The organism is Collimonas humicola, from assembly GCF_018304945.1.
Taxonomy (GTDB): domain Bacteria; phylum Pseudomonadota; class Gammaproteobacteria; order Burkholderiales; family Burkholderiaceae_D; genus Collimonas; species Collimonas humicola.
The window spans coordinates 57,034-112,951 of record NZ_JAGQEE010000002.1 but is presented as its reverse complement, the minus strand read 5'-3'; the positions used below and the strand labels follow the sequence as shown (position 1 = coordinate 112,951).

Here is a 55,918-nt window from a genome sequence, read left to right as displayed (position 1 = left end):
ACGGCAAGGTCAGCTTCGAGTTTGAAGAGCGCAAAGCCAAGGCTCCAGCCAAAGGCAAGGCTAAAGCGGCAGCGGTGGAAAGCGAAGACGGCGCGGCTGAAGTCAAGGCGGTAGCGAAGAAGCCGGCAGCCAGGAAACCGGCGGCTAAAAAGGCGGCTCCTAAAAAAGTCGTCGCCAAACGCAAGGCAGCCTAAGCGCTGACCAGCACCAGAAGCCGCTCACCGAGCGGCTTTTTTATTTCCCCGATCTGCGTGATCCGCCGGCTGGCTTGGCGGTTGCGCCATGCCACTGCATGCCCAGCTTTCGGCTACACTTGTCGCTCGCCTTCGTTAACCGGAAATCGTCATGTCTCTGGAGCATCCTGCTGTCGCCCGCGCCCTGGTGCGTGAAATGGGCGCTTCGCGCATCCGCGAAGTGGCCAATGCCGGCATCGGCCGCGACGACGTGCTGCCGTTCTGGTTCGGCGAGCCGGACCAGGTGACGCCTGCTTTCATCCGCGATGCCGCCAAGGCGGCGCTGGACGACGGCGATACCTTCTATACCCATAACTACGGCATACCGACCTTGCGCGAGGCGATCGCCAAGTACCTCTCCAGCCTGCACCAGCCGATAGACGCCAGCCGGATCGCGGTTACGTCTTCCGGCGTTTCTGCCTTGATGGTGCTGGCGCAGCTGATCATCAGTCCCGGCGACCGTGTGGTGGCGGTAACGCCACTGTGGCCCAACGTCAGCGAAATCCCGAAAATCCTCGGCGCCGAAGTAGCGCGGGTGGCCTTGCAGTTCGGCCAGACCTGGGAGCTCGACCTGCAGCAGCTGCTGGACGCGCTGACGCCCGGCACGCGCGCGGTACTGCTGAATTCGCCCAACAATCCGACCGGCTGGGTGATGCCGCGCGCGCAGCAGGAAATCGTGTTGGCGCATTGCCGCCGGCATGGCATCTGGATCGTGGCCGACGATGTGTACGAGCGGCTGGTATACACCGAACAGCCCGAAGCGCATCCCTGCGCGCCTTCTTTCCTGGATATCGCCGACGCCGATGATCGCGTGATTTCCTCCAACAGTTTTTCCAAGTCCTGGCTGATGACCGGCTGGCGGCTCGGCTGGCTGGCGGCGCCGCCGGCGCTGATGCCTGATCTCGGCAAGCTGATCGAATACAACACTTCCTGCGCCCCCGGTTTTGTGCAGCGTGCCGGTATCGTCGCCATCGAACGCGGCGACGAAATCATCGGCAATACGGTGGCCCGCTACCGGCAGGCGCGCGACTTCCTCTATGAGCGCCTGAATGCCTTGCCGGGCGTTACCACGCCGCGGCCAAAGGGCGCCATGTATCTGTTCTTCCGCGTCGACGGCGTCAGCGACAGCCTGGCGCTGTGCAAGCAGCTGGTGCGCGATGCCGGCCTCGGGCTGGCGCCGGGCAATGCCTTTGGCGCCGAAGGCGAGGGTTACGTGCGCTGGTGTTTCGCCAGTTCGCTGGAACGCCTCGACGACGGCGCGCAACGCTTGCAGCGCTTCCTGTCTGCCTGACCAGCTGCGCCCATGAAGGTGCTGCACCGGGGCCTTCCGGCGGCGCACCTTGTTGCGCGCAGGCGTTAATTTTCTTGCAAGCCAGTCTCGGCATTTTCCATTGTTACTCAAGCAAGAAGTACCCGGCGACCATTTCTCGACCTTTTTTTTTGCCGATTCTGGTGCTATCATCAAAAAACGCGCAAACGTTTGCGCGTTTCAAATGATGGCATGCCGGCCCGAACGGATGTGCCTTTTGACATGACTTATTGGTAAAAAATTTAATAACGACTTCAGGAGACTTTTGATGAATACCCGTATCCGCCTCAAGCTGATTGCCGCCACCATTCTCGTTTGTGCCCTGCCTTCCTTGCCCGCGATGGCGCAGACTGCCGCCAAGCCGAAGGTTGCGCTGGTGATGAAGTCGCTGGCCAATGAATTTTTCCTCACCATGGAAAACGGCGCCAAGGAACACCAGAAGGCGCATGCCGCGCAATACGACCTGATCGCCAACGGCATCAAGGACGAAACCGATACCTCCAACCAGATCAAGATCGTCGAACAGATGATCGTCTCCAAGGTCAACGGCCTGGTGATCGCGCCGGCCGATTCCAAGGCGCTGGTGCCCGTCATCAAGAAGGCGATCGACGCCGGCATCATCGTGGTGAACATCGACAACAAGCTCGATGACGCCGCGCTCAAGGAAAAAGGCATCACTGTGCCGTTCGTCGGTCCGGATAACCGCCTGGGCGCCAAGCTGGTCGGCGACTTCCTGGCCAAGCAGATCAAGTCCGGCGACAAGGTCGCCATCATCGAAGGCGTTTCGACTACTTTCAACGCACAGCAGCGCACATTGGGCTTCCAGGACGCCATGAAGACTGCCGGCGCCAACGTGGTTGCAGTGCAATCCGGTCAATGGGAAATGGATCCGGGCAACAAGGTTGCCGCAGCGATCCTGAACGCGCATCCTGACGTCAAGGCGCTGCTGGCCGGCAATGACAACATGGCGCTCGGCGCAGTTGCGGCAGTCAAGGCCGCCGGCAAAACCGGCAAAGTGCTGGTGGTCGGCTACGACAACATCAACGCCATCAAGCCGATGCTGAAAGACGGCCGCGTGCTGGCCACAGCCGACCAGTTCGCTTCGCAGCAGGCAGTGTTCGGGATCGAAACCGTCTTGAAGGCGATCGCCGACAAGAAAGCCCAGAACACCTTGGGCGGCACGGTTGAAACCAAAGTCTCGCTGGTGACCAAAGACAGCAAGTAAGCGCTCAATAACTCAGTAACTTATTGCGGCACACGGTTGCGTTGCCGCCGCGCTCCCAGCGCGGCGGCAGGTCCTGTCCGCACTACCAACGCCTTTGGCGGAGGACAGCATGTCCAACGAATTCATCGCGGCGCACCAGTCTGACGTGCCCACCGCAATTCCTGCAGCTCCTGTTTTATTGCATCTGGCCGGCATCGGCAAGACCTATGTCGAACCGGTATTGAGCGACGTCTCGATCAGCATCAGCCCCGGCCAGATCCTGGCACTGACCGGTGAGAACGGCGCCGGCAAGAGCACGCTTTCGAAGATCGTCTGCGGCCTGGTGCAAGCCACCACCGGCAGCATGCTGCTGGACGGCCAGAGCTATCAGCCGGCTTCGCGCAAGGAAGCCGAGCAGCTCGGCATCCGCATGGTGATGCAGGAATTGAACCTGATTCCCACCCTCAGCATCGCTGAAAACCTGTTCCTGAACCAATTGCCGCACCGCTTCGGCTGGATCGACAAGGCCAGGCTGGCGGAGGCTACCCGCCAGCAGATGGCGGCGGTCGGCCTGACCGATATCGATCCCTGGACCCTGGTCGGGGAACTCGGCGTCGGCCATCAGCAGATGGTCGAGATCGCGCGTAACCTGATCGGCAGCTGCCGCTTGCTGGTGCTGGACGAACCGACCGCCATGCTGACCAGCCGCGAAGTCGAACTGCTGTTCAAGCAGATCGCGCGACTGCAGTCGGAAGGCGTGGCGATCATCTATATTTCGCACCGGCTGGAAGAATTGAAACGGGTCGCCGACCGCATCGCCGTGCTGCGCGACGGCCAGCTGGTATGCGACGATCCGATCGCCGGCTATAGCACCGACGCGCTGGTGCAGCTGATGGTCGGCCGCACAGCCGAAGCCGAACTCGATCTTGGCCATCGCAGCATAGGCGCGCCCTTGCTGCGCGTGCGCGATCTTGGCCGCGGCAGCGTGGTGGCGCCGACATCCTTCGACTTGCGCGCCGGTGAAATCCTGGGCGTGGCGGGCTTGATCGGTTCCGGCCGCACTGAATTGCTGCGCCTGATTTTCGGCGCCGACCGCGCCGATCACGGCCAGGTATTCATCGGCGACCAGGCCGAGGCTGCCAGGATTTCGTCGCCGAAAGACGCGGTGGCGGCCGGCATTGCCATGATCACCGAAGACCGCAAGAGCCAGGGCCTGCTGCTGCCGCAATCGATAGGCTTGAACACCACGCTGTCGAAACTGGCATCGGTGAGCCGCTTCGGGGTGCTTGACAAGCCGGCCGAAAGCGCGGTTGCCGACGACTATATCAAGCGCCTGCGGATCCGTTCGCGTGACGGCAGCCAGGCGGCCGGCGAGCTGTCCGGCGGCAATCAGCAGAAGGTAGTGATTGCGCGCTGGCTGTACCGCGATTGTCCGATCATGCTGTTCGACGAGCCTACCCGCGGCATCGATATCGGCGCCAAGTTCGACATCTACAAATTGCTGGCGGAACTGTCGCGGCAGGGCAAAGGCTTGCTGATCGTTTCCAGCGACCTGCGCGAGCTGATGCTGATCTGCGACCGCATCGCCGTGATGAGCGCCGGCAAGCTGGTCGATACCTTCGAGCGCGGCGCCTGGAGCCAGGAAACGATCCTGGCGTCGGCCTTCAGCGGCTATATGAACAACGGCGATGACAACGGCGCTGCCGCGGCAGACCCAACCACCGCGCAAGCTGAGCACGCCGCTGCGCTGTAATCAACATACTGAAAATCATGACAACATCTTCCCGTCCGTCTTCTCGTCTTTCTTCCCGCCTGTCTTCTTTCAACGGCAGCATTTCCGGCCTGAAGAATTATCTTGGGCTGATCGGCGCCCTGCTGGCCATGTGCGCACTGTTCTCGGTGTTAAGCGAGAATTTCCTGACCGCCGCCACTTTCACCACGCTGTCCAACGACATCCCGACGCTGGTCGTGATGGCGGTCGGCATGACCTTCGTGCTGATCATCGGCGGCATCGATCTCTCGGTCGGTTCGGTGATGGCGCTGGCGGCCTCGGTACTGTCGATGGCGATGGTGCGCTGGGGCTGGCCTTTGTTTACGGCCGGGATACTGGCGATGCTGGTGGCCAGCCTGTGCGGCATGGTGACCGGGCTGATTTCGGTCGGCTGGCGGATTCCTTCGTTCATCGTCTCGCTAGGCGTGCTGGAAATGGCGCGCGGCCTGGCTTACCAGGTCACCAACTCGCGCACTGAATACATCGGCAGCGCAGTCGATGGCATCAGTTCGCCTATCCTGTTCGGCATGTCGCCGGCCTTCATCTCGGCCATCGTGATCGTCATCGTCGGCCATCTGGTGCTGACCAAGACCGTGCTGGGACGCCACTGGATCGGCATCGGCACCAATGAAGAAGCGGTGCGCCTGGCGGGCATCAATCCGCGTCCTCCCAAGGTGCTGGTGTTTGCCTTGATGGGCTTGCTGGCCGGCGTCGGCGCGCTGTTCCAGGTGTCGCGCCTGGAAGCCGCGGATCCGAATGGCGGCGTTGGCATGGAACTGCAGGTGATCGCGGCCGTGGTGATCGGCGGCACCAGCCTGATGGGCGGGCGCGGTTCGGTGATCAGCACTTTCATCGGCGTCCTGATCATCTCGGTGCTGGAAGCCGGCCTGGCGCAAGTCGGCGTCAGCGAACCGATGAAGCGCATCATCACCGGCCTGGTCATCGTCGCTGCCGTGGTGCTGGATACTTATCGCCGCCGCGGCGAACGTTCTACACACTAATTTGCAACCAAGCTCCCCCCGTTTCCGGCATTGAGAATTATTTATGGCAACCATCAAGGATGTAGCGCGCAAGGCGGGAGTGTCGTACACCACGGTGTCGCACGTCCTCAACCAGACGCGGCCGGTCAGCCACGACGCCAGTGCGCGCGTGCTGGCGGCCGCTGAGGCGCTTGCTTACGTGCCGAGCGCGCTGGCGCGCTCGCTGCGCAGCAAGACCACCGGCAGTATCGGCCTGATCATTCCGAACAACACCAATCCGTATTTTTCAGAAGTGGCGCGCGGGATCGAAGACAGCTGCTACGCCGCCGGCTATAGCGTCATCCTCTGCAATTCGGACGACGACCCGGCCAAGCAGCGCGATTACTTGAACGTGCTGCTGACCAAGCGCTGCGACGGCCTGATCGTGGCGACCCTGGCGCAGACTGATGGCGAGCTGCTGCGCAAGATGAAGGTGCCGACCGTGCTGCTGGACCGGGCGCCCAAGAACATGGGCATCGACCTGGTGGCGGTCGACAATGCCGCCGGCGGCGCCTTGGCGGCGCAACATCTGTTGAGCCTGGGACGGCGCCGCATCGCCTGCATCGGCGGCCCGGCGGACATCGATATTTCGCGCGAGCGGATTGCGGGATTGCGGCAGACCCTGCTTGGCGCCGGCGTCACGCTGCCGGACGATATGCTGGTGTATGCCGACTTCACCAGCGCCGGCGGCTATCTGGCGGCACGCAGCTTGCTGGCCTCGCAGGTTCCGGACGCGATTTTCTGCTGTAATGACTTGATGGCGATCGGCGCCCTGCGTGCCGCGGCGGAGCGCGGCATTGCGGTGCCGCAGGCGCTGGCGGTGGTGGGCTTCGACGATATCGACCTGGCGCAGTTTGTCCATCCGACCCTGACCAGCGTCGCCCAGAATACGCGCCGGCTCGGCCAGCTTACAGCGCAATGCCTGCTGGACCGGATCGCCGCGCCGGACCGGCCTTTGCAGCGGCAGACCATCGCGCCGGAATTGCACGTGCGCGGTTCGACCGTGCCGGCTTGAATTGCTCAAGATCGTTGAGCAAGATTCTGCGGTAATTTTTTGCAAACCTTATTTCGAAGACACACATGATCGTCATCATCGGCAGTATCAATATGGACCTGGTGTTGCGCGTGCCGCGCATGCCGCATCCTGGCGAAACCTTGTCAGGCGGCCAGTTCCGCACCATCCCGGGCGGCAAGGGCGCGAACCAGGCGGTGGCTGCCGCGCGTCTGAGCGCCGACAGCGTCAAGGTGGCGATGATCGCCTGCCTGGGCGACGATGCCTTTGGCGCAGAGCTGCGCGCAGCCTTGCGCAGCGACGGCATTGACGACAGCCATGTCAGCACGGTCAGCGGCATGGCGTCCGGCGTGGCCTCGATCCTGGTCGACGCCGCCGGCCAGAACAGCATCGTGCTGGCCGCCGGCGCCAATGAAGCCCTCGGCCCCGCGCATATCGACGCCGCCCGCAACTTGATCGAACAGGCGCGCATCATCGTGCTGCAACTGGAAACGCCGCTGGCGACCATTCGCCATGCCATCAGGCTGGCGCATGAGCTGGGCAAGACCGTGGTGCTTAATCCAGCACCTGCGCCGGCCCAGGTCTTGCCGGCCGATCTGCTGGCGCAGGTGGAGTATCTGATTCCTAATGAAATTGAAGCCGCGATGCTGGCCGGCTTGCCGGAAGCGAGCCTCGACAACGACGCCGCCATCGACGCCGCGATCGCCAAACTGCGCGCCAACGGCAGCGCCAACGTGCTGGTGACGCTGGGTTCGAAGGGCGTCTATGCGGCGCTGTCGTCCGGCTCCGAGCATTTCGCCGCGCAGCCGGTCAAGGCGATTGATACTACCGCCGCCGGCGACACCTTCATCGGCGGTTTTGTCGCCGCGCTGGCGGAAGGCCGCAGCGAAGCCGACGCGATCGCCTTCGGCCAGCGCGCGGCCGCCTTGAGCGTGGCGCGCATCGGCGCCCAGACTTCGATTCCTTACCGTCGCGAACTGGAGGCTTGAGATGAAAAAGAGTCCGTTGCTCAATATCGCGCTGTCGCAACTGATCGCCTCGCTCGGCCATGGCGACAGCATCGTTATCGGCGATGCCGGCCTGCCGGTGCCGCCCGGCGTGGCGCTGATCGACCTGGCGCTGACCCGCGGCGTGCCCGGCTTCATGACGACCTTGCAAACGGTGCTGACGGAAATGCAGGTCGAGCACCATGTACTGGCCGACGAACTGCCCCTGCACAGCCCGCAGCTGGCGCAGCAGATCGACGCCCTCGGCCTGGCCGACAAACGGACTTTGTCGCATGCCGATTTCAAGCGCATGACGCACAGCGCCAAGGCGGTTATCCGCACTGGAGAGTTCACGCCGTACGCCAACATCATCCTGGTGGCCGGCGTAGTTTTTTGATAATTTTTTGTGGTGTTGCTGACAAGGCGCCGGCGGCAGGTACAATAAAGGAATGAACATCTCATTGCCCGAACTGGAACAAGCCATCAATTACTGGCGCCTGCAACGGCCTGCGATAGGCGAGGAATGCGCTTTGTCGCCCGAGGTCAACGCGCTCGCCGATGTCTATGCCTTGATGATCATCAATCACAGCAGCAGCGTTGCGCTGGCTTCGATGGGCAGCGTTGCGCAGCAGCTGATCGGCGCCTGGCGCCAGCACATGCTGGAGCTCAGCGCCGCTGCCAGGTCAGTGAACTAAGTGGCGCGCCTGCCGCTTGGGCGCAGCCAGGCTTTCGGTTTCTTTCTTTGCTGCTGACTGCTGTACATCCGCCTGTTTGACCGGTTTGCCGGCATAGTCCGTGCTGAGTACGGCATTCACTTCTTTTTCCGCCATCCCCTGCAAGCGCAGCCATTGCCCGACCAGTCCTGCCAGGCGGTCCAGCGCGATGCGGTGGGTGGCGTCGGTCTTGCCGTATAGCCAGTCGGAAAACGCCATGAAGCTGGCAAAAGGCGTTGCCCCCAGCAGCAGCGGCAGGGTATGGGCGAAACGGCCCGAGTTGGCGACCAGGTCCCAGTAGCGCGAAAAACGCTGCAGGCGCTGCATGGTCGGAAAGTCGATCTTGTTGGTGGCAAGGATGGTGTAGGGCGGGTGCGGATCGAAGATCAGGCCGAACGGTTCGGTATGGCGGATGATGGGCGTGCCGCGCAGGCGCTTGAGGATCCCGAACTGGATTTCATGCGGCTGCAACGCCACCAAGCGGTCGAAGCCTTGGGCGAAGCTTTCCACGTCTTCGCCCGGCAAGCCGGCGATCAGGTCGACGTGCAGATGGGCTTGCGATTCCTGTATCAGCCAGCGGATGTTTTCCGCGGCCTTCTCATTGTTTTGCTTGCGGCTGACCAGCGCCTGCACTTCCGGATTGAAACTCTGGATGCCGATTTCGAATTGCAGCGCGCCTGGGGGGAATTTCGCGATCGATTCCTTCAAGGCGTCCGGAAGATGATCCGGCACCAGCTCGAAATGGGCAAACACCGGATCGTCCGGATTGGCGGCCAGCTTGTCCAGGAAGAACTGCAGGATCTTGAGACTGGTCTTGACGTTCAGGTTGAAGGTGCGGTCGACGAACTTGAACAGCCGCGCGCCGCGCGCGTGCAGCGCTTCCATCTCTGCCAGGAAATCCTCCAGCGCAAACGGCCATGCCGTCTTGTCCAGCGCCGACAGGCAGAATTCGCACTTGAACGGACAGCCGCGCGAGGCTTCCACGTACAGCGTGCGGTGGGCGATGTCATGGTCGCTGTACAGGCTATAGGGCAGGGTGATGTCGGCCATCGGCGGCTGCACGCCGACATGGACTTTCATCAGCGGCTTGGGGCCGCGCAGGATCTGCCGGCACAGTTGCGGCAAGGTGACGTCGCCCCAGCCGGTCACCAGGTAATCGGCCAGCTGCACGATCTGCTGTTCGGCTGATTCGTAGGAGACTTCCGGACCGCCCAGCACGATCACCATGTCCGGCGCCACCCGCTTCAGCATCGCCACCACCTTGGTGGTCTCCTCGATATTCCAGATGTACACGCCGAAGCCGACGATGGTCGTACCTTCGCTGGCTTTGTGCGCCAGCAGTTTTTCGACGATGTCGGTGGTCTTGGCGCCGATCACGAATTCATGCAGCTGGGTAGCGTCGCGCAGGTCGCCCATGTTCGCCTGCAGGTAGCGCAGGCCGAGGGAGGCGTGGGAGTAGCGGGCGTTGAGCGTGGACAGCAGGATGGTCATGTGTGGCTAGCGGAAAGATGGACGGCGGAAAGCAGCGGAATGCGCCATTTTACGCCTGTGCGCCTGCCTGCCCCGGAGGCTTTTAGGTAATTTGCCAAATTCGCCCGAAATTGCGAGTAATGCAACAAAATCAGCGCTTGCCCAAGGCGCGGCTCACCAGCAGCACTGGAATCAATCCCACCACAACAATTGTCAGGGCCGGTAGCGCTGCCTCTCCCAGTCGCTCGTCGCGCGCCAGATTGTGGGCGATCACCGCCAGCGTATCGGTATTGAACGGCCGCAGCAACAGCGTCGCCGGCAGTTCCTTCACCACATCGACAAACACCATCAGGAAGGCGGTGGCCATCGAACGCCACAGCAAAGGCGCGTGCAAGATGCGGGCAATGCGCCAGCCGCTGCTGCCGAGCGTGCGCGCGGCTTCGTCCAGCGTTGCCGGGATGCGGGCATAGCCGGCCTCTATCGATTGCACGGCGACGGCGCTGAAGCGCACCAGGTATGCATACAGGATGCCGAATGAAGTCGCGGTCAGCAGGATCCCGAGCTTGCTTTGCGGAGCGAGAATCTGCAACCACGCCAGCGGCAGCAGGATGCCGATTGCGATCACGGAACCGGGTATGGCATAGCCCATGCCCGCCATGCGCGCCACCAGGCGCAACAGCCACAACCGGAACGGCGGCAGGTTGCGGGTCCGCTGCACGTAGCTCAGTGCGAGCGCCAGCGCTACCGCCAGCAATGCAGCGATGCAGCCGAAGCGGAAACTGTTCCAGGCCCAGCCGGCGTAGCGCAACAGGTCGAAGCCGGTGCTCAGATAGGGATCGCTTTCCTGATGCAGGAATTCGCGCCACATCAGGCGCAGCAGGATCAATACTGGCAAGACGAAACCAAGCAGTATCGGCAGGCTGCAAACCAGCCATGCCAGCAGACGCCGGCTTCCGCGCAAAGGCACAAGCCGGGTTTCCGATGCGTCGCTGCGCTGCCCGCGTACGCTGGCGAAGCGCAGCCGCTGCTGGCCCTTGCGTTCCACCCACAGCAGCAGCGCTACGATCGCCAGCAGCACCGAAGCCAGCTGCGCCGCAGCGATGCGGTCATCCATCACCAGCCAGGCTTTGTAGATGCCGGTGGTGAAAGTGGTCAGGCCGAAGTAGGCGCCGACGCCATAGTCGGCCAGGGTCTCCATCAAGGCCAGCGCAGCGCCTGCCATCAGCGCCGGCCGCGCCAGCGGCAGCGCCACGCGGCGGATGCGCGCGGCCAGCGGCGCGCCCAGCAGACGCGCGGCTTCCATCAGATGGACGCCGCGCTGGTTCAAGGCATTGCGCGCCAGCAGGTAGGTGTACGGATAGAGCGTAAAAATAAACAGGAAAATCGCACCCGGCAGGCTGCGGATCTCCGGCAGCCGCACGCCGGGGAAAAATTCCCGCAAGCCGCTTTGCAGCAGACCGCTGTATTGCAGGAAATCGGTGTAGGCATAGGCGGACACATAAGCCGGCATCGCCATCGGCAGCAATAGCGCCCACTGGAAAAAGCGGCGGCCGCGAAATTCGAACAGGCTGACCGTGACCGCGGTGGCGGCGCCGACGATGACGACGCCGATGGTGACCGCGATCGCCAGCCAGGCGGAGGTGGCCAGGTAGCCAGGCAACACCGTCTGCATTTGCTGCGACAGGGTATCGATCGCACGGGCATCCAGTTGCAGCCAGGCGCCGGCAATGCCGAGGATGGGAAGGGCGATCAGCAGCGCGATGAAAGCGATGAGCGGCATGTCTGTTTCATGAGAATGAGGGGGAGCAAAATGGAGTGGGTTAAACTAGCGGCTTCATGACCACCCTTCGACTGGAGCCGCTGCCGCGGGTTCATCTCGAGCAAGCGAATTGTAACCAGCTTCCGATGTTTCTTACCCTTGATCAAATCTGTGTCAGCTATCCGGGCGCGCCGGCGCCTGCGGTGAACGGCGTCTCGCTGCAGCTCGCGGCCGGCCAGCTCGGTGTGCTGATAGGTCCGTCGGGCAGCGGTAAAACTTCCTTGCTGCGGGCCGTCGCCGGTCTTGAACAGGCCGATGGCGGGCGGATTACGCTGGATCACGCATTGCTGGACGGCCCCGGCGTCAGGGTAGCCGCCGAGCAGCGCCGCATCGGCATGGTGTTCCAGGACTTTGCCCTGTTCCCGCACCTGGATATCGCCGCCAACATCGGTTTCGGCCTGCACCAGGCATCGCGCCAGCAGCGCCAGCGGCGGGTTGCTGAAATGCTGGCGCTGGTCGGGCTGGAAGGCTCTCAGGAAAAATATCCGCATCAATTGTCCGGCGGCCAGCAGCAGCGCGTGGCGCTGGCGCGGGCCCTGGCGCCGCAACCGCGCCTGCTGCTGCTCGATGAGCCGTTCTCCAGCCTGGACGTCGAATTGCGCGAACGCCTGGCGCATGACGTGCGCGCGATCCTGAAGCAGGCGCACATCACGGCGCTGATGGTGACCCACGATCAGCTGGAAGCATTTGCCATCGGCGACATGGTCGGCGTGATGCAGGCTGGGCATCTGCAGCAATGGGCTGCGCCTTACGATCTGTATCATCGCCCGGCAACCCGCTTTGTCGCCGACTTTATCGGCCATGGCGTCATGCTGCCGGGCCGGCTGCTTGAGCGCGACGGGCAGCCGGTAGTGTCGACTGTGCTTGGCGAACTGCGCGAGGTCGGCGCCGCGGCCCTGCAGCAAATTCGGCTGCACGGGCGCGGGCAGCAAGGTTTCGATGTATTGTTGCGCTCTGACGATATCGTGCATGACGACGCTTCTCCGTTCAAGGCGCGGATTGTGCGCAAGTCGTTCCGCGGCGCCGAGTTCCTGTACACGCTGCAGCTGGCGGGCGGCCAGGAGGTGCTGGCGCTGGTGCCGTCCCATCACGATCATGCCGTTGACGAGTGGATCGGCATCCGCCTGGATGTCAGCCACGTGGTGACGTTTTCTTTATAAACCGATTATTTTTTAGGTAAGGCATCATGGCGAAGTACATCGTGGTTGGCTTGGAGTTCGGGGTGGTGCTGCTGGTCGGACTGGCGATCTACATGATCAGGAAGAAGTAGCTTGCTGATCGCCCCGGATGGAAAAAAGGCTGGCGCATCATCCGCCAGCCTTTTTTACGCACGGCTTGATTGGCTTATTTGTAGCCGGCGCGGTCCAGCAGCAGCTGCACTTTTTGCTGGTTGCGGCCGACCGCCGAGACGTCTATCACCTCAGCCTTGAACGGGCCCAGGGCGTCCAGCGCCGGATTGCCGGTCTTGACGCCCTTGACTGCCGGCGTTTCGTTATTGCCTTCGGCGAAATAGCGTTGCGCATCGTCGCTCGACAAGTATTCCAGGAACTGGACCGCGGCGGCGCGATGCGGCGCATGTCTGGCGACGCCGGCGCCGGCGATGTTGACATGGGTGCCGGTGGTTTTCTGGTTAGGCCAGATTACTGCGACTTTTTTCATCACTTCGATATCTTCCGGCTTGGTCGATTTCATCAGGCGGGCAACGTAGTAGGAATTCGAAATCGCCACGCCGCATTCGCCCGAGGCCACAGCCTTGATCTGGTCGGTATCGCCGCCCACCGGCGAGCGCGCCTGATTGGCGACATAACCCTTGAGCAGCGCTTCGGTCTTGGCTTCGCCATGGTGTTCCAGCAGCGAGCCGAACAGCGACACGTTGTAAGGGTGCGAACCGGAGCGGGTGCACAGCTTGCCCTTGTTTTTCGGATCCGCCAGCGCTTCGTAGGTCTCGACGTCTTGCGGCTGGATATTCTGCTTGTTGTAGACGATCACGCGGGCGCGTGTCGAAAAGCCGAACCAGTCCGAACCCTTGCCGTCATCCTTGCCGCGCAGGTTGGCGGGAATGCGCTGTTCCAGGATCGCCGATTTCACTGGCTGGAACAGGCCGTCGCTTTCCGCCCGCCACAGACGCGCCGCGTCGACCAGCAAGATCACGTCGGCGGGACTGGCCGCGCCTTCGCTCTTCAGGCGGGCGATGGTGCCGGCGTCGTCGCCGTCGACGCGGTTGATCTTGATGCCGGTGGCTTTGGTGAAGTTGCCGTACAGCGCTTCGTCAGTCTGATAGTGGCGCGCAGAGTACAGGTTCAGCACCTGCTCCTGTGCGAGGGCGGCAACGCTGCTGCTGGCCAGGACGGCGCTGGCGACGATAGAACGCAAAAGCATGAAAACTCCTCTTTTGGTGATTGAAGTAATAATTCTGTTGCCTGTAACAAATGGTTACATTTGAACGGAAAACACTATATCACAAATGAGAATCGTTACTATTTATGATCGTTTCATGACATATGGGCGCCCGCCGTTGCCGCTCGCCGCGATGGGTTAATATGTTTACTCTTTCATACGCAATGATCGGCTTCCGATGAGCAATAAAACCACTTCCAAGTCACAGATACGCACGGCCAGCAAAGCCGATTCGACCACGCCGAGAGTGGCGCTGGTGTTGCAGGGAGGCGGTGCGCTGGGGGCTTATCAGGCCGGTGTCTATCATGCGATGCACGAGAATGGCCTGACGCCGGACTGGGTGGTGGGCACCTCGATCGGCGCCATCAATGCCGCCATCATTGCCGGCAACGAGCGCGATCTGCGGCTGTCGCGCCTGAAGGAATTCTGGGAGCAGGTCGGCCACGGCGACCTGACCGATCTGAGCAAGGTGCCGGACGCCATGCGCCAGTTCAACACGTGGTGGACCACCACCGACGTCACCACCCGCGGCGTGCCGGGCTTTTTCTCGCCGCGCTCGCTCAATCCATTCCTGGTCGGCATGCCGGTGCAGCCGGAACAAGCCAGTTTCTACGACACCGCGCCGCTGGCCGAGACGTTGGCGCGGCTGGTGGATTTCGACTACCTGAACAGCCCTGGCGGCATGCGCCTGACCGTCAGCGCGATGCGGGTGGCTTGCGGTAGCCTGGTCAATTTCGATTCGCAGGAACGGACCATCGGCGTCGAGCACATCATGGCCAGCGGCGCCTTGCCGCCCGGCTTCGCACCGGTGCGCATCGACGGCGACCTGTACTGGGACGGCGGCCTGTATTCGAATACGCCGCTGGAAGTGGTGCTGGACGATGAGTCCAAGACCGACGTCGACGGCAACACCCTGTGCGTGATGGTGGATTTGTGGAGCGCCGACGGTCCCGAGCCGACCACCCTGGACCAGATCACCAATCGCCAGAAAGACGTGACCTTCGCCTCGCGCTCGGAACGCCATATTGAAAATTACCTGCGCATGTATCAATTGCGGCGCGCCGCCCAGGCGCTGTACGACAAGCTGCCGCCGGCCATGCGCAAGAAATCCGACCTCAAGGAATTCGAGGGCTTATCGGACAACAGCACCATCCATATCGTGCGCCTGCGCTACAGCGGCCACGACTGGAACATGCCGTCCAAGGACATCAATTTTTCACGCGGCTCGATCGAGTGGCGCTGGGAACAAGGCTACGCCGACGCCATGCAGGCCGCTGAACGGGTCAGGGCCAATGGCGACACCTTCGGCAGTTCCGACGCCGGCCTGGTGGTGCATGAGCTGGTCATGCCGCCCCTGAGCTGACTCTATGAACTTGCGGATATTGCGCAGGCTGCCGCCCTTGTTAATGCCACTGCTGGCATGTCTGGTGCAACCGGCCTACGCGCAGCTTGCCGGCCCGGGACTGGATAGCCAGCAATGCCAGCTGCTCAAGCAACATGTGCTGCAGCCCGGCGCGCCGGTTGATTGCACGCAACTGCAGGTAGTGCGTTTTGCCTACTTCGACTTTGACAAGGTGCGTCATGACGATGGCGAAATCATGGTCATGGCGGCCGTGGCGCCGCAGGTAAAGGCGGTGTTCGACGAACTGCTCAAGCGCGGTTTCCCGCTTGCGCAGGCGCGCCTGATGGAGCATTATCAAGGCAACGACGATGCATCGATGGCGGACAACAATACCTCCGCCTTCAACGACAGGCCGATCACCGGCGGCAAGGCCATTTCCTTGCATGCCTACGGTCTGGCGATCGATATCAATCCTTTGCAAAATCCGTACGTGCGGCGCGACGCGCAAGGCCGGCAGATTTTCAGCCCGCCGGCCGGACAGGGTTTCGGCCAGCGCGTGGCCAGCCGTGCCGGCAGCAGCGAGCAAGTGGTGGAACTATTCGCCCAGCATGGCTTTCTGATCTGGGGTGGAGACTGGAAAAAGCCGATCGACTACCAGCATTTCCAGGTCAGCCGCAGCATGGCTGAGCGATTGGCCAAGCTGCCGCTGCCGCAGGCGCGCCAGCTGTTTGAAAGCTCTGTCGTGGCATACCGCGCTTGCCGCAGCGGCCACGGCAACAAGCCGGGCGACAGGAAAACCTGCGCCGCCGCCGCTGGATGAACGCCGTGCTGTCAGGTTTGGCAGGAGGCAGCTGCATATTTTGCTTGCAACATATGCAGTGTTGCCATATTCATAGCAATCGATGATTTGTTCACCAAGGAGAAGGCCATGTTTTCGTTTCACGAACAGTTTGCCGCAGCAACCAAAGCCCATTTCGAAGCCCAGTTGGCATTACTCAATACCCTGACTACAAAAACCTTCGAAGGCGTGGAAAAAGTGATCGAACTCAATCTGAGCGCCGCTAAGGCGTCGCTGGAAGAATCGAGCGGCGCTGCCAAGCAGCTGATAAGCGCCAAGGATCCACAGGAATTCCTGACCATCTCGGCTGCCCAGGCCAAGCCTGGCGCTGAAAAGGCAGCGGCTTACGGCCGCCACCTGGCCGGCATCGCTTCCGGCACCCAGGCTGAATTGACCCGTGCGGCCGAGGCGCAAGTGGCGGAAACCAGCCGCAAGATCAATGCCTTGATCGAAGAAGTCAGCAAGAATGCGCCGGCCGGTTCGGAAAACGCCATCGCCATTCTGAAATCGGTGATCAGCAACGCCAACGCCGGTTACGAACAGCTGACCAAGAACGCCAAGCAGGCGGTTGAAACGCTGGAAGCCAATCTGAATACGGCCACCACGCAATTGACCAAGGCAGCGGCGCCGCGCGCGAAAAAATAAACTGCAACGCTGGTTCAGCAAACAGGAAGGCCGCGGATGCGGCCTTTTTTCATATCGGGAGGCCGCGGTCCCATTCGGGCACCTCGCCGAACTGCTGCGCCAGGAAATCGACGAAGGTGCGCACCTTGGCGGACAGGTGCTGGCGGCTCGGGTAGACCGCGTGGATCGCCAGCTCATCGCCTTGATAATCTGTCAGCAGCGGCAGCAGGCGGCCGTCGCGGATAGCATCGCCGATGATGAAGGTCGGCTGGCGGATGATGCCCATGCCGGACAGGGCTGCGGCCAGCAGCAGATCGCCGTTGTTGCAATGCAGGCCGCCATGGATGCGTACCGTATGGCTTTTGCCGTCGCGCCGGAAACGCCATTCGTTATCCGGCTGGGTATAGGCGTAAGTCAGGCATTTGTGCCGCGCCAGGTCGTCCGGGTGCTGCGGCACGCCATGCCGAGCCAGATAGGCCGGCGCAGCGCAGGTCAGCACGCGCGCCGCCACCAGCCGGCGCATGACCAGGCTGGAATTCTGCAGCTTGCCGATGCGGATCGCCAGGTCGAAGCCTTCCTCCACCAGGTCCACCACCCGGTCCGACAAGGTCACATCCAGTTCGACATTGGGATAGCGTTCCGCGTACAGCGGCAGCACCCGGCCCAGGTGATGCACGGAAAAAGACAAGGGCGCGTTGATCCGCAATATGCCGCTGGGATTGGCCGCGTGCATGCCGGCCGCCAGCGTCGCCTGCTCCAGGTCAGCGAGTACTTGCTTGCAGCGTTCGAGGTAGGCGCTGCCGGTGTCGGTCAGGCTGATGCGGCGGGTGCTGCGGTTCAGCAGGCGCGCGCCGAGGTATTCTTCAAGATCGGCGACATGCCTCGTCACCGAAGGATTCGACAGGCTCAAAACCCTCGCGGCGCCGGACAGGCTGCCGATTTCCGTGACTTTGACAAACACCTTCATGGCTTCGAACAGGTTCATCGCTGGATCCTATTATTCCGGAATTCGGAAATGATATTTTAATGAAAGCGCATTTTTCTTTTCATTGCAAGAATATATAGTGAAACACGATCCGGCAGCTACCGTCCGCCGCTTTGCTTGTTTAACAATTTTTCGAAAGCCAGCCATGAACACCAGCAATCCCGGCATCTATGCCGCCACCCTGCTCAGACTGACCCTCGGCATCGCCTTGCTGGCGCATGCCTACCTCAAGGTCTTCGTCTTCACGCTGCCCGGCGCCGCGGGCTTTTTCGCCAGCCAGGGCTTCCCGGCCTGGTCGGTGTACCCTGTCGTTGCAGTGGAAGTGCTGACCGGCCTGGCGATGGTGCTCGGCTTGCAGGCGCGCATCGCCGCCATCATTTCCCTGCCGGTGCTGCTGGGCGCCTTGTCGGTGCACGCGCCTAACGGCTGGGTGTTTACCAGCCCGAACGGCGGCTGGGAATATCCGGCATTCATGGTGGTCACTGCGCTGTCCGTCGCATTGCTGGGCAACGGCGCATTTGCCCTCGGCAACGCCAAAGCCGGCAAATAACTTGATTGGATGAGGTCACCATGAGCAGCAACGCCACCCGCATGCCGGCGATTTTCTTCGGCCACGGCAGTCCGATGAATGCACTGGAAGATAACCGTTACACCGCCGCCTGGGCCAGCCTGGGCGCGAGCGTGGCGCAACTGCAGCCGAAGGCGATCCTGTCGGTGTCCGCGCACTGGTACACGCGCGGCATCGGCGTGACCGCTATGGCCGCGCCAAAAACCATTCACGATTTCGGCGGCTTCCCGCAGGCCTTGTTTGATGTGCGCTATCCGGCGCCGGGCGACCCGCAACTGGCGGCGCAGGTGCGCGATCTGCTGGCGCCGCTGACGGTCGCCATGGACCAGTCCTGGGGACTGGATCACGGCACCTGGTCGGTGCTGGTCAAGGCTTTTCCCAAGGCCGACGTGCCGGTGATACAGCTGAGCATCGACGCCACCCGGCCGGCGCAGTTCCATTTCGACCTGGGCCGCAAGCTGGCGGTGCTGCGCGAGCAAGGCGTGCTGATCATCGGCAGCGGCGACGTGGTGCACAACCTGCGCCTGATGAACCGGCACCAGGATGCGCCGGCGCATGCCTGGGCCGAGCGCTTCAACGATCATATCCGCGCCAGCCTGCTCAGCGGCGACATGCAAGCCTTGATCGATTACGCCGACCAGGGCCAGGACGCGCAATTGTCAGTGCCTACGCCTGAGCACTATCTGCCGCTGCTGTATATCGCCGGCGCCCGGCAGGATGACGAGACCATCTCGATTGCGGTCGACGGCATCGCCATCGGCGCCATCAGCATGCTGACCGCGGTGGTCGGCGCCGTCTGACACGCTACCTCTGCCGGCAGGATTATTCCTTGCCCTTCACCGGCTTGGGGTAATCCTTCAGTACGTCGATAGGCTGGGCGTAGGCCGAGTCCCAGGTTTGCCGATGCAGTTCGGCGATCCGCTGCGCCATTTTTTCATTGCGCAGCACGACTTCCAGGTTGCGCGATAAATCCAGGTAGCCGCCGCTCCAGTTGCTGGTGCCAATCCATGCCACCTGGCCGTCGATCTCCATGGTCTTGCTATGGATCACGCGGGCGAACGGGATGAAGCCGCCGCCGGCGTGCGGCAGCGTGACGATGCGGATCTCCATGCCGGGCAGCAGCGCCAGGCTTTGCAGGTAGGCGATCGCCGGCTTTTCGGTATTCCAGTTCGACACCATCAGCTTGACCTTGACGCCGCGCGCCAGCGCTGCGCGGATCGCATTGTCGATCACTGCGTAATAAGGGCGAGTGCGATCGGGGCCGTAGCTCAGCGGCGCGTAGTCCAGCAACTGGATCCGCACTTCCGACCTGGCCGCCGCCAGCAGTTTCGGCAATTCAGTTTCAGAGTCGCCCACGCCGGGAGGATTGAAGGCGTTCGGACTGGCGACCAGGAATGTCGCCTGCCGGTCATTGGCGGCAACCACGGCCTGATTCAGCTTCGGCACTTCCTTTCCCTGCGCGATCAATTCCTGGGCGCGCCAGTCATGCTCGAAAATCTTTTGCAGCTGCGCCACCACCACAGGGTCGGTAATCCGCAATCCCGTTTCATGGATGTGGGCAAACGAACGCCAGTCGAAATTCTGGCTGCCGACATAGGCGGCGCTGCCGTCGATCACCATGTACTTGGCGTGGATAATGCCGTTGCCGGTCAGCATGGAATAATCGAGATAGCGGAATTCCAGGTTCGGGATTTTCTTCAGCCTTTCGATGGTCGGCATGTCAGAGGCGAACTTGCCTTTTTCTTCCATCAGGAAACGGATCCTGACGCCGCGCTCGCCGGCGGCGGCGAGCCGCGCAATGACCTGTTCGAAGGCAGCGCCGGCCTCGCTGGCGACATAAAACTGGCCGAGCACGATCTCGCGCCTGGCGCCGTCGAACATCTCGCTCCAGACCTGCAGCGGTTCGCGCAAGTCGGGCGTCGCCAGCGTGGTTTCCACCGGCGCGGTATGCACCAGCTCGTAGCCGGGAATGCTGAACTCAGCCTGGGCCATGCCGATGTGGCCGAGCAGGATGGCGAGCGGGACGATCAATTTACGCATGTGCTGCTTCCGAAGAGATGGTGACGAGGATTAATGCAAACGCAGGATGCGGCCGTCCGCCTGTGCGCTGCCGGCGGGATGCCCATCGCGTTCGCTGGCGATCAGGTACTGGCTGAGCGCATCGAGATCGTTGATGCCGGTATCGATGCGGTCGGTTCCCGCGGCCAGCAGGCTGAAGCCGTCGCCGCCCTGGGCGATAAAGCTGTTGACGCTGATCCGGTATTGCTTTTGCGGATCCAGCGCCACGCCGTCCAGTTTCACGCTGTCAGGCACAACGCGCTGTCCCAGCGGCTGCCGGGCGTCCCAGCGATAGCCGAAGCCGCGCGACACCTGCAGCATGATGCGGCCGCCGGGGCGGTCTTCTTCCAGCCAGCTCTGCTGCTCCAGCAGCGCAAGGATCTGGCTGCCGCTCAGGTTCAGCAGCACTAGCGTATTGCCATATGGGGTAGTGGCGGCGACTTGGGCGTAGTTGCTGCCGCCGGCGCCGCTTTCCAGGTTTTCGCGGACGCTCTTATGGTTGATCAAGGCAATCCGGGCGCCCAGCTTGCGCGTCGCCGCCAGCTGCGAATCGGCGATGACGTCGCCCAGCGGCGATTCGCCGGCCTCGTTGATCTGCTTGTCGATATGCGGCACGGCAATGCGGGCGATCGGCTGCGCCAGCACCGCGTTGCTGCGTTCTTTTAACTTCTGCAAGAAGCCGGCCAGCGCCGGATCGGCAGTGAAGCGCTGCGGATCCATCAAGACGTTGCGGGCGCTGATGGCGGTGATCTTCTGCGCCAGGCCGGCGGCGCCGGGATCTATGGTCAGCGCGATCCGCGTCAGCATATGGCCGAAGGAGTCGCCCTGGGTCACGGTGCGGCCGTCTACCTGGCAGGTGTAGCCATTGTGCGTGTGGGCGCTGATGACCAGCCTGATCGCAGGATCGAGCCGTTTGACGATGTCGACGATCGGCCCGCTCAGTTGCCGGCAATCCGTCTTGTCGAACGGTTCCGGCGTTTCGCCGCCTTGATGGATCAACACCACGATGGCGCTGACGCCTTGCGCCCTGATCTCTGGCACCCAGCGGTTGATGGCTTCCGCTTCGTCGGTGAAGTGGACGCTGGCGATACCGTCGGCCGGTACCATTCTTTCGGTTTCCCGCACTACGCTGCCGATGAAGGCGATCTTGACGCCATGCGCCTGCTCGATGCGGTAGGGCGGCAGCAGCGGCTGGCCGCTGGCATTGCCGATGACGTTGGCGGCCAGGTAGGAAAATCCGGCGCCGCTGAAATCGGGCGCAAAATGGCAAGCCTTTTCGGGCCGGCTGGAATTGCAGCCGCCACGCTGATCGCGCAGCAGTTCCGCCGTGCCCTGGTCGAATTCATGATTGCCGACCGCGCTGACGCGCAGCTGCAGCTGATTGAGCGCGGCGATGGCCGGTTCGTCCGCCCAGATCGAAGAGAGCGCCGGGCTGGCGCCGATCAGGTCGCCGGCGCCGACCAGCAGCAGCTGCGGATCTTCCGCGCGCCAGGCATTGAGCGCGCCGCCGATGGTGTCTATGCCGCCGACCTTGAGTTTGCGCGGGCTGGCATCGGCGATGCCGGCGAAGCTTTTGGTTTCCGCCTCCAGATGACCGTGCAAGTCATTGATGGCGACCAGGTTGACCGTGACCGGCGCAAGCGGCTGCTGCATGCCGCTGCACGCCGTCAGGAAAAAAACCGCGGCGCACAGCGCCCCTTTGGTCCGGCTGAAAGATATTGCACGCATGTGTTTCAACCAGTCCTTCACGATCAATATTTATCAGGCAATATGCAGTTTCCCCGCATCTGCCGCCGCTGCCGTCGATCTGGCGCCTTTGCCCGCATCGCGGCCAACGCAGGCACGCAGCATCAAGACCTTCAGGTGATCGTTGATGCGTTCGATACGTTCCTGGAACATGTTGAAGAAAAACATGCCGACCACCGCGATGCCGATACCCAGCGCCGTTGCGTACAAGGCGGTGCCGATGCCCTGCGATACCTGGCCCGGATCGGATACGCCGGAGACCGCCAGCGCCTTGAAAGTATCGATAATACCCAAAATCGTGCCAAGCAGTCCAAGCAGCGGCGCCGCTGTCACGATCGTATCGAGGATCCACAGGCGATGCTGCACCGCGCCGCGGTTGGCGATGTACACGGACTCGCTGAAATCTTCCAGATCCTTCTCGGTGGTCAGCTGATGCTTCTCGGCCAGGATGTCCGACACCAGGGTCAGCGGCAGGCTGCCGCGCGCCGTCAGTTCGGCCGGCAGTTCCTGCACATGCTGCACCGCGTGCGTCATGGCCTTTTCCAGGCCGATGGCCTGGCGCAAGGTGTAATTGAAAAACAGTCCGCGTTCGACAATCACGAAGATCGCCAGTGCGGCACAGGCGTACATCAGATAGAAAGCGAGCTCGTGGAATAATTGCATGTTCATGATGACCTCTTTGTTGTTGCAGCGGCGGACCGGAGCCCGCCGCCAGGGTTTGCTGCAACTGCCTTAAAAGCTGCTGATCAGAAATCCGCGACCAGGGTCACGCTGAAGGTGCGCGGCGGGCTGACGTAGAACAATGGCGCCGATGCCGCGATATTGCCGACTGCCACCGCATTGGTGGTGAACTGGCTGCCGCTGCCGGAGCTCAGGCTCAGGAACTTCTTGTCGAAGATATTGTTGACGTTGAAACGGACCGTCGGCTTCTTCAGCCAGGCCGACGATGGGAAGGTGTAGCCGGCGCCGGCGTTGAACACGGTGTAGCCGCCGATGCTGTCGTCGTTCACCAGCGTGGTGTAGCGCTTGCCGGTGTACTTGCCCTGGCCGAATACATACCAGTTATCCTGCTGGTACTGCAGGCTCAGGCCGCTCAGCCAGTTCGGCGTATCGGGGAATTCCTTGCCGCCGGTAGGCAGCGCGGTGGTAGCCGAGAACGGCATGTCCTTGTCCATCTTGCTCTTGATATACGAGAGCGAACCGTACAGGCTCAGGTTCTTGGTGAGCGAATAGCCGGATTCCAGTTCGAATCCCTTGGAGGTGGAATCGCCGACGTTGTAGTCGGTGTTGGTGTTGGTGAACGGATTGTAGGAAGTCGCTATGCGGTTCTTGAAATCGACATAGAACAGGGAACCGGAAAACGTCCATTTGTCAGCTGCATAGCGATAGCCGAGGTCGTAGTTCCACGAGGTTTCCTTGTCTACCAGCGGATTGCGCACCGTGCCGCCGGTGTACACCCCATTGACGATGCTGCCGCCGGAGATCAGGCCGAAGTAGGAGAAATTGCCTGGCGCCTTGAAATTCTTTGCTGCGTTGAAAAACACCGAATCCGTTGTGGTCAGCTGGTAGCGCGCGCCGAAGCTAGGCAGCAGGTCGGAATACGATTTTTGCAGCGTGTAGAAGCCTGGCGAGCTCTGGCTTGGATTGTTGGTGAAGTTGCGGTCGATGCTCGAATAACGGGCGCCGATTTGCAAGTTCAGCTTGTCTTGCATCAGGCTGATATTGTCTTGCGCAAAAGCCGATTTCCCGGTGCTGATGGTCAGGGTGTCGCGGTACTGCACGTAAGAACCGTTCTGGTTTTTCAGCCACAGGTCCGGATTGTTGAGCCAGACGTCGGCGGCGTTGCCGTTGTTGTCGATCGGCGTGTAAGGACCGGTTTGCTGATGGCGCGCCCGCTCGTACCAGTAGCCGACCATCAGCTTGTGGTTGTCTAGTTGCAGGTTGTACTTGATCGTCACGCCCGGGCGGTAAGTGCGGGTGCGGCTGCCTTCGTAGGCGAACACGGTGTCCTTGGTGTCGCCGTCGCCGTTGACATCGCGCACGCCACCGCCCAGCAGGTTGCCGGCATTGCCTTCGGTGATGGTTTGCAGCTGGTTGCCGCCGGTGCCGAAGCCGTACCACATGTAGGGGCTGACATCGAGGCTGGAAGTCGGCGCCAGCTGGAAGTGGGCGTTCATGGTGGCGAGCCAGTTCTTGAACGGATTCAGGTTATAGCCGTAGTACAGGTTCTTGTTGCCGGTGTTGATGCCCGCGTTCGGTCCGTAGGTCGAATCGTTCTGCGCGCCCGGACCGCCTGGCTGGTGCACCGGCGGTACGGTGCCGAAATCCAGGGTCGGACCGAACTGGGCGATCTGCGCCTTGGTCAGCGAACGATAGTTGTTGTTGAGCGCCGAGTTGTACATGAAGCCGGTGTCGACATAGCTGCCGCCGCCAAGGTCGAAATTGCTGTTGAAATCGGTATGTTCCTTGTCGGCGCGGCCGTTGCCCTTGAACTTGTTGGCCTGGGTTTTCGAATAAGAGATGAAGAACTTGAAGCGGTCGTTGAATATCTTGCCGGAATCGAGGCGGACATAGCCTTTTTGCAGGCTGTGCGAGCCGAAAGTGTATTCGGTGCGGAAGCGCTGCTGGTCTTCCGGCGTGCACATGGTCATGCCGATGTTGCCGCCAGAGGCGCCGACGTGCGGCGCTTCGGTATCGGTGGATCCTTGCGTGACGAAGATGTTGCACAGGTTTTCGGCGTCGGTGTATTCCTGCGGGTAGACGGCGAAGCTGCCGGAATCGTTGACCGGCGCGCCGTTGATGGTGAAGCCCAGCTGGTCGCTGTTGAAGCCGCGCACGCGGACGTTGCCGCCGAACAGGCCGGTGCCGTCCTGGTCGTAGGAATTCACGCCAGGCAGCAGGTTGATCATCTGGAACGGGTTGCCGGTGCTGCTTTGCTTTTCGATATAGCCGCGGTCGACCGAGCTGCGCGCCTTGGCCGATTCTTCCTGCTGGATCAGGCCGGTGCTCTGGCCGCCGCCGGCATCGCCCTGCACCGTGACCTTGCCGACGTCAGAAGTGTCGGCGGCATAGGCCAGCGGACTGGCGGCGATGAATAGCCCGGAGATCAGCAGCGACAGCCGGGTGACTTTGAATTGCATGGTTCTACTCCCTGTAGTTTTTTGGTGTGTGCCTGAACCAGGCGTTCAGGCGACGTCTTCAACTCGGTTTGCAAACTGCTGCTTCATCCCGCTCCCGGGATGAACTCCAACTCGGCGCTGAATCTGTGGGTCGCTTCGCCGGCCCAGCTGGACTCGGGGAAGGCGGTAAACGTGGCGCGGTTGATGGTCTTGCGGGCGGCTTCGTCGAGCAGCATGGAATTCGACGATTCGTCGATGCCTTGTTCTACCAGCGTGCCGTCGCGGTTGAGCACGAACCAGACCTTGACCTTGCCTTGCGGCCGTTGCTGGCTGGCTTCGCGGCCGGTCGGGTAGCGCTTGATGCTGTTCAGGTGGGCGCGCAATTTACTGATATAGCTGGCCTCGATGCTGGCGTTGCTCGGCTTCGCCGCTGGCGCCGGCGGCGGCGTTTCCTGAGGCGGCGCCGGCGGCGCTGCGATCGGCGCGGCCACCGCCTTGGGCGGCGCCGGCGCCGCGACCTCGGGGTTCGGCGTGTTGCTGAGCGGCGTTGCCGTGACCGTCTGCGGCGGGGTCGGCCGCGGCGGCGGTTGCGGCGCCGGCTTCGCCACCGCTTGCGGTTTGGCTTCTTGCGGCGCTACCGGTGTCGGCGGCGCCGGTGCGGCTGCCGGGGGCGTCGGCGGCTCCGGTTCCGTCAGTGCAATCTGCACCAGGGAGTCGTCGATGTGCGGCTGGATCTTCACGGCTTTCTGGATGCCGGCGAAGATCAGGATCGCCAGGATCAGCACTGACGGCAGGGTTGCCAGCGCATCGCGGAAGCGATAAAGGAACGGCATGCTCATCATCGCTTGCATCACGGCTTGCGGGTTGCGATGGAAATGGATTCGAAGCCGTTCTGCTTCAGGTTATCCATGACCTCCACCAGCCGCTGCACTTCGACGCCGCGATCGCTGTTGACGATCACGTTGAGTTTTTCACCGTTCTTTTTCGCCAGGTTCAGGCGGGTAGAGAGTTCGCCGATTTTTGTGTCGACGCCGTCAACCTGCAGCGCATCGTTGAGGCCGATGGTGATCACTGCCTTGTTTTGCGGCTTCAAGTCCTGCGAACTGCTGGCGCTCGGCAGGTGCGTCTTCAAGCCCAGGGCCGGAATCACATTGAGACTGATCAGCACGAAAAACACCAGGAGAAACATCATGACGTCGATCATGGGAATGATTTCGACGCGCGCTTTCCGCTTTTTTGGTTCGTCCCAACTACGCATTGCTATACCCCGATGTATGAGTTGCCGTGATGGCGGAAGGCCTCCGCCCAAGGCGTAGCCTCAGCGCTGGCTGACCGCTATAATTTCTATAACTGTGCGGCAGAATAGCGAGGAATTATTTCGGCAGTATTACAATCGATAACAATGTGGCGGTGGTGCCACGCAGCAGCGGCAGCGCAGGCTCAGCGGCGCGGCACAGGGAAGAAGGACAGCAGGATCTTGATCGCATACACCACGATCAGCGAGCCGGTGAGGTCGCCGATGGACATGACGATCAAGCCCGACCAGAAGTGATAGGAAATGCCGCGCATGACAAACCACATCAGCTGCAGCAGCGGATTGGTCAGGCCGTACAGCAGGATGCAGGCCAGCAGGCGCGTGGTGGTCAGGTTGGCGAGCGAGGGCTGCAAGCGCATTTCCTGCAAGGTGAAGCGATAGGCGAGATAGGGCGCCAGCGCCGAGATCGCGCTGTAGCCGATGGTGGTGACTGCATCGCCGGGAAAGATGGCATAGATGCTGGAGGTCAGCAGCGAGGCGATCAGGATGCCGAGTACTCCGGCCTCGGCAAACAGCAATGTGCAGATCAGCCTTATTCCCGCAGGCAGGTAGATCCAGGCGATCCCCTGGGTAAACTCGATGTGCTTGAACAGCCAGTCGTTGGTCATGTACACCAGCATGTAGGCCGCCACCGTGATGGCGACAGTCAGCAGGTGCAGACGGAATTTCTCGGCAGGGAGCGAAGTGGGGGACATAGCGCGCGTATATTACCGAACTATCCGCATATGTGTGGCGGGAGTGTGGCAAGATGCTTGCCGAGGTTGTAAATTGACGAGTATGATCGTTATTAAATCAACAGCGATAGTTTTTCGTTTTTCCTGCAGTTTATAAAATAGCCATGGACAAAAACAGCCGACCTGCAGATATCTATGTGCGCTTCCTGCAACTGGCGAACGCGCTGCGCGGCTTGCCGTCGTTGCCGTCGCTGGATCCGCTGGAAGACCGCATCCTGGCCTTTGTCGCCCGTGCGGGACAGGCGCGCGAACGGCTTTCTGTGCGCGACATGATGGCTCAGAGCGAACTCGGTTCGCCCGCCATGCTGCATGCGCGCCTGAAATCGATGCGCGAAAAGGGCTGGATAGTATTGTCGGATACCGACGATACGCGCCGCAAGCAGGTTGAGCTGAGCCAGGCGGCGTGGCTGCATTTTGACAAATTATCCAAGTGCCTGGTGCAAGCGACGCGGGACGCCAGCAAATAAGACCGGCTTTCCTGCCGCCACGGCAGCCGCTGAACTGAAGTACGCCGAGGGCATGCGCCTTCGGCGTATTTTTTTGCCTGCAGGATGTAACAAGCGCGTCACATTTTATTTTTATAATTTATCAACTCAGCAGCAACTCAGCATCAGCATCACTCACCTTCATCCTTGCGAGCATCATGGACGCCATTGAGCAACAGCAGCACCGTAAGCCATTTATCAATGCGTTCAGGCTCGCTTCAAGCATGGCCCTTGCTCTGCTGGCGGCGGCCTGCGGCGGCAGCGACAGCAACGTCGACGCCAGCGTCAAGGCAGCCTGGGTAACGGTCGGCGGCAACAACCAGGCTATCGTCAGGGTGATCACCAGCGACGCCGGCTGCCCCGATGTGCGCGATGGCGCCAGCTATAGGGCGATGACTGTGCGCGCCGCCGCCGCGACCGTGGCGCAGCGCCCCACCGCCAGCGCGGCTGCGGATTCCAAGCCTTCCGCTTTCCCGGTCACTGCCTGTGAATACCTGGTGCCGGCCGGCAGCAGCGGCGTCTCGGTCGGCTCCCGCAGTCTGCCGTTGCCGAAACAGGCGCCGCAGCGCATCGTGGTGCTGGCGGATACCGGCTGCCGCCTGAAAAAGGCTGACAACGCCTGGCAGGCCTGCGATGACGGCGACTCCTGGCCGTTTCCCGAAATCGCCAGCACTGCCGCCGCCATGAAACCTGATCTGGTGCTGCACATCGGCGATTATCATTATCGCGAAAACGCCTGTCCGGCGGATATCGCCGGTTGCAAGGACAGTCCCTGGGGCTATGGCTGGGATGCCTGGCAGGCGGACCTGTTCAAGCCGGCGGCGCCCTTGATGGCGGCGGCGCCGTGGGTCATGGTGCGCGGCAATCACGAGGAATGCGCGCGCGCCGGCCAGGGCTGGTTCCGTTTCCTCGATACGCAGGCGGCCGACCCCAAGCGTTCCTGCAACGATCCGGCCAATGATGCGGCCGGCAATCTGTCCGATCCGTATGCAGTGGCGGTCGGCGCCGACACTCAGGTGATTGTGTTCGATTCGGCCAAGGCGGGCAGGGCGGCGCTGGCGACCAGCGATCCGCAGTTCATCGCCTACCAGGCGCAATTCCAGGCGGTCAACCGGCTGGCGGCGAAGGCCGGCGTCAACAGCATTTTCACCAATCATCATCCGATCCTCGGTTTCGCACCGATAGCCGGCGCGCCGCCGGCCCCGGGCAATCAGGCGCTGCAATCGGTCATGCAAAGCGTCAACCCGACCGCGTTCTATCCAAGCGGCGTGAAGACGGCGATCCATGGCCACGTCCATGATTTCCAGGCGATCAACTTCTCTTCAGCGCATCCGGCCACTTTCGTCTCCGGCAATGGCGGCGATAACCTCGATGTGAATTTTGCCGATCCTTTCCCGGCCAACACCAATCCGGCTCCCGGCGCCGTCGTCGACAAGATTTCCCATACCAGCAGCTTCGGCTTCATGGTAATGGACCGCCAGGGCAATGGCGCGTGGGCATACAAGGCCTATACCCGCAAAGGCCTGCTGCTCACTACCTGCCTGCAAAACGGCAGCAACATCAGTTGCGACAAGACCGGTTATCTGGCGCCAAACTGATGTTGTTGGCGCGGCTGAAACGGCTCCTGCTGAGCGGCCTATTCCTCGCCGGCGCAGCGACGGCGGGCACGCCGCCGCTCTATCCCGAAATGCCGGCGCCGGCTGCCGCGCCTGCCGATTCCCCGGCGCTGGTTGCGTTGGGCCGCAAACTGTTTTTCGATACGCGCCTGTCGGAACCGCGCGGCACCAGCTGCGCCAGCTGCCACGCGCCGGCGCAGGCTTTTTCAGGCAATCACGGATCGCGCATCGGGGTTGCGCTCGGCAGCCGTCCAGCCAGCCTGGGTACGCGCAATACGCCTTCGGTGCTGTACCTGCGCTATACGCCGCCACGCTTTTTCTATCAGGACGATGATGCGCTGGCGCCGATTCCATTCGGCGGATTTTTCTGGGACGGGCGCGCCGATACCCTGGCGGAACAGGCGCAGGGTCCTTTGTTCAATCGTCTGGAAATGAATAACCGCAACCCGCGCCAGCTTGCGCGCAAACTGATGCAAGCTTATGCACCAGATATGCGAGCGCAGTTCGGCGCCGCGATATTCGAGCGGCCGGAGCAGGCCAGCCAGGCCGCGGGCCGGGCGCTGCAAGCATTTTTACGCAGCGACGAAATGACGCCGTTCAGCTCCAGGTACGACGACTATATCCGCGGCAGCGGAACATTGAATGAGGCCGAGCTGCGAGGGCTGCGTTTGTTCAAGGATCCTGACAAAGGCAACTGCATGTCCTGTCACAAGTTCAATGACAAATCCCGCAATCCGGCACGCTCGATGTTTACCGATTTCGGTTACGACGCGGCAGCCGTGCCGCGCAACCGCCGCATCGCCGAAAACCGCAATCCTGCATTCTACGATGTCGGCCTGTGCAAAACCGCGGCCGATCTGAAGTGGCCGGACAGCAGCCAATGGTGCGGCTATTTCAAGACGCCCAGCTTGCGCAATGTCGCCGTGCGCGAAAGCTATATGCACAACGGCGTGTTCACTTCACTGCGCGATGCCGTCGCCTTTTACGCGACGCGCGCCACCAGGCCGGGCGACTGGTACAAGACTGGCGTCAAGTTCGATGACGTACCGCCCGCCTATCGGGAAAATGTCAACGTCAACTCGGTGCCGTACAACCGGCGCGAAGGCAGCACGCCGGCCTTGAGCGACGGCGACGTGGACGATCTGGTGGCTTTTTTGAAAGCACTGACCGACGCGCAGTTTGTCAAGCCAGGCAGCTGATCGTGCTGGTCGTGGCAGTGGGCAAGCCTTAGTTTTTATTCAGGATGCTCAAGGCAACCGCTTCCGCCACCCGAATCCCATCAATCGCCGCCGACATGATGCCGCCGGCATAACCCGCGCCTTCGCCCGCCGGGAACAGGCCGGCGGTATTCAGGCTTTGCAGGCTGTCGTCATGGCGCTTGATGCGGATCGGCGATGAAGTGCGGGTTTCGACGCCGGTCAGCACCGCATCATTCATGGCGAAGCCACGGATCTGTTTATCGAAAGCCGGCAAGGCTTCGCGGATGGCGGCGATTGCGTAATCAGGCAGCGAAGTGCTCAGGTCGCCCAGCAGCACGCCGGGTTTGTAGGATGGAATCACCGAACCAAGCGTGGTCGAGGCACGGCCGGCGATAAAGTCGCCAACCAGCTGGCCCGGCGCATCGTAAGTGCCGCCGCCCAATTCAAAGGCGCGCGATTCCCATTGCTGCTGGAAGGCGATCCCGGCGAGCGGATGGCCAGGATAGTCGGCCGGCGTGATGCCGACCACGATGCCGCTGTTGGCGTTGCGCTCGTTGCGGGAATACTGGCTCATGCCGTTGGTCACCACACGTCCTGGTTCCGAGGTGGCCGCCACCACGGTGCCGCCCGGGCACATGCAGAAACTGTATACCGCGCGGCCATTCTCACAATGATGGACTAGCTTGTAATCGGCGGCGCCGAGAATCGGATGGCCGGCGCTCGGGCCGAAACGGCAGCGGTCGATCAGCGATTGCGGATGCTCGATGCGGAAGCCGAGCGAGAACGGCTTGGCTTCGATATATACGCCGCGGTTGTACAGCATCTGGAAGGTATCGCGCGCGCTGTGGCCGATCGCCAGCACCACGTGGTCTGCCACGATGGTCTCGCCGCCGGCCAGCACCACGGCCTGTACCTGGCCCTGGCCGTTTTCCGACTTGATGGCGATGTCTTCCACTTTTTGCTGGAAACGGAATTCACCGCCCAGCGCCTCGATGGTGGCGCGCATCTGTTCGACCATCTTGACCAGGCGGAAGGTGCCGATATGCGGCTTGCTGACGTACATGATTTCTTCCGGCGCGTCGGCCTTGACGAATTCGGTCAGCACCTTGCGGCCGTAATGCTTGGGATCCTTGATCTGGGTCCACAGCTTGCCATCGGAAAAGGTGCCGGCGCCGCCTTCGCCGAACTGCACATTGGATTCCGGCTGCAATTCGCGCTTGCGCCACAAGCCCCAGGTGTCCTTGGTGCGTTCGCGCACTGCCTTGCCGCGTTCCAGGATGATCGGATTGAAGCCCATCTGCGCCAGGATCAGTCCGGCAAACAGGCCGCAGGGCCCGGTGCCGATGACTACCGGCCGCGATTTCAGCTGGCCGGGGGCTTGCGCTACGAAGCGGTAGCTGGTGTCCGGCGTCGCCATCACGTTGCGATCGCCGGCGCGCCGTTTAAGGACGGAGCCCTCATCCCTGAGTTCGACATCCACCGTGTAAGTCAGGATCACCGCGGTTTTTTTGCGGGCATCGTAACTGCGCCGGAAAATTGTGTAACCGAGCATGTCCTCCGCGGCGATTCCCAGCCGCTCCAGGATCGCGGCATGCAGGGCGTCTTCAGGATGGTCCAGGGGTAGTTGTACTTCGTTCAATCGCAACATGGGTAATCCGGGAAGTCAGGTGGGGACAGGTCGCAAGCTTGGCCTGGCACGGCCAAGGCGCTATCCCGCACATATTTTTATAAAACGACAATGCCGTCTGGCAGGCCGTCATTTTACCTTAGGGGGCGGCGCTACGGCAGTCTGCGAGGTATTTCCACGCTTTCAAAGCGTGTATCTTTTGGAAACACAAAATTACAAGTAAGCCCGAGTTTATGACCTATATTTAATCGTCGTCCGACGTTTTCAAACAGATTAAGGAGGTCCTCGATGAAGATCAAATCGATATTATGCGTGAGCGTCCTGGCCCTGGGCGCCGGATTCATGGCGCCGATGACGCAGGCTCAGGCCCAGACGTATGTGAACGTCCGGATCGGACAACCGCCGCCGCCGCGCTATGAGGTGGTGCCCGCGCCGCGCCGCGGTTTTGTCTGGGCGCCGGGATACTGGCGCTGGAACGGCCGCCGTCACGAGTGGGTCGGCGGCAGCTGGATCAGGGCTCGGCCGGGCTATCGTTACGTGCCGCCAAGCTGGGTCAGGGGGCCGCGCGGCGATTGGCAGATGCGGCCATATCGCTGGGATCGCTAAGTTGCCGCAGGGGCGCCTCAGGGCGCCCTTTTGACGGCGCCTGCGACATTGCGGTGCTGTTTTTTTAGTAAAAACCGTGCCGGATCGAGCGCCGCTGCCAGGTCGGCCTCGATCGGCAAAGGCTCGCCTTCCAGCTGCGACGCCAGCAACTCTGCCGCCAGCGGCGCCCAGATCAATCCCCGCGACGCGTAGCCGAGCAGGCTGTACAGGCCGGGAAAGCGCGGCAGGTCCTTCAGTTTCGCTTCGCGCACGCTGCATGGTCCGCTGTTGTCCGGCACAGCCCCGACCAGGGGCAGGCGGTCGCTGGCGACACAGCGGAAGCCGACCCGTCCGGCTAGCGGCAATTGGCCGGTGAACCAGCCCGGCAGCATGTTGGCCAGTCGCGCCAGATTGCCGTCCTGGCTGTCTTGCCGCAATGCCTGGCCGTTATCGTCGTCGTAAGAAGCGCCGACGCTGCAGATATTTCCGCTGGGCGGGGTCAAGTAGGCTTCGCCGCAAATGACCGGCGCGATGGATGGCGCCAGGCTGGCGTCGACATGGGTGATCTGCCCGCGTATGGCGGCAAGGGGCAAGTCTTCTGCTTGCGGGAAACCGAGCGCGTCGCAGCCGTTGGCCAGTATCAGTATGGGCGCGCGGGCAATTTCGATGCCGCCTTCAGCACGCACTACCCAGCGTTGCCGCTCATACTCAAATTTTTCGACCCGCTGTCCGAAAATAGTGTGCAGGCTGGCGCCGCAGTCGTCCAGCATGGCCCGGCACAAGCTGCGCGGCTGTACCCAGCCGCCGGCCGGGAAGTGCCAGGCGCCATTGCTGACCGCAGTGCCGGCCAGGCGGGTGGCCGCGGCCTGATCCAGCCATTCCGCAAAATCGCCAGGATAGCGCCAGTGGCTTGCCAGCTGCTGCTGGGCGCCGGCGTGCCGGGCATCGCGGGCGATTTGCAGTACGCCGCAGGCGGCGCCGGTGAAGGCATCGCCGATGCCGCCCAGCTGGCGCCAGACGTGCCGGGCGAACAGGTAGGCGCTGCGGCTGAGGCGCGAGCTTGGGTTGTCGTCGCGCGAGAGCAGGGGCATGAAAATGCCGGCGGCGTTGCCCGAGGCTTCCTGCGCTATTTCGGCATGGCGTTCGATCAGGGTGACGCTCCAGCCGCGCCGCGCCAGCCGCTGGCAGGCGGCGCTGCCGGCCAGTCCGGCGCCGATCACGATGGCATGGCGTTCTGTCACAGGCGGCGTGTTTGCGAACGGCGTCCTGGGCGTAAAGCGCGGTGCAAATTGCGCGCGCAAGGCGTCTTCCTCAAAGACGAATCCCGCTTGCTGCAGCGCCGTCCGTTGCGCTTCAAACGGTACGGCGCCAGGGCCGGAAATGGCGAGGCTGGCTTGCCTGGCAGCCAGTCTGCCCAGCGTGTTGAGCATGGGCAGCGGCCATTCCAGCCAGCCATGCCCGCGCAAGTGGAAGGCATCGACGCTGGCCGCTATCTGCCGCAGGCAGGCGGCGCTATCGCCGAACATCAGCGTCAGCACCAGCTGGCCATCTTGCAGGAAGATCCGGTGAAATCCCGGGACGGCCGGCGGCCATGCGGCGCAAAGCTCGGCCGCCAGAGCCTGCCGCTGCGGCGCTTGTTCCAGCGTCCGGCGCAAGGTGTGCAGGGCAGTCATGGCTGGCACCAGCGCCAGGTAATGCAGCTGCCGGGGACGGTCGGCATCGTCGCGCCAGGCTAGCCAGGTCGCAAAAAACTGTGCGCCGTCGCCAAAATCGCTGTCCAGCAGCACGTAGCGATCCCGCCCTTGCCAGCGGCTGGGATCTGTCGGCAATGCTGAGGCTGGGCGATTGAGAAGCAAGATGGCAAGAAATTGGTGGTCAATGAGCGATTATATGCAGTATCGAGCGCGCGGCGGTGATGGTAAAGCTGGCGCTTGATCTATATCAAAGCGCTTGCAGGCCCGGCCCGCTACGCTGTGGCGATGGATACAGCCAATCGCCGGAGCCGGTACATGTTAACTTCCCAAAAGACGATAGCCGCCGCGGCGCCGCTGGCTGCGCTGGCGTTTGAACCTGCATTGCTAAGCAGGATGAACCAGCTCGGACCGCGTTACACCTCCTATCCGACGGCAGACAGGTTCTCCGCCGAATTCGACGCCGAGGCCTATCATCAGGCAGTCTCGGAGCGGCATGCGATGGGCGCGCGGCACGCCTTGTCGCTGTACCTGCATATTCCGTTTTGCGGCACGGTTTGCTACTACTGCGCCTGCAATAAAGTGGTGAGCAAAAACCTGAGCAAGGCCGCACTCTACCTGACTTATCTGAAACGCGAGATTTCGATGCAGGCCGCCTTGTTTGACGGCATGAACCAGGTAGAGCAGCTGCATTTCGGCGGCGGCACTCCAACCTATCTCAGCGACCGCCAGATGAGCGAACTGATGGCGCACCTGCAGCGGCATTTCCAGTTCGCGCCCGACCAGCTGGGCGAGTATTCGATAGAAGTCGATCCGCGAACCGTCACGCCGAAGCGTATCGTCACGCTGCGCCGTCAGGGCTTCAACCGGCTCAGCCTGGGGGTGCAGGATTTCGACCCGGCGGTGCAGAAGGCGGTGAACCGGATACAGGCTGAAGAAGACACGCTGCGCATCATCGATGCGGCGCGTTTTGCCGGCTTTCGCTCAGTCGGCATCGATCTGATCTATGGCCTGCCCAAGCAGAGCCTGGCATCCATCGGGCAAACGCTGGACAAGGTGATTGCGGCGTCGCCGGACCGCATCGCTATCTACAATTATGCCCACATGCCTCACCTGTTCAAGCCGCAAAGGCGGATCGCCGGCAGCGACCTGCCGACGCCGGCGGAGAAAATCGACATGCTGTTCCTGTGCATCCAGCGCCTGACCGAAGCCGGCTATGCGCATATCGGCATGGATCACTTCGCCAGGCTGGACGACGATCTGGCGATTGCGCAGCGGCAGGGGCGCTTGCACCGCAATTTCCAAGGCTATTCGACCCATGCCGAGTCTGATCTGGTGGCATGCGGCGTATCGGCGATCAGCGCCGTCGGCGCCAGCTACAGCCAGAATGAAAAGACGCTGGAAGCCTACTACCTGCGGCTCGACCGGCAGGAACTGCCGATCGCGCGCGGCATCAGGCTGAACCTGGATGATTTGCTGCGGCGCTTGATCATCCAGCACCTGATGTGCCATTTCGAACTGTCGCTGGCGTCGATCGAGATCGCGCATCCGGTCCGGTTTGCCGAATATTTCGCCGCCGAGCTGGTTCAGTTGCGGCAGCTGGAAGCCGACGGCTTGCTGACCCTCGATGATGAATGGATCAGCGTGACCACGAAAGGGCGTTTGCTGATCCGTAATATCTGCATGGTGTTCGACCGTTATCTGGATCCGCGCAGAACGCCGTTGCGCTATTCAAGAACCATCTGATGCCAAGCCTTCAGCAGGCTCCTGCGCCAGTCGCCAGCGCTTTCAGCATCGGCAAATCGGTCAGTTCGATTTCCCTGTTGCTGACTTTCAGCAGGCCATCCTTCTTGAGCTTGGACAGCAGGCGGCTGATGCTTTCGATCGTCAGGCCGAGATAGTTGCCGATGTCTTCGCGCGTCATGCGCAGCTGGAAGCTGGTCGGCGAATAGCCGCGCGCCGCATAGCGCGCCGACAGGTTGACCAGGAAGGCTGCAAAGCGTTGCTCCGCGCGCATATTGCCGAGCAACAGGATGACGCTTTGCTCGCGCGTGATTTCCTTGCTCATGATGCGATGAAAATGCCGCAGCAGGGTAGGAATCTCGCCGAACAGCTCTTCCAGCCGCGCGAACGGAATTTCGCAGACTTCACTATCTTCCAAGGCCACCGCGTCGCATTGATGGGTATCGGTGCTGATCGCATCCATGCCGAGCAGTTCGCCGGTCATCTGAAAGCCGGTGATCTGCCGCGCGCCGTCGGGATTGGTTTGCGAGGTCTTGAACTGGCCGACCCGCACCGCATACAGGGAAACGAACTTGTCGCCGATGCGGTATAGGCTGGCCTCGCGCGATACGCGGCGGCGGCCGATAATGCCGTCCAGCTTTTGCATCTCGGGCTCATCGAGCCCCATCGGCAGGCACAGCTGATGCATGCTGCAAGACGAGCAGCTGGTGCGCAGGGCGCGGACATCCAGCAGCGGCGCTGCACGGAGTGGGACATGGTTCATGGCGGGATCCGATGGAGGGCGTGGCGTTGCAACTTGCCAATATCCCTCATTCTAACGCCATGTACCCTGCTACGGCTGCAATCCTGCTGCAATTGCGCGCCGCTCAATTGGCGAAGGCGGCGGCGCTGGTGGGCATGCCGGAAAAATCGGTCCAGCAATGACGCCGGAAATCGTACAGCTTGCAGCGCCGCGCGGTATCAAAGTACCAGCGCCAGGAGAATTTCTGGATCACGATGCGCAAGGGCAGCATGGTTTCGAGAATCTGCTGCGCTTCCTGCAGGCGATACAACGGGATGCTCATGTCGACATGGTGCGCGGTATGTTCCATGATGTGATGCAAGAGCGCGCCGATGCGGTAGCGGAACGTCAGGTGCACGGTGGTGGAGACGAATGGCTGCGCTGCCGCCCACACGGTTTTCTGGTCATACCAGGCGACCCCGGTGTGGGTGTGATGCACGTACACGACAAAACCGATCATCGCATTCCAGAACAGCAAAGGCAGCACAAAGCCGGCCAGCACGGTCAGCCACAGCGGCTGCGCGGTCGCCAGCGCAGCTGCGGCCAGCAGCGAAATCCAGAGCAGCGCCGCCGCCGTAACCAGGATGCCGTCCCAGACGAATGCCGGGCGCCGGGTCGGCATGGTGCGGCGGCTTGGAAAGTACATGCGCTGCCACCACATTTCCACCAGATAGTAGAGCCAGGGCGCCCAGCCGCTGCGGTAGACGCGTTCCAGCCACTGGCGCCGGCGCGGCAGCGCCTGGAATTCCTCCAGCGACAGCGGATGCCAGACAAAGTCGAAGCCCTTCAGGTTGGTATAGCCGTGATGTACTACGTTATGGCCCACATCCCACAGGCTGTAAGGCGTCAGCGAAGGCAGGAACAGCAGGCGGCCGAGCCAGCGGTTGAGGCGCCGGTGCGATGTAAAGCTTTGATGGCAGGCGTCGTGGCCGAGTATGAACAAGCGGCCGATGATGAAGCCGGCGACTGCGCCGAGCAGCAATTTCGCGGCGGCATTGCGCAGCCAGACTGTAGCCAGGATGGCCGCTGAAAACAGGAACAGGTCAAGCAGCACCAGCGCCAGCGCACGGCCGGTGTCACGCTGCGCAACCGGCAGCAGCCAGGAGCGGATCACTTTTCGGTGCGGCATGGCTGCCGACGGTGATACCGGCTCCGGCAAGTGAGAGGAATTCATGTGGCAAACCTTTGAGATAGAGATAACGCCGGCTGATCTTAGAAGACTTGAAGCAGCCTGGCGTTGATTTCGATCAAAGATTATGCAGATTGCAGGGTGAGCGCCGCCGGACTTCAGTAAATCCGCTTCACCGTATAGCCGCGCTGCTGCAGGATCGCCAGCACGCTGTTCGGCCCGACCAGGTGCAGCATGCCGATGGCGATGAAGGGATCGGTTGCCGACGCAGTCAGTTTTACGATGCCGTCCGCCAATCCGGGATTCCTGCCGTCGAGCAGGGAGCGTTGCATGAATTTGCTGGCAAAGCTGTCTTCGGCATTCATTTCCGCCAGCATCGCGGCCAGGCCGTCGAGATCGCCGTTGCGCCACAGATTGACGAGGTCCAGGGAGCGCCGCGCCTTGGCCGGATCCTGTATCTCATCGACGCTATCCTGCAGGAACTGGACTTGTTCGACGAGCGGCAGGTTGCCCAGCAACGCTAGCTGCGCATCGGCGGTTTCCAGCTCGACCAGGCGCTTGTTGCTGCTTTTCGCCAGGCTGGCGAGTGTGCCGTCGACCCCGTATTGCGACAGATAGCCCTGGCTGGCGTATTCGCTGATGCCGAGCATGGTCGCGATCAGCCATGGTTTCAGGCTGGCTATCTGCTCCGGCGCCATATTGTATTTATCCAGCAGCGCGGCCAGTTGTTTTTGCAGCTTCGGCGGCAAGTCTTTCTGGTGCGGTTTGCCATCCAGGTAGAAGCCGTATTTTTTCATCAGCGGAATCATGGCCTGGGTATTGCCAGGATCGATTTCCAGCGCAAGACAGCATGATTGTTGCAGGGCTTGCAATACTTTTGCATCCATCGGATAGAAATCGGCCTTGCCGACGTGGATGGTGCCGAATACATAGGCGCTGCGGCCGTCGCGCTGTATCTGGAACATGGCGCCGCCCTGGCGGAGCGTGGCAGACGGTTGCAGGGAAGCGCCGGCGAGGACATCCTGGGCGAACAGCGGCGGCGCGCTCGCCAGCAAAGCTCCCAGGCCCAGGGGCAGCATCAGGCGGCGCAGGCGGTTCCCTTGCAAGGGCTGCAGCAGCTGCGCGAGTAATGTCACTATAATCTGACGAAACACATGTTCCCCTTTGGTTAACGATTTCAACGATTTTAATTCCGGATAAATCACCGGCGCACATCATGGTAATGGATACACGCAGGAAAAAGCCAAGGGAGAAAAATAATACGGCGCTCTGGCTGTTCGACCTGGACAATACCCTGCACAATGCTTCGCATGCGATTTTCCCGGCGATCCACGTCAATATGAACGCCTTCATGGCGCGCACCCTGGGCCGCAACGGCGTCGATGCCGACGTCGCCACCGTCAACGCCGTCCGCGAAAACTACTGGCGGCGCTATGGCGCAACCTTGCTGGGCATGGTAAAACACCATCAGGTGCGGCCCGAGGATTTTCTGCGCGAAGCCCATCGCTTCGACGATCTGCTGGGGATGATCAGGGCCGAGCGCGGCCTGATCAATTTGCTCAAGCGGCTGCCGGGCCGCAAGATCCTGCTGACCAATGCGCCGCTGGGCTATTCCGGCGACGTCATGCGCCACCTGCGCCTGCAGCGTCAATTCGGCAAGCATCTTTCGATCGAATCGATGCATGTGCACCGCCAGTTGCGGCCCAAACCGTCGCGCCTCCTGTTGCGGCAGCTGATGGCGCGCGAGAAGATGCCGGCGCGGCGCTGCATCCTGGTGGAGGATACCGTCGCCAATCTCAGGGCCGCCAAGCGGGTCGGCATGCGCACTGCATGGGTGACGCAGTACCTGAAGGACCAGTCAAATACGATAAAGCGCCCCAATTGCGTCGATGTCAAAGTAAAATCCGTCCGTCAGCTGAGCAAGAATCTGCACCGCTTGCGTTGAAGCCCCGATAGCGGCTGGATGCCGGCTTCAACCCTGCGCGCCGGTTCAGCCTCAGTTTTCCTTATCTCCATCATTACTAAAATAAAAAACCATGGCTACTACCAAACCAGGCGAGCGTAAACTACAAATCCTTCAGACCCTGGCGGTCATGCTGGAACAACCCAAAGGGGAAAAGATCACCACGGCCGCGCTGGCCGCCAGGATAGCGGTATCCGAGGCGGCCCTGTACCGGCATTTCGCCAGCAAGGCGCAAATGTTCGAAGGCCTGATCGAATTTATCGAGACCACCGTCTTCGGCCTGGTCAACCAGATTACCGGACAGCAGGAAAAGGGATTGCACCAGGCGCAGGCGATTACCTTGATGCTGCTGAATTTTGCCGAGCGCAATCCGGGCATGACCAGGGTCATGATCGGCGACGCGCTGGTGAATGAGGACGAGCGCCTGCAGCTGCGCATGAACCAGTTCGTCGACCGTATCGAACTGGCGCTGAAGCAGGCGCTGCGCACCGCTGCCGCGCAAGGCGAGGCAAACGAGGCGGAAACCGCGATGCGCGCCAATATCCTGACCAGTTTCGTGCTGGGCCGCTGGCAGCGTTTTGCCAAGAGCCGTTTCCAGCACAAGCCAGGCGCTGACGCCGCCCAGCAGGTCGCGCTGATGCTGGTTTGATTTTTTTGCTACCATCGCTGGCGCGGTGGTACTGTCTAAGTCGGCAGACCCTGGCGCCGCCCGCCAGGGCAGGCCGCACGCCGTACAACTCAATGGAGCAGATCAGATGAAAAAAGCATGGTTGGGGACCACCGTTTCCGCAGCATTGGCAATCACCCTGGCCGCGGGCAGCGGCGGCGCATTTGCCCAGATCAAGGTCGGCGTGAGCGTCTCCGCCACCGGTCCGGCGGCGTCGCTGGGCATTCCGGAGAAGAATACGTTCGCCTTGCTGCCCAAGGAAATCGCCGGCCAGAAGGTGCAGTACATCGTACTGGACGACGCCACCGACAGCACCACTGCGGTAAAAAATGCGCGCAAGCTGGTCAGCGAAGAAAAGGTCGACCTGCTGATAGGCTCGACCGCCGTGCCCGGTTCGCTGGCGATGAGCGATGTCGCCGCCGAATCCGGCACGCCGATGATTTCGATGGCGGCCTCCGCTTCGCTGATCGAACCGGTCGACGCCAAGCGCCGCTGGATTTTCAAGACGCCGCAGAATGATTCGCACATGGCGACCGCGATCATCGCCCACATGGCCGATGCCGGCGTCAAGAGCGTGGCCTTCATCGGCTTTTCGGATGCCTACGGCGAAGGCTGGTACCGCGAATTTTCCAAGCTGGCCGAACTGCGCAAGATCAAGATCGTCGCCAACGAGCGTTTCGCCCGTCCCGATACGTCGGTCACCGGCCAGGTCTTGAAAATCGTCAGCGCCAATCCGGACGCCGTGCTGATCGCCGGCGCCGGCACGCCTGCCGCCTTGCCGCAAAAAACCTTGAAAGAACGCGGCTACAAAGGCAAGATCTACCAGACCCATGGCGTCGCCAACAATGACTTCCTGCGCGTCTGCGGCAAGGATTGCGAAGGCACTTTCCTGCCGGCCGGACCCTTGCTGGTGGCGGAACAGCTGCCCGGCAGCAATCCAGTCAAGAAGTCGGCCATGGCCTACCGCAGCGCCTATGAAAAGGCCTATGGCGCCGGCAGCATTTCCACCTTCGGCGGCCATGCCTGGGATGCCGGCATGCTGCTGGGCGCGGCCGCGCCCGAAGCGCTCAAGAAAGCCCAGCCCGGCAGCAAGGAATTCCGCGCCGCGCTGCGCGACGGCATCGAAGCCATCAAGAACCTGCCGGTCTCGCAGGGCATCGTCAACATGAGCCCGACCGACCACGTCGGCTTCGACCAGCGCGCCCGCGTGATGGTGGAAATCGTCAACGGCAAATGGAAACTGCTGGGCGCCTCGCAATAACGCCGTATAGAAAAAAGCATGGATCTCTCAATCGCCGCCATCCTGGCTCAGGATGGCATCACCAGCGGCGCGGTATATGCGCTGCTGGCCCTGGCGCTGGTGCTGGTGTTTTCAGTTACCCGCGTCATCTTTATCCCGCAGGGCGAGTTCGTGGCTTTCGGCGCCTTGACGCTGGCAGCCATCCAGGCCGATAAATTTCCTTTGTCGGCGACCCTGCTGGTGGCGCTTGGCGTATTGAGCTTCGTGCAGGAAGCGGCGATGCTGCTGATCGGCCGCAATGGCGAAAGCGGTGCAGCGCTGGTCCGCCGCATCGGCCTGGCTTTGCTGAAATTCGTCCTGCTGCCTTTGGCGGTCTATGGCGTCGCCCGCCAGTACGGCCATGCGGCACTGGCCATGCCCTTGCAGGTCTTGCTGACGCTGGCGATCGTGGTGCCGATGGGGCCGATGGTCTATCGGCTGGCGTTCCAGCCCCTGGCGGAAGCCAGCACCCTGGTGCTGCTGATCGTCTCGGTGGCGGTGCACTATGCCTTGATCGGTATCGGCTTGCTGATGTTCGGCGCCGAAGGGTCGCGCACCACTTCGTTTTCCGATGCGCGTTTCGAGATCGGCAGCTTGACTGTTTCCGGTCAGAGTTGCGTGATCATTCTCGTCTCGCTGCTGCTGATCATTGCGCTCTATCTTTACTTCGAGCGTACTTTGTCCGGCAAGGCGCTGCGCGCGACCGCCGTCAACCGCCTCGGCGCACGCCTGGTCGGCATCGGCACCACGCAGGCGGGGCGGCTGGCGTTTACGCTGGCAGCTGCGCTGGGCGCCTTGTGCGGCATCCTGATCGCGCCGCTGACCACCATCTATTACGACAGCGGCTTTCTTATCGGCCTGAAAGGTTTCGTCGGCGCCATCATCGGCGGCCTGGGCAGCTATCCGATTGCCGCCGCCGGCGCTTTGCTGGTGGGTTTGCTGGAATCGTATTCATCGTTCTGGGCCAGCGCCTTCAAGGAAGTGATCGTGTTTACGCTGATTATCCCGGTGCTGCTGTGGCGTTCGCTGACCAGCAAGCAGATCGACGAGGGGGATCAGTGATGCCTCGCTTCTCTCTCGTGAAACTGCCGTTCATCGCGTTCGTGGCGATCCTGCTGTTGCTGCCGATATTGCCGACGCCGGAGTTCTGGATCACGCTGGCCAACTACATCGGCCTGTATGCCATCGTGGCGCTGGGCCTGGTGCTGCTGACCGGCATCGGCGGCCTGACCTCCTTCGGCCAGGCCGCTTTTGTCGGCCTTGGCGCTTATTCCACCGCCTACCTCAGCACGCAGTTCGGGCTGTCGCCGTGGATCGGCCTGCTGGCCGGCCTGGGCGTGACGACGCTGGCGGCCCTGGCGATCGGCGGTATTACCATGCGCTTGTCCGGACACTACCTGCCGCTGGGGACGATTGCCTGGGCGCTGTCGCTGTATTTTTTGTTCGGCAATCTGGAGTTCCTGGGCAAGTACGACGGCTTGAACGGCATCCCCGCCGTCAAGCTGTTCGGCATCGAGCTCGACAACGGCCGCAAGATGTTTTACCTGATCTGGGCGATCCTGCTGCTGGCGCTCGCGGGCTTGCAAAACCTCTTGAACTCGCGCTCCGGCCGCGCCATCCGGGCGCTCAACGGCGGCGGCGTGATGGCGGAAGCGATGGGCGTCAATACCGCCTGGATCAAGGTGCTGATCTTTGTGCTGGCGGCTTTGCTGGCCAGCGTCTCTGGCTGGCTGTATGCGCATTTGCAGCGCTCGGTGAGCCCGACCCCGTTCGGCCTGAATGCCGGCATCGAATACCTGTTCATGGCGGTGGTCGGCGGCGCGGGCCATATGTGGGGTGCGATCCTGGGATCGGCCTTGCTGACGGTGCTGAAGGACCAGCTGCAATCGTGGTTGCCGAAACTGCTGGGCGCCAACGGCAATTTCGAGACTATCGTCTTCGGCATCCTGATGGTGTTGCTGCTGCAGCGCGCGCGTGACGGCCTGTGGCCGTACCTGCGCAAGCTGGTTCCTGCCGGCGTGACGGCAAGAGCGCCTGAATCGGCGACTGCGTTGCCGGCAAGAGACAAGCCTGCCGATGCCGGCGTGGTGCTCGAGATCGAGCGCGCGCGCAAGGAATTCGGCGGACTGGTGGCGGTGAACGACATGAGCTTCAGCGTCGGCGCGGGACAAATCGTCGGCCTGATCGGTCCCAACGGCGCCGGCAAATCGACCATGTTCAACCTGGTGACGGGGGTCTTGCCTTTGACCGGCGGCGTGATCAGGTTCCGCACGCAGCAGGGCTTACAGCCGATCTCGGGTTTGCCTTCGCGCCGGATCGTCGCGCGCGGGATTGCCCGTACTTTCCAGCACGTGCGCCTGATGGGCAGCATGTCGGTGCTGGAGAACGTGGCGATAGGCGCGCACCTGCGCGGCAGGCACAAGGATGTCAGCGGCATTGCCGCCAGCCTGCTGCGGCTGAACCGGACGGAAGAACAGACCCTGCTGTTTGAGGCCAGGACACAGCTTGAGCGCGTCGGTCTCGGGCATTTGCTGTATGAAGAGGCCGGCAGCCTGGCGCTGGGCCAGCAGCGGATCCTGGAAATCGCCCGCGCCTTGTGCTGCGATCCTACTCTGCTGTTGCTGGACGAGCCGGCTGCAGGCTTGCGTTATCAGGAAAAACTGGCGCTCGCCGATTTGCTGCGTAAGCTGAGGGCCGAAGGGATGAGCATTCTGCTGGTGGAACACGATATGGATTTTGTCATGAACCTGACCGACCGGCTGGTGGTGATGGAATTCGGCAGCAAGATTGCCGAAGGCTTGCCGGTCGAGATCCAGCAAGACCCGGCCGTGCTGGAAGCTTATCTGGGAGGCATCGATGAGTAACGCGCTCGCCAATCCGGTGCTGGAAGTGAGCGACCTGCATGTCGCCTATGGCAAGGTGGAAGCCTTGCATGGCGCGAGCCTGCAGGTCGGCGCCGGCCAGATCGTGACGGTGATCGGCCCCAACGGCGCCGGCAAGTCGACCATGCTCAACGCGACCGCCGGCGCCATGCCGGCCAACGGCAGCATGCGCGGTACGGTGCGTTTGCTGGGCCAGGATACCGCCGGCGTGGCGATCGAAACACGGGTCGCGCGCGGCATGTGCCTGGTGCCGGAAAAGCGCGAGCTGTTTGCCAGCATGACGGTGCAGGACAATCTGCTGCTCGGCGGCTATCGACGCTATAAGGCAGGGGAGAGCGGTTACGCCGATCAGATGGCGGTGGTGTACGAACTGTTCCCGCGCTTGCAGGAAAGACGCAAGCAGCAGGCCGGCAGCCTGTCCGGCGGCGAACGGCAAATGCTGGCGCTGGGACGCGCCCTGATGGCGAAGCCGCAATTGCTGCTGCTCGATGAACCCAGCCTCGGCCTGGCGCCGCTGATCGTGAAAGAGATCTTTCACATCATCGTGCGCCTCAAGCAGACCGGCGTGGCGATCCTTCTGGTCGAGCAAAATGCCCGCGCAGCCTTGCAGGCGGCCGATTACGCCTATGTGCTGGAAACCGGCGACATGGCCATGCAAGGGCCGGCGGCGGAGCTGGCGCATGATCCCAAGGTCATCGATACCTATCTGGGACTGGCGAAGAAAACCGGCTGATGCCGCGCGCCGGATTAGGCCGGCTTGTGCAGCGCCACAAATTCTGTGATAAATTTCTGGCTCGGTTAAGCGATTGACCGAGACGTTCTCAGGGCGGGGCGAGATTCCCCACCGGCGGTAATTGCGTGCAATGCGCATAGCCCGCGAGCGCTTGTTGCCGCAGTTTCAGTGGGCTGCCATAGTCCGCTGGCGACAAGGTCAGCAGACCCGGTTGGATTCCGGGGCCGACGGTATAGTCCGGATAAAGAGAGAACAGGTTGCACCGTGCTGTCAGCATTGAAAAGGATCTTGCTGCCTGTCGCCCAGGCGACGGCAGCGCTATTGCCATTGGCACGATCTTTGGCGTGGTCTTTATCGGCGCCTGACAAGTGCGCGCTTCCTTTCGATCCAACGCGCCCTGTTTTTATCATTTAAACAGGAGAGTCTTCAAATGCAACAGCAACACACCAAAACCCCCGGCACAGCCGACGAACGCATCGCTTTCATCCAGGCCTGCTGGCACCGCGAGATTGTCGATCAATGCCGCATCGCCTTCATTGCGGAAATCGCCAAAGCCGGCTACAGCGAGCAAGACATCGATTTCTTCGAAGTCGCCGGCGCCTTTGAAATCCCCTTGCATGCCAAGCTGCTGGCCAATAGCGGCCGCTACGCGGCAGTCGTGGCCACCGCGCTGGTGGTCGACGGCGGCATCTATCGCCATGAATTCGTCGCCCACGCGGTGATCGACGGGCTGATGCGGGTGCAGCTGGAAACCGGCGTGCCGGTGTTGTCGGCAGTGCTGACGCCGCACCATTTCCACGGCGGCGAAGAACATCGCAAGTATTTCTTCGAGCATTTCCTGGTGAAGGGGGCGGAAGCGGCGCGCGCCTGCGCCGACACCATCCAGAAGCTGCGCACGCTGAAGGCCATGCAGGCGCCCGGCGCAGTGCGTGCCTTGCATAGCGCTTAAAGGCGGCTCCGCTGTCGCCTGCCGTTGTCTCGGCCGGCGACAGCGCCCATCAATACCCGATCAGATGTTGTCTTCGACCAGCGGCGTGGTGGAGCCCCTGGCGAGCGTCATGCGGGTACGCTTCAGCAAGGGTTGCGCCGGCGCGCTGCCGTCGCCGGCCAGCGGCTTGACCTTGTTGAACACCACGACCATGCTGTCGTTGGTGATGGTGGCCGTGGCGTAGCCCTGGGCATCGTGATCGACATAGGCAAAGTCGGGATTGAAGTGTTTCAGCAGGCCGTCGAAAGTCTGCGGCGTCTGTACTAGTTCGCCGAGCAGGGGATTGACGACAGCGGCCCCGGACTTGATGTAGTTGTAGAAGGACTGGCTGCTGATGCCGGCCGTCAGGAAATCGACCAGCACCGGCGGACTGCTCAGGTCGCCGGGATTGGCGCGCACCACGCCGCACTGGAAAGCATGCAGGTCGCCGGTGATGGCCACCACGTTCTGGATGTTTTGCGTATGCAGGTAAGACAGCAGTTCCGCCTTGTGGCTGGGGAAGCCGTCCCATGAGTCGCAATTGATCACGTACAGCTGGTTGTAAGGCGGCGGAATGCCCAGCGCCGGCGGCGTCAGGTCGGCCCACATGCGGCTCAGCATGATTTCATTGCCCCATACCTTCCAGGTCGCATCCGAATTTTTCAGGGTGTCTTTCCACCATTGCGTTTGCGTCGGCCCGAGTATCGACGGCGCGCGTCCCAGCCTGGCGCTTTCCTGCGCTTCCATCTGCAGCAGGAGCGGCTGCGGCACAAAGTAGCGCGAACCTATCGAATCGTCGCCGTTGACCGGGTCATGGCCCAGCTGCTGCGCCACCGATTGTTCGCTGACGATGTGATCGTCGCGGTACAGGCGCTCGTCGGTCATCACCAGGTGCACCAGCTTGCCGAAGCGGAAATCGCGATAGATGCGGATGTTCTGGTAGCTGCTGTTGTTGAGGTCGAAGGAGAGGTCGCCGAAATCGATAGGCGTATATTCCGCCCAGGCCTGGGTGGCGCTGCGACGGCGCGCGGTCTGCTGCTTGTTTTCATTGGTGTAGACCTGATGGTCTTGCCAGCAATCGTCGGAGAATTCGTGATCGTCCCAGATCGCGATGACCGGGAATTTATGGTGGATGCTCTGCAGGCGCGCATCGGTCTTGTAGGTGCGGTACAGGGTGCGATAGTCGCTGAGCGTATTGGCGTAGATGCCGCCGCCCGGATGCGCCAGGCCGTCCGGCAACTTGATCGTGCCGTGCGCCGCTTCCGCGCCGCCGGCCTGGAACGAGGCGCCCACGGTTTCATAGATGTAGTCGCCGACGTGCACCACGAAATCCAGGCTTTCCTGCGCCAGCAAGGACATTGCCTGCCAGTGGTTGACCGACCAGTCCTGGCAGGTGACCCAGGCAAAGCGCACCTGGCTGTTGCTGCTGGTGGCAAGCGGCGCGGTCTTGGTCTGGGCAGTGACGCTGACGTCGCTGCCGGCGGCAAACCGGTAGTAATACACGGTGTCGGGAGTGAGTTGGGTGACTTTGGCGCGCACGGTGAAATCGTAGTCGGCGCTGGCGCTCAGCTTGACTTGCGCCGTGAAGGTCGAGAAATCCGGGCTGGCGGAGACATCCAGGCGGACATCGATGGCGTCGGCAATGACGCTGTTGTTGCGCACCACCCGTCCCCAGAATACGATGCTGCTGTCCTTCGGATCGCCGGAGGCAATCCCTTGCGGAAAGGCGAACATTCCGGGACTGCCGCCGCCGATATCGGCGCTGCCGCCGCAAGCGCTGAGTATTCCCGATGTTGCTGCTACTACCGTAAAGAATGCCGAACCCTGCAAAAACTGTCTGCGCTTCATTGCTTTGTCTCCCGCTTATAGTTATGTGATGTTTATCGCAGCATTTGATGGCACGATAACAAGACGTAATTTAAAGCAGCGGAGTGAATTGCAGGAAGGAAAAATCGGCAATCCGAGGGTTGTTACTAATCATCAATCCAGCAATTGCGTCAACGCCGGTTCGCGGGCAATTCCCTGCAATGCGCGCTCAGGGATGTTGCGCGCCGCAAACCGGGCAGCCGGCATCGCGGGCGACGCCGATGCGGGTCCATTCCATGCCGCGCGCATCCAGCATCAGCAGGACGCCTGCGAGGGAGGCGCCGATGCCGGCGATCAGCTTGAGCGCTTCGGCCGCCTGCATGCTGCCGATGATGCCGACCAACGGTGCAAACACGCCCATGGTGGAGCAGGCCACTTCTTCAAATTCGCGGTCCGGCGGAAACAGGCAGGCGTAGCAGGGCGATGTCTCGGAGCGCGGATCGAAGACGCTGATCTGGCCGTCGAACTGGATCGCCGCGCCAGACACCAGCGGTACTTTCAGTGCGACGCAGGCGCGGTTGATGGCTTGGCGGGTGGCGAAGTTGTCGCTGCAGTCGATCACCACATCGGCATCGGCTATCAGCTGCTGCAGGCGCGCCTGGTCCGCGCGCTCCGGCAGGGCGATGATGTCGATTTCCGGATTGATCTGCGCCATGGCGGTCTTGCCGGAGCTGACCTTGGCCTGGCCGACGCGGTCGCTGGTGTGCAGGATCTGCCGCTGCAGGTTGGTGAGGTCGACCGTGTCGTTATCGACCAGCGTAATGCGGCCGACGCCGGCCGACGCCAGGTACATCGCCACTGGCGAGCCGAGGCCGCCGGCGCCGACGATGAGCGCATGCGCCGCCAGGAATTTCTCCTGGCCGGCGATATCGATATCGTCCAGCAGGATATGGCGCGAATAGCGGAGTAGTTGCTGGTCGTTCATAAGAAGCTGTCAAATGGATAAGTTGTGCCGCCATAGCGGCCGGGCGCTGCAGGTATAAAAAAAGGCCGCATTGCTGCGGCCTTAGTGTAGCGTGAAAAGCGATTACTTTTTATCGCTCTTCTTGCCGCCGGTCTTGTCGTCGCTAGGCTCATCCTTGTGGATGATGGCGCCGGCGGCCGGTTCAAGCTTGTCATCTTTCACTGCCTTGTCGTCCTTGTCGCTTTCCGAACGCACTTCCGGCTTGACCTTGGACACCTGGACCGGCAAGCCCTTCAGCTGGTTGAGCGCCTGCGCCAGCTGGAAGTCATCCTTGCCGCCGTATTCCAATGGCTTGCGCTTTTTCTCGGCTGCGGCGATCCGTTGCGTTTCTTCCAGTTCATCCACCTTCGCCTTGATCTCAGGGCCCTTGTCGGTGTCGTTGCTCAGATGCTTGGTGAGGTCGGCTTCGCGCAGGCGCAGGCCGTTCAGGCCGTCGCCGTCGGCATATTCATCCACCATGACGTCCGGCACGATGCCCTTGGCCTGGATCGAACGGCCGTTAGGCGTGTAGTAGCGCGCGGTGGTCAGCTTGACCGCGGTGTTGCGGTCCGGCGGCAGGGCGATCACCGATTGCACTGAACCCTTGCCGAAGGTCTGGGTGCCCATGATGGTGGCGCGCTTGTAGTCTTGCAGGGCGCCGGCGACGATTTCCGAAGCTGAGGCGGAGCCGGTATTGACCAGCACCACCATCGGCACCTTTTTCAAGGCGTCAGGCAGGCGCGCCAGCGGGTCGTTGCCCGGGTTGGCATAGTATTCACGCTTGGCGTAGAACGAAGCCTTGGAGCTCGGCAGCTGGCCGTTGGTGGTCACCACCACCGAATCCTTGGGCAGGAAGGCTGCGGAAACGCCGATCGCGCCTGGCAGCACGCCGCCCGGATCGTTGCGCAGGTCCAGCACCAGGCCTTTCAGGTTCGGCTCCTGGGCATAGATGGCGGCAATTTTCTTGGCCATGTCGTCCACCGTCGGTTCCTGGAACTGGGTGATGCGCAACCACGCATAGCCCGGTTCGACCACTTTCGACTTGACGCTCTGGACGCGGATTTCCTGGCGCGTGATGTTGAAGATCAGCGGCTTGTCTTCATCCTTGCGCGAAATGGTCAGGGTGATCTTGGTGTTCGGTTCGCCGCGCATGCGCTTGACGGCCTGTTCCAGGGTCAGGCCCTTGACCGGGGTGGCGTCGAGGCGGGTGATCAGGTCGCCCGCCTTGATGCCGGCGCGATAGGCCGGCGAGTCTTCGATCGGCGAGACCACTTTGATGTAGCCTTCTTCCATGCCGACTTCGATGCCGAGCCCGACGAATTTGCCTTGCGTGCTCTCGCGCAACTCTTTGTAGGCTTTCTTGTCCAGATAGGCCGAGTGCGGATCGAGCGAAGCGACCATGCCGGAAATGGCTTCGGTCAGCAGCTTTTTGTCGTCCGCCGGCTCCACATAGTCTGACTTGATCAGTCCGAACACATCGGCCAGCTGCCGCAATTCTTCCAGCGGCAACGGCGCGGCGGCACTCTTCTGCGCAATGGCGTCGAACTGGATAGAGGCGCCGATGCCCGCGATGACGCCTAAACTGATTAGACCGATATTTTTAAGCTTACTGCCCATGTTTCACCTAGTAGTTACCCATCCGAGTGGGTCGAACGCACGGCCTTGATGCCGAATTTCAAAGTATAAACCTGATTGTTCATTGCCGCCGCTGTTGCCGGCATTGGCAATCACGTCGCCGGATTTGACCGCGTCGCCGGGGCGCTTCAATAATGCCTGATTATTACCGTAAATAGTCATGTACTGGTTGCCGTGGTCGACAATGATCAGATTGCCGAAGCCGCGCAGCCAGTCGGCAAACACCACGCGGCCAGAGGCGACCGCCTTGACTTCAGTGCCTTCCGGGGTGCGGATGAACAGGCCTTTCCAGCTCGGGCCGTCGCCGCGCTTGCTGCCGAAGCGCGCCATGACGTCGCCCCGTACCGGCAGCCGCAGCTGGCCGCGCAAGGATTCGAACGGCTTGCCATAAGAGACATCCTTGACCTCGGGCTCCGGCGTCAGCTCGTTGTGCGCCAGCGGCGGCACAGGAGCCGGCGTCGGCGGCGTGACCGCCACGGCGGGCGGCTGATCGTCGTCGATGGCGTCCGGATTGACCGGCTTGGGTTTGACTGTGCTGTCTGTAGCCGGCGGCTTCCCTGCCTGCGCGGCGCGTTGCTGCTCCGCCAGGCGCTGGCGCTCGCGCGCCGCCTGGGCTTGCGCCAGCGCTTCAGCCTTGGCTTTGGCCTGGGCCAGCTGCTGCAGGCGCTGCTTTTCGCGGGCGGCGGCTTCCGCCTGCTTCTGCGCCTCGATCAGCTGGGCCAGCTTGTCCACCAGGCCGGACAGGCGCTGGTCGTCGCGCTGGATATTGCCGGCTTCCTTGCGCTGGCTGTTGAGTTTGCTGGAAAGCTGGGTCAGCAGCGTCGCCCGCTTGGCCTTTTCCTGTTCCAGCAGCTTTTTCTGGTCGCGCTGTTCCTGGGCGATCTCGTCCAGGTCGTCCTTGGCGTTCTGGGCTTCGGTCTGGTTGGCCTCTACTGCAGCGAGGTTGGCGCGCAGCGCTTCCAGCAGCTTGGCCTGGGCTTGCGAAACATAGCCCATGTATTGCAGGTCGCGATTGATGCGGTTCGGATTGTCGCCCGACAGCAGCAGCTTGATGCGGTCCTCATTGCCTGCCACGTACTGCTGGCGCAGCAGGTTGGCCAGCTGGGTCTGCTGCCGGGTCACGGTCTTGCTGAGTTCGTCGTGCTGCTTGGCCAGCCTGGCGACCTTGGCCTCGGTCTGCTGCTGCTCCGCGCTCAGGTCGCGCAGGGAGCGGGTGGCCTTGGAAACTGCTTCCTCGGAGTCGGCCAGGGCGTCGCTGGCGTCGTCTTTTTCGGTTTCGGTCTGGCTGATGTCGCGCTTGAGGCTGTCCAGCTTTTGCCGCAAGTCGGCGCGTTGCGCTTCCGCCGCCTGCTTCTGCTTGCTGCGTTCGGTGATTTTAGCGGGTGCTGCGCTGACTGCCGCCGGTTGGGCCGCCGCCAGCGCGGCTGCCAGCAGCAGCGCCAAAGGCCACGCCAGGAACGCCGGCTGGCGGTTTCTGGCGTGGTTGCTGTTGCGCTTGCTGAGAGGTGTCAGGATATGACCCAGCGAGATATTTATTTCGCTTTCCCCTGGCTGGCGACGGCGTTCATCGCCGCTGCTATCGCCTCCTGGTCGCCCAGGTAGTAGCTCTTGATCGGCTTCAGGTCGGCGTCCAGCTCATAGACCAGCGGCTGGCCGTTAGGAATGTTGAGGCCGACGATATCCTCGTCGCTGATGCCGTCCAGCATTTTGATCAGGGCGCGCAGGCTATTGCCGTGGGCGGAGATGATGATGCGCTTGCCGCTGCGGATGGACGGCGCGATTTCATCGTTCCAGAACGGCAAGACACGCGCCACGGTGTCTTTCAGGCATTCGGTCAGCGGGATTTCCTCGCGTTTCAGGCCGGCGTAGCGCGGGTCGGCGTAGGAAGTGCGCGGATCGTTCGGTTCCAGCGGCATCGGCGGCGTGTCATAGCTGCGGCGCCATACCATGACCTGCTCGTCGCCGTACTTGGCCGCGGTTTCCGCCTTGTTCAAGCCTTGCAGGGCGCCGTAGTGGCGCTCGTTCAGGCGCCAGTGATGCTTCACCGGCAGCCACATCAGGTCCATCTCGTCGAGCGTGCCCCACAAGGTGCGGATCGCGCGCTTGAGCACCGATGTATACGCCAGGTCGAAGGTGAAGCCGGCTTGCAGCAGCAGCTGGCCGGCCTGCCTGGCTTCCGCCACGCCCTTGTCGGTGAGGTCGACATCGACCCAGCCGGTGAAGCGGTTAGCCAGGTTCCAGGTGGATTCGCCGTGGCGCATCAATACGATTTTGTACATGGTAATTTGCCAACTAAGTTAGATAGGTAAGTAGGAAATCGGTTGCTCGCCATCGGAATCCAGCTGCGGCGCTCAAAGGTTTTTTGAGCTGAGCTGATACGAATTGAATGGCGCTACAGCTTCTATTTTATAATGGCGGGATTAACTAATACCATTGGATCGCCGTGAAATTCTTGATTGATAACATTTTTCTGATTGCAGTAGCAATATTGTCGGGTGGCGCACTGTTGCTGCCTTTGTTGCAAAAGCGCGGTAACCGGGTATCGACTTTACAGGCCACCCAACTGATCAACCAGGGCAAGACGCTGGTGCTGGATGTACGTGACAGCGATGCATTTGCCGCCGCTCACCTGATCGACGCCAAGAACATCCCCTTGAAAGACCTGCCGCAACGCATGGCTGAACTGGACAAGTTTAAAGCAAAGAATGTGTTGGTGGTGTGCCAGACCGGCAACCAGGCCACCAAGGCGGTGGCGCAATTGACCCAGGCCGGCTTTGCCCAGGCCTATAACCTGGAAGGCGGCATCGCCGCCTGGCAGACCCAGGGCCTGCCTACCGTCAAATAAGCGCCGCCAGCTCGCTGGCGTTGGGGTTGAACAAGGAAGAGTAGTCATGACAGCACATGTTGTAATGTATAGCACCGCGGTATGCCCATACTGCATCCGCGCCGAGCAGCTGCTGAAGGCAAAAGGCGTGGAAAATATCGAAAAGATCAGGATCGACCTCGATCCCTCGCAGCGCGAGACCATGATGCAAAAGACCGGCCGCCGCACCGTGCCGCAAATTTATATCGGCGCGACCCATGTCGGGGGCTTTGACGACTTGCATGCGCTCGATCGCGATGGCAAGCTGGAGCCCCTGCTGCAAAGCGCCTGATTTTCGGCAATTTCCCCGGGGAATCAGGTATTGTTGCAAACTGCATTGAAAACCGGCCAGGTTGCAGGCGCTGCGGTCTGGCTAATTTAAATTAACTGAAAGAGTGTCATGGCTGAAGAGAACCAACAAGTTGAAGCACCAGTGTTCCAGATTCAACGCGTTTACCTGAAAGATTTGTCGCTGGAACAACCGAATTCGCCGGCCATTTTCCTCGAGCAAGAGGCTCCGCAGATCGAAGTGGCAGTGGATGTGGGCGCCGAAGCGCTGGCCGAAGGCATTTTCGAGTCGACCGTGACGGTGACCGTCACCGCCAAGGTGAAAGACAAGGTCGCGTTCCTGGTCGAAGGCAAGCAAGCCGGTATTTTCGAACTGCGCAACATCCCGACCGAACAACTGGATCCACTGCTCGGCATCGGCTGCCCGAACATCGTCTACCCGTATCTGCGCGCCAATCTGGCTGACGCCATCACGCGTGCCGGTTTCCCGCCTATCCACCTGGCTGAAATCAATTTCGAAGTGTTCTATCAGCAGCGTCTGCAGGCACTGGCCGAGCAAGCGCAAAAAGGCAGCGGCGACAGCATCGCGGTTGACGGCTCGTCTGCCATCAACTAATTTCGCAAGGCGCAGCGGCGGCCTGGCGCAGTGCCGGCCGCCGGCGCCGGCCGCGGATGAGCGCGGCAAGGAGAGGGCGCTCGTCCGCAGCTTTGCCCTGTGTTTTGCGGCAGCCCCCGCCGCAACTGGAGACCAATAGATGAAATTTGCACGCATAGCCGCTGCCGCCGCGTTGTTGCTGGGAAGCTCGCTCGGCGTTGCCGGTTCTGCCCACGCCCTCGATTTCAAGGCGGTTGGCGCAGCACCCGTGGTTTTATACGATGCGCCTTCGGAAAAAGGCCGGCGCGTGGCGGTTGCGCCGCGCGGCATGCCGGTCGAAGTGGTGCTGACCTACGGCGAATGGACTAAGGTGCGCGACGCCAGCGGCGATTTGTCATGGCTGCAGTCCAAGGGACTGGTCGCCAAGCGCAACCTGCAGGTGACCGTGGCCAATGCCAAGATCCGCGCCAATCCTGACGACGCCGCGGCAGTCGTGTTCAGCGCCGACAAGGGCGTGTTGCTGGAGCTGGTCGATCCGGTCGCCTCGGGCTGGGCCAAGGTGCGCCATCGCGACGGCCAGAGCGGCTACGTCAAGGCGGCCGAAGTCTGGGGCGATTGATTCTTCCCCGTATTTTTGTCATTCCTAGCCGCCCGTGTCTCCTGAACCTACCATTCCATCCATGAATATAACTGTACTTGGCGCTGGCGCCTGGGGAACGGCGCTGGCGATCACCCTGGCGCAGCGCCATAGCGTGACGCTGTGGGGGCGGAATCCCGGCACCATGGCGGCAGCCGCCGCGCAGCGCGAAAACAGCGTCTATCTGCCCGGCTTTCCCTTGCCGGACAATCTGCGCCTCTCGGCCGATTTCTCGCAGGCCGTCGCCCATGTCACCGGCGACGCGGCCGCCGCCCAGGCGGAGGGCTTGCTGATCGTGGCATCCTCGGTGGCCGGTTTGCGTGAACTGGCGCAGCAGCTGCAAGCCTATCCGATCCCGAATATCGTCTGGCTGTGCAAGGGCTTTGAAGAAAGCACCAGCCTGCTGCCGCACCAGATCGTGCGCGAGGTGCTGGGCGACGCGATGCCGGCGGCGGCGCTGTCGGGGCCGTCGTTTGCGCAAG

53 protein-coding genes and 1 riboswitch (2 of these 54 running past the window's edge) are annotated in these 55,918 nt (G+C 61.8%); of the genes, 32 read left to right on the top strand and 21 right to left on the bottom strand.

Going from position 1 to position 55,918, the window contains the following annotated elements; genetic code table 11:
• The 9 genes from KHU30_RS09240 to KHU30_RS09200 all read left to right on the top strand — a co-directional run.
• On the top strand, positions 1-194 hold the final stretch of the coding sequence (locus KHU30_RS09240; protein WP_211442378.1) for a DNA topoisomerase III. Its footprint begins 2,440 nt before the window's first position; only the last 194 of its 2,634 coding nucleotides appear in the window; the start codon falls outside the window, past its left edge; the stop codon is at positions 192-194.
• A 151-nt stretch (positions 195-345) separates the two neighbouring features.
• Positions 346-1,524 (top strand): pyridoxal phosphate-dependent aminotransferase, encoded by a 1,179-nt coding sequence (locus tag KHU30_RS09235; RefSeq protein WP_211442377.1) that lies wholly within the window; start codon positions 346-348, stop codon positions 1,522-1,524.
• A 286-nt stretch (positions 1,525-1,810) separates the two neighbouring features.
• Positions 1,811-2,767: a sugar ABC transporter substrate-binding protein gene (locus KHU30_RS09230; RefSeq protein ID WP_211442376.1), complete on the top strand. Its 957-nt coding sequence runs from the start codon at positions 1,811-1,813 to the stop codon at positions 2,765-2,767.
• Positions 2,768-2,876: 109 nt separating this feature from the next.
• Entirely contained in the window at positions 2,877-4,499 is a 1,623-nt protein-coding gene (locus tag KHU30_RS09225; protein ID WP_211442375.1) for a sugar ABC transporter ATP-binding protein, read from the top strand.
• Entirely contained in the window at positions 4,499-5,518 is a 1,020-nt protein-coding gene (locus KHU30_RS09220) for an ABC transporter permease (RefSeq protein WP_407928060.1), read from the top strand. The genes KHU30_RS09225 and KHU30_RS09220 overlap by 1 nt, the downstream gene beginning before the upstream one ends.
• A gap of 43 nt (positions 5,519-5,561) precedes the next feature.
• Positions 5,562-6,551: a LacI family DNA-binding transcriptional regulator gene (locus tag KHU30_RS09215; RefSeq protein ID WP_211442373.1), complete on the top strand. Its 990-nt coding sequence runs from the start codon at positions 5,562-5,564 to the stop codon at positions 6,549-6,551.
• Between the two features lie 65 nt (positions 6,552-6,616).
• Positions 6,617-7,537, top strand: coding sequence for a ribokinase (rbsK, locus tag KHU30_RS09210; protein WP_211442372.1), 921 nt, complete (start codon positions 6,617-6,619; stop codon positions 7,535-7,537).
• A 1-nt stretch (position 7,538) separates the two neighbouring features.
• On the top strand, positions 7,539-7,931 hold the full coding sequence (gene rbsD, locus KHU30_RS09205) for a D-ribose pyranase (RefSeq protein ID WP_211442371.1): 393 nt from the start codon (positions 7,539-7,541) through the stop codon (positions 7,929-7,931).
• A 52-nt stretch (positions 7,932-7,983) separates the two neighbouring features.
• Positions 7,984-8,229 carry a DUF3717 domain-containing protein gene (locus KHU30_RS09200; protein ID WP_211442370.1) on the top strand — a complete coding sequence of 82 codons (246 nt, stop codon included), beginning with the start codon at positions 7,984-7,986 and terminating at the stop codon, positions 8,227-8,229.
• Here KHU30_RS09200 and KHU30_RS09195 read toward each other — a convergent pair.
• Together KHU30_RS09195 and KHU30_RS09190 are read right to left on the bottom strand one after the other, a co-directional pair.
• The gene (locus KHU30_RS09195) at positions 8,218-9,738 is read right to left on the bottom strand and encodes a B12-binding domain-containing radical SAM protein (RefSeq protein ID WP_211442369.1); all 1,521 of its coding nucleotides are present in this window, start codon (positions 9,736-9,738) and stop codon (positions 8,218-8,220) included. The two genes, KHU30_RS09200 and KHU30_RS09195, sit on opposite strands and share 12 nt — an antisense overlap.
• Before the next feature lie 130 nt (positions 9,739-9,868).
• Positions 9,869-11,497, bottom strand: a complete 1,629-nt coding sequence (locus KHU30_RS09190) for an ABC transporter permease (RefSeq protein ID WP_211442368.1) — start codon at positions 11,495-11,497, stop codon at positions 9,869-9,871.
• A gap of 125 nt (positions 11,498-11,622) precedes the next feature.
• On the opposite strand from KHU30_RS09190, the gene KHU30_RS09185 reads away from it, so the two are divergent.
• Positions 11,623-12,696, top strand: a complete 1,074-nt coding sequence (locus KHU30_RS09185; RefSeq protein ID WP_211442367.1) for an ABC transporter ATP-binding protein — start codon at positions 11,623-11,625, stop codon at positions 12,694-12,696.
• Between the two features lie 184 nt (positions 12,697-12,880).
• On the opposite strand, the gene KHU30_RS09180 is transcribed toward KHU30_RS09185, so the two are convergent.
• Positions 12,881-13,915 (bottom strand): extracellular solute-binding protein, encoded by a 1,035-nt coding sequence (locus KHU30_RS09180; RefSeq protein ID WP_211442366.1) that lies wholly within the window; start codon positions 13,913-13,915, stop codon positions 12,881-12,883.
• A 196-nt stretch (positions 13,916-14,111) separates the two neighbouring features.
• On the opposite strand from KHU30_RS09180, the gene KHU30_RS09175 reads away from it, so the two are divergent.
• The 3 genes from KHU30_RS09175 to phaP all read left to right on the top strand — a co-directional run bounded on the left by KHU30_RS09175 (position 14,112) and on the right by phaP (position 16,758).
• Positions 14,112-15,296, top strand: a complete 1,185-nt coding sequence (locus KHU30_RS09175; RefSeq protein ID WP_211442365.1) for a patatin-like phospholipase family protein — start codon at positions 14,112-14,114, stop codon at positions 15,294-15,296.
• Positions 15,297-15,339: 43 nt separating this feature from the next.
• Positions 15,340-16,095 carry a M15 family metallopeptidase gene (locus KHU30_RS09170; RefSeq protein WP_230427331.1) on the top strand — a complete coding sequence of 252 codons (756 nt, stop codon included), beginning with the start codon at positions 15,340-15,342 and terminating at the stop codon, positions 16,093-16,095.
• Between the two features lie 108 nt (positions 16,096-16,203).
• Positions 16,204-16,758 carry a TIGR01841 family phasin gene (phaP, locus tag KHU30_RS09165; protein ID WP_211442363.1) on the top strand — a complete coding sequence of 185 codons (555 nt, stop codon included), beginning with the start codon at positions 16,204-16,206 and terminating at the stop codon, positions 16,756-16,758.
• 49 nt (positions 16,759-16,807) lie between these two features.
• On the opposite strand, the gene KHU30_RS09160 is transcribed toward phaP, so the two are convergent.
• The gene (locus KHU30_RS09160; RefSeq protein ID WP_211442362.1) at positions 16,808-17,722 is read right to left on the bottom strand and encodes a LysR family transcriptional regulator; all 915 of its coding nucleotides are present in this window, start codon (positions 17,720-17,722) and stop codon (positions 16,808-16,810) included.
• 145 nt (positions 17,723-17,867) lie between these two features.
• On the opposite strand from KHU30_RS09160, the gene KHU30_RS09155 reads away from it, so the two are divergent.
• Together KHU30_RS09155 and ygiD are read left to right on the top strand one after the other, a co-directional pair.
• Positions 17,868-18,272, top strand: coding sequence for a DoxX family protein (locus tag KHU30_RS09155; RefSeq protein WP_211442361.1), 405 nt, complete (start codon positions 17,868-17,870; stop codon positions 18,270-18,272).
• 20 nt (positions 18,273-18,292) lie between these two features.
• Complete coding sequence (gene ygiD, locus KHU30_RS09150) at positions 18,293-19,090, top strand: 4,5-DOPA-extradiol-dioxygenase (RefSeq protein ID WP_211442360.1); 798 nt, start codon at positions 18,293-18,295, stop codon at positions 19,088-19,090.
• A 22-nt stretch (positions 19,091-19,112) separates the two neighbouring features.
• On the opposite strand, the gene KHU30_RS09145 is transcribed toward ygiD, so the two are convergent.
• The 7 genes from KHU30_RS09145 to KHU30_RS09115 all read right to left on the bottom strand — a co-directional run bounded on the left by KHU30_RS09145 (position 19,113) and on the right by KHU30_RS09115 (position 27,223).
• Positions 19,113-20,330, bottom strand: coding sequence for a phospholipase D-like domain-containing protein (locus tag KHU30_RS09145; RefSeq protein WP_211442359.1), 1,218 nt, complete (start codon positions 20,328-20,330; stop codon positions 19,113-19,115).
• Positions 20,331-20,360: 30 nt separating this feature from the next.
• Positions 20,361-22,076: a bifunctional metallophosphatase/5'-nucleotidase gene (locus tag KHU30_RS09140; protein WP_211442358.1), complete on the bottom strand. Its 1,716-nt coding sequence runs from the start codon at positions 22,074-22,076 to the stop codon at positions 20,361-20,363.
• A 33-nt stretch (positions 22,077-22,109) separates the two neighbouring features.
• Positions 22,110-22,763, bottom strand: coding sequence for a MotA/TolQ/ExbB proton channel family protein (locus tag KHU30_RS09135; protein ID WP_211442357.1), 654 nt, complete (start codon positions 22,761-22,763; stop codon positions 22,110-22,112).
• Positions 22,764-22,840: 77 nt separating this feature from the next.
• The gene (locus tag KHU30_RS09130) at positions 22,841-25,234 is read right to left on the bottom strand and encodes a TonB-dependent receptor (RefSeq protein WP_211442356.1); all 2,394 of its coding nucleotides are present in this window, start codon (positions 25,232-25,234) and stop codon (positions 22,841-22,843) included.
• Positions 25,235-25,317: 83 nt separating this feature from the next.
• Positions 25,318-26,064, bottom strand: coding sequence for an energy transducer TonB (locus KHU30_RS09125; RefSeq protein WP_329956664.1), 747 nt, complete (start codon positions 26,062-26,064; stop codon positions 25,318-25,320).
• Complete coding sequence (locus KHU30_RS09120; protein WP_098494363.1) at positions 26,064-26,471, bottom strand: ExbD/TolR family protein; 408 nt, start codon at positions 26,469-26,471, stop codon at positions 26,064-26,066. The genes KHU30_RS09125 and KHU30_RS09120 overlap by 1 nt, the downstream gene beginning before the upstream one ends.
• Positions 26,472-26,653: 182 nt before the next feature.
• Positions 26,654-27,223: a hypothetical protein gene (locus KHU30_RS09115; protein WP_211442355.1), complete on the bottom strand. Its 570-nt coding sequence runs from the start codon at positions 27,221-27,223 to the stop codon at positions 26,654-26,656.
• Positions 27,224-27,366: 143 nt separating this feature from the next.
• Between KHU30_RS09115 and KHU30_RS09110 the strand changes: the two genes are divergently transcribed.
• The 3 genes from KHU30_RS09110 to KHU30_RS09100 all read left to right on the top strand — a co-directional run bounded on the left by KHU30_RS09110 (position 27,367) and on the right by KHU30_RS09100 (position 30,562).
• The gene (locus KHU30_RS09110) at positions 27,367-27,729 is read left to right on the top strand and encodes a winged helix-turn-helix domain-containing protein (RefSeq protein WP_211442354.1); all 363 of its coding nucleotides are present in this window, start codon (positions 27,367-27,369) and stop codon (positions 27,727-27,729) included.
• Positions 27,730-27,971: 242 nt separating this feature from the next.
• Positions 27,972-29,345, top strand: coding sequence for a metallophosphoesterase family protein (locus KHU30_RS09105; RefSeq protein ID WP_211442353.1), 1,374 nt, complete (start codon positions 27,972-27,974; stop codon positions 29,343-29,345).
• Positions 29,345-30,562, top strand: coding sequence for a cytochrome-c peroxidase (locus KHU30_RS09100; RefSeq protein ID WP_211442352.1), 1,218 nt, complete (start codon positions 29,345-29,347; stop codon positions 30,560-30,562). Before KHU30_RS09105 ends, KHU30_RS09100 begins: the two co-directional genes overlap by 1 nt.
• Positions 30,563-30,590: 28 nt before the next feature.
• Here the strand turns inward: KHU30_RS09100 and KHU30_RS09095 are convergent, their stop codons facing one another.
• Entirely contained in the window at positions 30,591-32,210 is a 1,620-nt protein-coding gene (locus KHU30_RS09095; RefSeq protein ID WP_211442351.1) for an NAD(P)/FAD-dependent oxidoreductase, read from the bottom strand.
• Between the two features lie 267 nt (positions 32,211-32,477).
• On the opposite strand from KHU30_RS09095, the gene KHU30_RS09090 reads away from it, so the two are divergent.
• A complete protein-coding gene (locus KHU30_RS09090) occupies positions 32,478-32,795 on the top strand; it encodes a YXWGXW repeat-containing protein (protein ID WP_211442350.1) in 318 nt (105 codons plus the stop codon).
• Positions 32,796-32,812: 17 nt separating this feature from the next.
• Here the strand turns inward: KHU30_RS09090 and mnmC are convergent, their stop codons facing one another.
• Complete coding sequence (gene mnmC, locus KHU30_RS09085; protein WP_211442349.1) at positions 32,813-34,603, bottom strand: FAD-dependent 5-carboxymethylaminomethyl-2-thiouridine(34) oxidoreductase MnmC; 1,791 nt, start codon at positions 34,601-34,603, stop codon at positions 32,813-32,815.
• A 180-nt stretch (positions 34,604-34,783) separates the two neighbouring features.
• Here mnmC and hemN point away from each other — a divergent pair, with 180 nt between their 5' ends.
• Entirely contained in the window at positions 34,784-36,211 is a 1,428-nt protein-coding gene (hemN, locus tag KHU30_RS09080; protein ID WP_211442348.1) for an oxygen-independent coproporphyrinogen III oxidase, read from the top strand.
• Between the two features lie 10 nt (positions 36,212-36,221).
• Here the strand turns inward: hemN and fnr are convergent, their stop codons facing one another.
• From fnr to KHU30_RS09065, 3 genes are all read right to left on the bottom strand, one after another.
• A complete protein-coding gene (fnr, locus tag KHU30_RS09075; RefSeq protein WP_211442347.1) occupies positions 36,222-36,971 on the bottom strand; it encodes a fumarate/nitrate reduction transcriptional regulator Fnr in 750 nt (249 codons plus the stop codon).
• A 103-nt stretch (positions 36,972-37,074) separates the two neighbouring features.
• Complete coding sequence (locus KHU30_RS09070) at positions 37,075-38,163, bottom strand: fatty acid desaturase (RefSeq protein WP_230427298.1); 1,089 nt, start codon at positions 38,161-38,163, stop codon at positions 37,075-37,077.
• 113 nt (positions 38,164-38,276) lie between these two features.
• Complete coding sequence (locus KHU30_RS09065; protein ID WP_211442346.1) at positions 38,277-39,254, bottom strand: TraB/GumN family protein; 978 nt, start codon at positions 39,252-39,254, stop codon at positions 38,277-38,279.
• Between the two features lie 80 nt (positions 39,255-39,334).
• Here KHU30_RS09065 and KHU30_RS09060 point away from each other — a divergent pair, with 80 nt between their 5' ends.
• The 7 genes from KHU30_RS09060 (at position 39,335) to KHU30_RS09030 (ending at position 46,591) form a co-directional block, all read left to right on the top strand.
• Positions 39,335-40,063: an HAD-IA family hydrolase gene (locus KHU30_RS09060; RefSeq protein WP_230411135.1), complete on the top strand. Its 729-nt coding sequence runs from the start codon at positions 39,335-39,337 to the stop codon at positions 40,061-40,063.
• Positions 40,064-40,154: 91 nt separating this feature from the next.
• A complete protein-coding gene (slmA, locus tag KHU30_RS09055) occupies positions 40,155-40,730 on the top strand; it encodes a nucleoid occlusion factor SlmA (RefSeq protein WP_211442345.1) in 576 nt (191 codons plus the stop codon).
• Between the two features lie 106 nt (positions 40,731-40,836).
• Positions 40,837-42,009, top strand: a complete 1,173-nt coding sequence (locus KHU30_RS09050; protein WP_211442344.1) for an ABC transporter substrate-binding protein — start codon at positions 40,837-40,839, stop codon at positions 42,007-42,009.
• A gap of 18 nt (positions 42,010-42,027) precedes the next feature.
• Positions 42,028-43,089, top strand: coding sequence for a branched-chain amino acid ABC transporter permease (locus KHU30_RS09045; RefSeq protein ID WP_211442343.1), 1,062 nt, complete (start codon positions 42,028-42,030; stop codon positions 43,087-43,089).
• The gene (locus KHU30_RS09040) at positions 43,089-44,891 is read left to right on the top strand and encodes a branched-chain amino acid ABC transporter ATP-binding protein/permease (RefSeq protein WP_211442342.1); all 1,803 of its coding nucleotides are present in this window, start codon (positions 43,089-43,091) and stop codon (positions 44,889-44,891) included. The genes KHU30_RS09045 and KHU30_RS09040 overlap by 1 nt, the downstream gene beginning before the upstream one ends.
• A complete protein-coding gene (locus KHU30_RS09035; RefSeq protein ID WP_211442341.1) occupies positions 44,884-45,642 on the top strand; it encodes an ABC transporter ATP-binding protein in 759 nt (252 codons plus the stop codon). The genes KHU30_RS09040 and KHU30_RS09035 overlap by 8 nt, the downstream gene beginning before the upstream one ends.
• A gap of 80 nt (positions 45,643-45,722) precedes the next feature.
• Positions 45,723-45,900: riboswitch (FMN riboswitch) on the top strand.
• 172 nt (positions 45,901-46,072) lie between these two features.
• Positions 46,073-46,591: a 6,7-dimethyl-8-ribityllumazine synthase gene (locus KHU30_RS09030; RefSeq protein ID WP_211442340.1), complete on the top strand. Its 519-nt coding sequence runs from the start codon at positions 46,073-46,075 to the stop codon at positions 46,589-46,591.
• 60 nt (positions 46,592-46,651) lie between these two features.
• Here the strand turns inward: KHU30_RS09030 and KHU30_RS09025 are convergent, their stop codons facing one another.
• The 5 genes from KHU30_RS09025 to gpmA all read right to left on the bottom strand — a co-directional run bounded on the left by KHU30_RS09025 (position 46,652) and on the right by gpmA (position 53,332).
• Positions 46,652-48,457, bottom strand: coding sequence for an alkaline phosphatase D family protein (locus KHU30_RS09025; RefSeq protein ID WP_211442339.1), 1,806 nt, complete (start codon positions 48,455-48,457; stop codon positions 46,652-46,654).
• Between the two features lie 187 nt (positions 48,458-48,644).
• Complete coding sequence (locus KHU30_RS09020; protein ID WP_211442338.1) at positions 48,645-49,400, bottom strand: HesA/MoeB/ThiF family protein; 756 nt, start codon at positions 49,398-49,400, stop codon at positions 48,645-48,647.
• Between the two features lie 102 nt (positions 49,401-49,502).
• The gene (locus tag KHU30_RS09015) at positions 49,503-51,035 is read right to left on the bottom strand and encodes a S41 family peptidase (protein WP_211442337.1); all 1,533 of its coding nucleotides are present in this window, start codon (positions 51,033-51,035) and stop codon (positions 49,503-49,505) included.
• 3 nt (positions 51,036-51,038) lie between these two features.
• Positions 51,039-52,496, bottom strand: a complete 1,458-nt coding sequence (locus KHU30_RS09010; RefSeq protein ID WP_211442336.1) for a murein hydrolase activator EnvC family protein — start codon at positions 52,494-52,496, stop codon at positions 51,039-51,041.
• An 89-nt stretch (positions 52,497-52,585) separates the two neighbouring features.
• Complete coding sequence (gpmA, locus tag KHU30_RS09005) at positions 52,586-53,332, bottom strand: 2,3-diphosphoglycerate-dependent phosphoglycerate mutase (protein WP_211442335.1); 747 nt, start codon at positions 53,330-53,332, stop codon at positions 52,586-52,588.
• Positions 53,333-53,496: 164 nt separating this feature from the next.
• Here gpmA and KHU30_RS09000 point away from each other — a divergent pair, with 164 nt between their 5' ends.
• From KHU30_RS09000 to KHU30_RS08980, 5 genes are all read left to right on the top strand, one after another.
• Positions 53,497-53,898, top strand: a complete 402-nt coding sequence (locus KHU30_RS09000) for a rhodanese-like domain-containing protein (protein WP_211442334.1) — start codon at positions 53,497-53,499, stop codon at positions 53,896-53,898.
• Positions 53,899-53,944: 46 nt separating this feature from the next.
• Positions 53,945-54,208: a glutaredoxin 3 gene (gene grxC / locus KHU30_RS08995; RefSeq protein ID WP_098494339.1), complete on the top strand. Its 264-nt coding sequence runs from the start codon at positions 53,945-53,947 to the stop codon at positions 54,206-54,208.
• 108 nt (positions 54,209-54,316) lie between these two features.
• Positions 54,317-54,820 carry a protein-export chaperone SecB gene (gene secB / locus KHU30_RS08990; RefSeq protein ID WP_211442333.1) on the top strand — a complete coding sequence of 168 codons (504 nt, stop codon included), beginning with the start codon at positions 54,317-54,319 and terminating at the stop codon, positions 54,818-54,820.
• 139 nt (positions 54,821-54,959) lie between these two features.
• Positions 54,960-55,418, top strand: coding sequence for an SH3 domain-containing protein (locus KHU30_RS08985; protein WP_211442332.1), 459 nt, complete (start codon positions 54,960-54,962; stop codon positions 55,416-55,418).
• Positions 55,419-55,479: 61 nt separating this feature from the next.
• Positions 55,480-55,918, top strand: the 5' end (the start) of a protein-coding gene (locus tag KHU30_RS08980; protein ID WP_211442331.1) for an NAD(P)H-dependent glycerol-3-phosphate dehydrogenase. It continues 578 nt past the right edge of the window; the window shows 439 of its 1,017 coding nt (coding positions 1-439); the start codon lies at positions 55,480-55,482; its stop codon lies off the right edge, out of view.

Bases quoted from the DNA above. Each gene is read 5' to 3' on its own strand.
- KHU30_RS09235 (WP_211442377.1), top strand. From the start codon at position 346: ATGTCTCTGGAGCATCCTGCTGTCGCCCGCGCCCTGGTGCGTGAAATG.
- KHU30_RS09230 (WP_211442376.1), top strand. From the start codon at position 1,811: ATGAATACCCGTATCCGCCTCAAGCTGATTGCCGCCACCATTCTCGTT.
- KHU30_RS09225 (WP_211442375.1), top strand. From the start codon at position 2,877: ATGTCCAACGAATTCATCGCGGCGCACCAGTCTGACGTGCCCACCGCA.
- KHU30_RS09215 (WP_211442373.1), top strand. From the start codon at position 5,562: ATGGCAACCATCAAGGATGTAGCGCGCAAGGCGGGAGTGTCGTACACC.
- rbsK (WP_211442372.1), top strand. From the start codon at position 6,617: ATGATCGTCATCATCGGCAGTATCAATATGGACCTGGTGTTGCGCGTG.
- rbsD (WP_211442371.1), top strand. From the start codon at position 7,539: ATGAAAAAGAGTCCGTTGCTCAATATCGCGCTGTCGCAACTGATCGCC.
- KHU30_RS09200 (WP_211442370.1), top strand. From the start codon at position 7,984: ATGAACATCTCATTGCCCGAACTGGAACAAGCCATCAATTACTGGCGC.
- KHU30_RS09195 (WP_211442369.1), bottom strand. From the start codon at position 9,738: ATGACCATCCTGCTGTCCACGCTCAACGCCCGCTACTCCCACGCCTCC.
- KHU30_RS09190 (WP_211442368.1), bottom strand. From the start codon at position 11,497: ATGCCGCTCATCGCTTTCATCGCGCTGCTGATCGCCCTTCCCATCCTC.
- KHU30_RS09185 (WP_211442367.1), top strand. From the start codon at position 11,623: ATGTTTCTTACCCTTGATCAAATCTGTGTCAGCTATCCGGGCGCGCCG.
- KHU30_RS09180 (WP_211442366.1), bottom strand. From the start codon at position 13,915: ATGCTTTTGCGTTCTATCGTCGCCAGCGCCGTCCTGGCCAGCAGCAGC.
- KHU30_RS09175 (WP_211442365.1), top strand. From the start codon at position 14,112: ATGAGCAATAAAACCACTTCCAAGTCACAGATACGCACGGCCAGCAAA.
- KHU30_RS09170 (WP_230427331.1), top strand. From the start codon at position 15,340: ATGCCACTGCTGGCATGTCTGGTGCAACCGGCCTACGCGCAGCTTGCC.
- phaP (WP_211442363.1), top strand. From the start codon at position 16,204: ATGTTTTCGTTTCACGAACAGTTTGCCGCAGCAACCAAAGCCCATTTC.
- KHU30_RS09160 (WP_211442362.1), bottom strand. From the start codon at position 17,722: ATGAACCTGTTCGAAGCCATGAAGGTGTTTGTCAAAGTCACGGAAATC.
- KHU30_RS09155 (WP_211442361.1), top strand. From the start codon at position 17,868: ATGAACACCAGCAATCCCGGCATCTATGCCGCCACCCTGCTCAGACTG.
- ygiD (WP_211442360.1), top strand. From the start codon at position 18,293: ATGAGCAGCAACGCCACCCGCATGCCGGCGATTTTCTTCGGCCACGGC.
- KHU30_RS09145 (WP_211442359.1), bottom strand. From the start codon at position 20,330: ATGCGTAAATTGATCGTCCCGCTCGCCATCCTGCTCGGCCACATCGGC.
- KHU30_RS09140 (WP_211442358.1), bottom strand. From the start codon at position 22,076: ATGCGTGCAATATCTTTCAGCCGGACCAAAGGGGCGCTGTGCGCCGCG.
- KHU30_RS09135 (WP_211442357.1), bottom strand. From the start codon at position 22,763: ATGAACATGCAATTATTCCACGAGCTCGCTTTCTATCTGATGTACGCC.
- KHU30_RS09130 (WP_211442356.1), bottom strand. From the start codon at position 25,234: ATGCAATTCAAAGTCACCCGGCTGTCGCTGCTGATCTCCGGGCTATTC.
- KHU30_RS09125 (WP_329956664.1), bottom strand. From the start codon at position 26,064: ATGCAAGCGATGATGAGCATGCCGTTCCTTTATCGCTTCCGCGATGCG.
- KHU30_RS09120 (WP_098494363.1), bottom strand. From the start codon at position 26,471: ATGCGTAGTTGGGACGAACCAAAAAAGCGGAAAGCGCGCGTCGAAATC.
- KHU30_RS09115 (WP_211442355.1), bottom strand. From the start codon at position 27,223: ATGTCCCCCACTTCGCTCCCTGCCGAGAAATTCCGTCTGCACCTGCTG.
- KHU30_RS09110 (WP_211442354.1), top strand. From the start codon at position 27,367: ATGGACAAAAACAGCCGACCTGCAGATATCTATGTGCGCTTCCTGCAA.
- KHU30_RS09105 (WP_211442353.1), top strand. From the start codon at position 27,972: ATGGCCCTTGCTCTGCTGGCGGCGGCCTGCGGCGGCAGCGACAGCAAC.
- KHU30_RS09100 (WP_211442352.1), top strand. From the start codon at position 29,345: ATGTTGTTGGCGCGGCTGAAACGGCTCCTGCTGAGCGGCCTATTCCTC.
- KHU30_RS09095 (WP_211442351.1), bottom strand. From the start codon at position 32,210: ATGTTGCGATTGAACGAAGTACAACTACCCCTGGACCATCCTGAAGAC.
- KHU30_RS09090 (WP_211442350.1), top strand. From the start codon at position 32,478: ATGAAGATCAAATCGATATTATGCGTGAGCGTCCTGGCCCTGGGCGCC.
- hemN (WP_211442348.1), top strand. From the start codon at position 34,784: ATGTTAACTTCCCAAAAGACGATAGCCGCCGCGGCGCCGCTGGCTGCG.
- fnr (WP_211442347.1), bottom strand. From the start codon at position 36,971: ATGAACCATGTCCCACTCCGTGCAGCGCCGCTGCTGGATGTCCGCGCC.
- KHU30_RS09070 (WP_230427298.1), bottom strand. From the start codon at position 38,163: ATGAATTCCTCTCACTTGCCGGAGCCGGTATCACCGTCGGCAGCCATG.
- KHU30_RS09060 (WP_230411135.1), top strand. From the start codon at position 39,335: ATGGTAATGGATACACGCAGGAAAAAGCCAAGGGAGAAAAATAATACG.
- slmA (WP_211442345.1), top strand. From the start codon at position 40,155: ATGGCTACTACCAAACCAGGCGAGCGTAAACTACAAATCCTTCAGACC.
- KHU30_RS09050 (WP_211442344.1), top strand. From the start codon at position 40,837: ATGAAAAAAGCATGGTTGGGGACCACCGTTTCCGCAGCATTGGCAATC.
- KHU30_RS09045 (WP_211442343.1), top strand. From the start codon at position 42,028: ATGGATCTCTCAATCGCCGCCATCCTGGCTCAGGATGGCATCACCAGC.
- KHU30_RS09040 (WP_211442342.1), top strand. From the start codon at position 43,089: ATGCCTCGCTTCTCTCTCGTGAAACTGCCGTTCATCGCGTTCGTGGCG.
- KHU30_RS09035 (WP_211442341.1), top strand. From the start codon at position 44,884: ATGAGTAACGCGCTCGCCAATCCGGTGCTGGAAGTGAGCGACCTGCAT.
- KHU30_RS09030 (WP_211442340.1), top strand. From the start codon at position 46,073: ATGCAACAGCAACACACCAAAACCCCCGGCACAGCCGACGAACGCATC.
- KHU30_RS09025 (WP_211442339.1), bottom strand. From the start codon at position 48,457: ATGAAGCGCAGACAGTTTTTGCAGGGTTCGGCATTCTTTACGGTAGTA.
- KHU30_RS09020 (WP_211442338.1), bottom strand. From the start codon at position 49,400: ATGAACGACCAGCAACTACTCCGCTATTCGCGCCATATCCTGCTGGAC.
- KHU30_RS09015 (WP_211442337.1), bottom strand. From the start codon at position 51,035: ATGGGCAGTAAGCTTAAAAATATCGGTCTAATCAGTTTAGGCGTCATC.
- gpmA (WP_211442335.1), bottom strand. From the start codon at position 53,332: ATGTACAAAATCGTATTGATGCGCCACGGCGAATCCACCTGGAACCTG.
- grxC (WP_098494339.1), top strand. From the start codon at position 53,945: ATGACAGCACATGTTGTAATGTATAGCACCGCGGTATGCCCATACTGC.
- secB (WP_211442333.1), top strand. From the start codon at position 54,317: ATGGCTGAAGAGAACCAACAAGTTGAAGCACCAGTGTTCCAGATTCAA.
- KHU30_RS08985 (WP_211442332.1), top strand. From the start codon at position 54,960: ATGAAATTTGCACGCATAGCCGCTGCCGCCGCGTTGTTGCTGGGAAGC.